Genomic DNA, 56,380 nt, shown 5'->3' with positions numbered 1-56,380 from the left:
ATGCTGCGAGACGGTTCAGTTGCACGCACGCCGCAGGAAGAGATTGGTTAATCTCCGCTTCCGAGTTGGATTGTCTGGCTCTTGTGTTCGACTGCGTGGGCAGGATAAACGCGGGAGAGTCCGCATTTACTCTAAACGTCTCGAAACTGCCCATTTCGATGAATGGACTTTGGAAGCAGGTGTGACCAGCAGTGCCTCTGGACTGCTGTGCGATGCGCGGAGGACGGGGACTACCGCTCGAAGGGGTGTGGTCCCAGATGGCAAACTCGAACAGGCGCCACGCCGGCGGATTTCAGGAAGTCGCGCTGCACGGGTGTTTCCACGCCCTCGGCATTGACGATCACGCCCATAGAACGCCCCAGCGTCACGACCGCATTGACGATGGCGGCGGAGTCGGGCCCTTCTCCGATGTTCGCCACGAAACTTCGATCAATCTTGATCTTGTCCACGGCGAACTTCTGCAGATAGCTGAGGCTGGAATATCCGGTTCCGAAATCGTCGAGCGCGATGCGGAAGCCGGCTTCGCGCAATTCCTTGATCGCTTGTTGCACGCGGCCGTCGTCTTCGATGAATACGCCTTCCGTGACTTCAAGCTCGATCTGCGTGGGACTGACGCCGGCGCTCCTCACGAGATCGATGACACGCGCCGCGAAGCCTGCGCCACGGAACTGCACGGGAGAAAGATTCACGGCAATCGACAGCTCGGGCCATTGTCGCGCCGCCGGCACGCCTCGTTCAGGGCCCACTCTCCCCAGCGGCACGATCAGCCCCGTCGATGAACCTGACGCCGACAAGCAGGTTGGGCGATTCGGCGGACGGTGCATCCGCGCCGGGATGAAAGCGCCAAACGCGATGAACAACAGAATGATCAGTCCGCTGGCGGAGCGGGGTAGTGGTCCAGTTTTTTTTCTCATGCCCGCACTGCTTCTTTTGCAAGGCTGCCAGTGATTGATTCGAGGTGTCGGGAGACTGCTATTCGCTGGGGCCAGGACATGATTCGGCTCGGCCATGGCGCTGGGACAGCAACTCCTATGCCCCGGCGGGCGCAGGGTCGCCTACGTTCTTATTGCCAGACGGCCTCATAACCAACCGACTGGCGTGGGCGTATCAGGAGGCTTCCGTTTTTCCAGGCCATCGCGTATAACGGCCGTACGGTATGTGCGCCGCAACATAGTTCATATCGCAGGCATCAAGATCGCAAGCTCACCCCTTTGCTTCCCGCAAGGAGTACCGCCGTGGCCCGATCCAAAGCGTCAGCAAATGCACGCGCGCCCCTGCTGATCGACCTTGCCTTGCAGGGCGGAGGCGCGCACGGCGCATTCACATGGGGGGTGCTGGACCGCCTGCTGGAAGAGCCCTGGCTGGGCATCGACGGCATCTCGGGCACGTCCGCCGGCGCCATGAATGCCGCCGTGCTGGTGCTGGGGCATGCGCGCGGGGGCGCAGACGGCGCCCGCGCCGCGCTCGAAGACTTCTGGCGCCGCGTGTCGGACGCCGCCCAGTTCAGCCCGTTTCGCCGCAGCCCGCTCGATGTGCTGATGGGCTCGTGGTCCCTGGACAACTCACCCATGTTCGTCGCCTTCGACCTGGCGTCGCGGGTGTTTTCCCCTTATGACCTCAGCGCGTCCGGATTCAATCCGCTGGCCGACATCCTGCGGGACGTCATCGATTTCGACGAGCTGGCGCGGGCTCCCATCCATCTCTTCATCACGGCGACCAACGCGCGTACGGGCCGCGGCCGCGTGTTCAAGAACGCGGAGGTGAACGCTGATGTGCTGCTGGCATCGGCCTGCCTGCCCACGATGTTCCGCGCGGTGATGATCGACGACGACCCATACTGGGACGGCGGTTACAGCGGCAACCCCACCATTACGCCGCTCGTGCGCGAATGCGAATCGCACGACACCATCCTGGTGCAGATCAATCCGGTCGAGCGTCCCGGGCTGCCCAGCAGCGCGCGCGAGATCATGAACCGCCTGAACGAGGTGACGTTCAACGCGTCGCTGCTCAAAGAGCTGCGCATGATCGCTTTGCTGCGCCAGGTGGCCGACCCGGGCAGCGGCGAAGGGGCGATGTGGGCGGGGATGCGTATCCACCGGGTGTCGTCCGACATCATGGTGGATCTGGGGTATTCGTCCAAGCTCAACGCGGAATGGCCGTTTCTCTGCATGCTGCGCGACGAGGGCAGGAAGGCGGCGGACCAATTTCTGGCGGCCCATAGCCATGACCTGGGCAAACGGTCGACGCTGGACATCGACGAAATGCTGGGCGAGGTCTGATCATGGGACTCTTCGGCATCCTGCTCGCCCTGGTACTGCTGATCTGGCTGGCGTATCGCGGCTGGAGCATCCTGCTGCTGGCGCCGGCGGCAGCCATCGTTACCGCCGCGGCGTCGGGCGAGCCCCTGTTGGCGCACTGGACGCAGACGTTCATGGGGGGCGCGGCTGGCTTCGTCGCGCAGTTCTTCCCTTTGTTCCTGCTGGGGGCGCTGTTCGGCAAGCTCATGGACGACAGCGGGTCCGTCACGGCCATCGCGGGTTTCATGACCGCCAAGCTGGGCGCACGGCGCGCCATCCTGGCGGTAGTGCTGGCGGGCGCCATCGTGACCTACGGCGGCGTCAGCCTGTTCGTCGCCTTTTTCGTGTTGGCGCCCATGGCGCACGCGCTGTTTCGAACGGCGGGCATTCCGGTGCGCCTGATGCCTGCGGCCATCCTGTTGGGCACGTCCACGTTCACGATGACCGCATTGCCCGGCACACCCGCCGTGCAGAACGCGATCCCCATGCCGTTCTTTTCCACCACGCCGTTTGCCGCGCCGGGCCTGGGCATCATTGCAAGCGTGATCATGTTGGGGTTCGGCCTGTGGTGGCTCGCGCGCGCGGAAGCGTCGGCGCGACGCGGGGGCGAGGGCTACGTCGCACCCGCGGGCATGGATGTGGACGTGTCCGAAGACGTGGTGGTGCGAGAACGCGCCACCGTAGCCCGCGAATTCGATCCCGCCGAAATCCATCACGGACAGCGCAGCCCGGATGCGCCGTCCGTCCTGGTGGCCGCCACGCCTCTGGTCGTCGTCATCCTGGTGAATCTGTTGATGACCCTGGTGGTGCTGCCGCGGATGGACACGGCGTGGCTGGTCGAGCCGCGCTGGGGCGGCACCAGCCTGGCCGCCGTCGGCGGGGTCTGGTCGGTGATCACGGCGCTGCTCGCCGCCATCGCGGTACTGGTGGCGCTGAACTTCCGGCGCCTGCCGTCGCTGCGCGACACCATGGACGCCGGCGTGAACGCTTCCGCCTTGCCGTTGTTGAGCGTTGCGAGCCTGGTGGGTTTTGGCGCGGTCGTCGCTTCGCTGCCATCGTTTGCCGCGGTACGCGACTGGGTGCTGTCCATCGAGGGCGGACCCCTGGTGTCCCTGGCCGTGGCCACCAATGTGCTCGCGGCCCTGACCGGATCGGCCTCGGGCGGACTGACCATTGCGCTGCAGTCGCTCGCCAGCACGTATATGGAGCTGGCGCAGTCGCTGGGGATCGATCCGGCGCTGATGCACCGCGTGTCGGTGATCGGCGCGGGCACGCTGGACAGCCTGCCGCACAACGGCGCGGTGGTGACGCTGCTGGCGGTGTGCGGATCCAGCCACCGTGAGGGCTACATGAACATCGTGGTGGTGGGTATTGTCGGTCCCATCGTGGCGCTGGCCGCTGTCATCGCGTTGGGTGGCGCGCTGGGTTCGTTCTGAAACGGCGCACTGGGGGCCGTCGCACCGGAGGCCCGCCCGCCGGCAGCGTCAGGACAGCGTCCGCGCCGGAAATGCCGCCGACAGCTCGTGCAGGCTCAGTCCGCAGCAGCGCGCCCTTTCGGCCAAGGTTTCGCTCTGCTCCAGCGCACGCCTGCTTTCGTCCAGCAGCACGTCCAGTTGCTCTTCGGGCGTCGCAGCCATGGCCCAAGCCCTTTCGGCGAACCGGGCCGAGAACTGGTCGACACAGTCCTTGCAGATGGCTGCGCCATTCTGTTCAAGCAGCGCCGCGCCCTGGGCAAGCGTCGATCGGCAAAACTGGCAGGCTAGGGCGTGGTTCATGTGTCGGGGCATCGGGTGCGGGAGGGGCGGGAAAGGCTGCGCGGTTGACGGCGCCTGCCTTGAACAACGGCCCGGCGCGCCAACTCTTAAATTTGCGTCGCGCCCCGGCCGGTCCCGCCCCGAAGCCCAGCAGGCGCTAGTCCACGTAGAAGCCGCCCGGCCCGGCCTGTCCGAGCAGTTCGCGGGCGCACTGGACGGCCTCGCCCGGCGTGGCGACCGCCAGGAACGGCATGCCGAATGCATGGGCCATCTTTTCGCCGCGCTTGCGCAGCTTTTCCAGTGATCCAGCATCCCGTTCCACGGCGATGAACGCCCGGCAGCGCGCTTTCAGGCGCGGCATGTTGGCTGTCTGCCACTCGATCATGGCTTTGCGGTCTTCGTGCGCGGCCTCGATCTGCATGTCGGGGACCACCATCACGAAAGTGCGCGGATTGTCCACCAGCAACTCCATTTCCCGGATCCAGCTGGCCGAATAGCCCTGCGGCGCACTGCCGTGACGGGCGGTCACGATGGGAAACTGGGATAGGTCATGGAAGAAAAAGTGATCGTGGTTCATTCGAATTCTCCGTGTAGGGCGGGCGCCTCCTTGGCGCAGCCGCAACTGCCGTAGAGCACCAGGCTGTATGAGTCCAGCTCGAAGCCGCAGCGCCTGGCGATCTTTCTGACCAGTTGCGCCATGGCGGGATCGCTGGACTCCTGGATCTGGCCGCAGCGCGTGCAGACCAGGTGGTCGTGATGCCCTTTGTCGTTGAGCTCGAATACGGTGGTGTGCGTATCGAGCTGAGTTCGTTTGAGCAGACCGGCGTGCTCAAGTTGCGTGATCACGCGGTAAACCGTGGCAAGGCCAATATTGCTGCGGTCAGAGATGAGCGTGCGGTAGATATCCGCGGCGCTCATGTGCTGATCGGTGTGGCGGTAGAAGATGTCCAGAATCTTCAGCCGGGGGAAGGTGGCTTTGATGCCGGCGTCGCGCAGCCGTGTGTGATCCATGAAAATTCTCCATTCGGGGGGCTGATGCCCGATTGATGAGAATGATGTACATTTTCAAATGGACCCGCTAACGGGAACCCGTCAACCTGTAGCTCAAACCTGCCAACCATGCTTCAAACGGCCTCCGCGCCCGCGTTGCCCGATGTCCTGCTGACGCCGTTCAGCGTGCGCAGGCGCCGCGAATCCAAAGGCATCGCGGTGCCCGCGCACGTCCACGAAGAGGGCATGCTGGTGCTGGTCCACGAGGGGCTGATCATGGTGCAGTCGGGCGCCAGGGTCTTGACGGTGCTGCCAAGCTGCCTGAGTTGGATACCGCCCGGCGTGCAGCATGGGGCGCGCTGGTTCGGCGAAGCGCGCGGATCGTTCGTGCACGTCCACCCGGAAGTCTGCGGTCGCCTGCCGCCGTACTGCCGGTCCTGGCCGTCGTCCAAATTGATCGAAGCGCTCATCGATCGGTTTACCAGCGGCGCCTGGCATGACATGCCGTCGGCCTACCAGGTCCAGCTGTTCGAGGTGCTGCTGGAGGAACTTCGGCAGCATGATGGGGAAGCGTCCCTGCCGCTGCCGCTGCCGATGCCCGCGGATCCGCGCCTGCAGGACTTGGCGAATACGCTGCTGGACACGCCCGACGACACCGCCGGCATCGACGAATGGGCCCAGCGGTTGAACATGTCTTCGCGCACCTTGATGCGCCGCTTCCGCCAGGAAACCGGCGTGACACTGGGGCAATGGCGCCACCAGGCGCGCCTGCTGCGGGCGCTGGAAATGCTGTTTCGAGGCGGGTCGGTCACGCAGGCCGCGCTCTCGGTGGGCTACGAAAGCACCAGCGCGTTCATCGGCAGTTTTCGCACCGCCTTCGGCACGACGCCCACCCGCTATCTCGCGGACCGGGCATAGCGCGCCTGCCCGCGCGGCAGGGCGCGGGCAGGTGGATCAGGCCGCGGCGGGCTGGTCGGGATGCATCGGGCCTTGCGGGTCGTTCTCGGCGTCGGGCCTTGGCGGCACGGGAGCCAGGCCCAGATTCATGCGCAGGCGCTGGCAGTCCGGATTGGGCGAACCGTCCGGCATCCATATGTCGAATTCCCGGCAAGGCGTGGGGCGGTCCTCGTAGATGGCGCAGTGGATGCCGGGCTTGCCCAGTTCACCGCGCAGCGAGATGCAGCGGCCGCCGCCCATCTCCGTGCCTTTCATGCAGGCCCGCAGCGGACTCATCTGCGTCACCAGGTCCAGCGGCACGCGCCCGCCGTTTTCGCCGGCCAGCTCTCCGCAGTAAAAGGACACGCGAAAGTGCGCGCAACAGGCGCCGCAGTCCAGACAGGGATTGGCGGCCGGGTCGTCGCCGGCCAGGACGGCGGGGGAGACGAACGAGATTAGGGAAGTCTGTGTCAGGGACATTGGAGGGAAGTCCGGGATGGGCCTGTCCGGCTCCCGGTCCAATGGCGCGACGCAAGCCGCTAGGCGTCGGCCGGCCGTGCTGATCCGGGGCGCGCGCGGCGGGCCGGCGCGGAATCAGGGCCGGAAATAGTAGCTGGATATGAGCTGCGGCCGCTACGACTTTTTTCAGGGACGTTGCTGGAGTAGCATCGGTAACCCTTCAGCCTTCAGGAGCCTTCCGTGCACGCCAAAACCGATTTTCCCGATGGTCTTGCCCGTTGCGGCTGGGTGGATACGTCCGCTGAATACATGGCTTACCACGACGCCGAATGGGGGCGCCCCGAAGCCGACGACCGCGCACTGTTCGAACAGCTCTGCCTTGAAGGTTTTCAGTCGGGCCTCAGCTGGCGCACCATCCTGAACAAGCGGGACGCCTTTCGCCGAGGCTTCGCCAACTTTGAACCCGCAAGGCTGGCGGCATTCGGCGAAAAGGAAGTGCAGGCACTGCTGGCCGATGCGGGCATCGTGCGTCACCGCGGCAAGATCGAAGCCATGATCAACAATGCCGCCCGCGCGCTGGAAATGATCGAAACCGAGGGCTCGCTGGCCGCGTATTTCTGGCGGTACGAAGCCCCCGCAGACGCCGCGTCCACCCTTGGCGCCTCGTCGTCCGACCAATCCGCGGCGCTGTCCAAGGCCCTCAAGAAGCTCGGCTGGAAATTCGTCGGGCCCACCACCGTCTATGCCTTCATGCAATCCGTGGGCATGGTCAACGACCACAGCCCCGATTGCCACTGCCATGCCGTCATCGAAAAAAAGCGCAAGGCTTTCGTGCGGCCGGCGCCACAGGCAAACCGCGCGCCGACTGCCTGACGGCTATCCGGGCGGCGGCTGCCCCGCCACCCATTCGGCCACTGCACAATTCAATTCGCGCGCTGGCCTTCCGTAGCGTTTTCAGTTCGCGCGCTGGCCTTCAGCGGCCGATTGCGTCGGCGCTTGCCCGGGCAGGCTGTAGCGGCCCTCGCGATAGGCCCAGCTTGGCCACAGGGCATGGGCCAGCGCCTCGGTGGCCAGGCCGGCGTCCAGCGGCGCCGGCGCGTACTCTTCCGGCGCGGTGTAGTGGTACTGCACAGGAGGCTTGTTGGGCGCCATCACCAGCAGCTTGTCTTCCTTCAGATAGCCGTAGGTGTTGTCGTATTGCATGATGGCCCGGCCGGGGGTGCTGCGCGTCAAGTCGTGGCCGATCATCGGATGCTCGGTGTCCACGCCGATCAGCGACAGCAGGGTCGGGGGCAGGTCGATCTGGCTGATCAGGCGATCGTCGCGCCGCGCCTCGATGCCGGCCCCCAGGATCACGGCCGGAATGTGGAAGTGCCGTACCGGCACCAGACTGGCGCCGAAGACGCGCGAGTCGTGGTCCGCCGCCACCAGGAATACGGTGTTCTCCCAATACGGCGATGCCTTGGCGCGCTCGAAGAACCGTCCCAGCGCCCAGTCAGCGTAGCGCACCGTGTTTTCCACCGTGGCGGGGTTGCCGTCGGTCTCGATGCGGCCGGTCGGGTATTCCCACGGCGAATGGTTCGATACGCTGAAGGCCAGCGTAAAGGTGGGCTGGTCGGCGTCCTGGCGCAGCAGTCGATCCAGCTCATTGAACATGTCTTCGTCAGAGGCGCCCCAGGTGCCGACGAAAGCGGGATCGATGAAATCGGCGCGGTCCACGATCTGCCTGAAGCCGTTGCCCAGGAAGAAGCCCTTCATGTTGTCGAAGTGCGCCTCGCCGCCGTAGATGAAGCGCGAATGGTAGCCATGGCGGCCCAGCAAGTCGGCCAGCGAGAAAAAGCCGCGTTGCGACCGCGGCAGCTTCAGCACCGCCTGCGCGGGCGTGGGCAGAAAACCGGTAGTCACGGCCTCCAAGCCGCGCACCGATCGCGTGCCCGTGGCGTACGCGCGGGTGAAGGTCCAGGCCTCGCGCGCCAAGGCGTCCAGCTCCGGCGTGAGGTTGGCGCCGCCCAGGTCGGCGCTGTACTGCGCACCCAGGCTTTCTTCAAGAATGATCACCAGATTCAGGGGACGCGAGGTTTTGCGCGTGGCCGGCTGGCGGTGCAGGCTGGGGAAGTCGGGATTGGGCGGAGGGTAGGGCAGTCCGGCCTGCGCCAGCACCAGTTGGTGCATCTTGTCGTCGTTCATGCCGCCGTAGACCGCGGACGCCGACTTTTCGTTCTTCATGCTGTAGACCGCATAGAAGACGTTGTAGAGCGAATTGAGCGCCAGGGTATTGAGCATGCCGTCGGCGCTGTAGGCGACCGATGACGGGTTGATGGGGCGGTGGCCAAGGGTGCCGCGGATCGCCAGGATGACCACCGCCAGGATCGCCACGCTGGCCAGCGGCATCTGCCACCAGGTCAGGGGCGCATCCGGACGCGCGTCGCCCAGCAGGGCATAGGCGCCCCAGCCGATCAGCGCCAGCGCGGCCAGACCGCCCACCAAAGCGCCCTTGTAGCCGCGCCACAGCATGCCCGAGACTTCGCGCGGGTGCTTCAGGTATTCGACAAACAGCCGGTTGGGACGGGAGTCGTATTCCACGATGAAGGGCGGCGTCGCCACTTCCAGGAAAGCCAGGAGGACGAGGGCGACGAAATACCAGACCGATGCGATCGTGGCGGCGACGGGCAGATGGCCGAACAGGGGTGAAAGCACGGCCGGCAGGGCGGCCAGCACGGCGATCTGGTGCGCATCGATGCGCAGCCCTCGCAGCAGCAGGGGCCACAGGCCGCCGGCGTTGCGCACGCGCTGCCATTGCCATAGCGCGAGCGCCAGGCGGCTGAGCGTCAGCAGCGCGAACGCCGCCAACACGAAGACTACGGTTGAATGCCGCATCGGGCCTCCAGGTTGTTCTGCCATCCGCCCGGGGCAGGTGCGGATTCAATCATTTTGGGCATTTGAGCCGCGCGCGTGTCAAAAATTCAGCGAATCGAGGCATTCAGGTTTGCTTTTGTCCGCCCGAGTCGTCTCTCTTTGTAACGTCGCAGAGCTGTCCAGGCACGCTATGTGCTGTGCACCGTGGTGGACGAGCGTGCCGGGCAAGGATACGCAGGCGCGCCACACTGAAAAATCCACATACATTATGGCGTCGCCACGCCCGAACAGCGCTGCGGGCCGCGATACCCTTGGGTGGATATCACAGCCGGCGTCGGTTGGCCGGCAGCAACGCCAAGGATAGTAACCATGACGCGAACAAGAAAAATAGCGATCGGGATTGTAGGGGGCATTGCCCTGCTGGTGGCGGTATTGGTGGTGGTGATCGCCACGTTCGACTGGAACCGCGCCAAGCCCATGATCAATGAGCGTGCCAGCGCCGCCATGGGCCGCCCCTTTGCTATCAATGGCGACCTGAGCGTGAAGTGGGGGCGTGAGCAGGGTGAAGGGGGCTGGAGATCCTGGGTGCCCTGGCCGCGCGTGATCGCGAACGATATTTCGATCGGCAACCCGTCGTGGGCCAAGGCGCCGAATTTCGCCACCCTGAAGCGGGGCGAGTTCAGCCTGGCGCTCCTGCCGCTGCTGGGTCAGCGCGTGGTCATCCGCCGTATTCAATTGACAGAGCCGGCTGCGGACCTCCAGCGGCTGGAGGACGGCCGGGCCAATTGGGTCTTCACGCTGCCGGAAACGGGCGAGCCGTCGCCTTGGGTGCTGGATATCAATGAAATCGGCTTCGATAAAGGCCGCGTGGGATTTGTCGACGACGTCCTGAAGGCGGACCTGACCGTGCTGGTCGACCCGTTGGGCAAACCGGTGCCGTTCGCGGATGTGGCGGGGAAATCGTTTGTGCCGCAAGACGGATCGGCGCCGGCGCCGCGCGACTACGTGTTTGGCTGGAAGGTCGATGGCAAGTTCAAGGGGTTGTCGACCAAAGGCGAGGGCAAGGTCGGCGGCATGCTGGCGCTGCAGGATCCCAAACAGCCCTTTCCCCTGCAGGCCGATGTCGCTATCGGCGGAACTCGGGCGTCGGTTGCGGGCACGCTGACCGATCCGGTGAACCTGGGAGCGCTGGATCTGCACTTGAAGCTGTCGGGCTCGTCCATGTCGCAGCTCTATCCGCTGACTGGCGTGACGCTGCCGGACACGCCACCGTACTCCACGGACGGCCATCTCGTGGCGAAACTGCAGAATCCGGGCGGCGCGGTGTTTGAGTACAAGGGTTTCAACGGCAAGGTCGGCAACAGCGACCTGCACGGCGACATCACGTTCGCGCTGGGCGCCCCGCGGCCCAAGCTGACCGGCAAGCTGTCGTCCAAGCTGTTGCGGATGGACGATCTTGGCCCCCTGATCGGCGTGCCGTCCGGCGGCGGCTCGCGAGCCGCGGTGGACAAGTCCAAGGATGCGCCCGCCAAGCCCAAGGGCGGAAAGGTCCTGCCCACGCAGGAATTCCGCACGGACCGGTGGCGCGACATGGATGCGGACGTGGCGCTGGAGGGGGCGCGCATCATTCACGACAGCAAGCTGCCGCTGTCGGACTTGTCCGTGCACGTCGTGTTGCAGGATGGAAAACTTACGCTCGATCCCTTGCGTTTCGGGATGGCGGGCGGAAGCATGAGCGCCACGGCGCGGCTGGACGGCGCGAATTCTCCGCTCACTGGCCGCGTCGAAATGCGGGCGCGCCGCCTTCAGCTCAAGCAGCTGTTCCCCGCGACGGAATCCATGCAGAAGACCCTGGGCGAATTGAACGGCGACCTTGCGATCAGCGGAACGGGCAACTCGGTTGCGGCCTTGCTGGGTTCAGCAACGGGCGACGTGAAAATGCTGGTCAATGACGGCGTGATCAGCCGCAGCCTGATGGAGCTTGCCGGCCTGAACGTTGCCAACTATGTTGTCTCGAAGCTGTTCGGCGACGATGAGGTGCAGATCAATTGCGGCGCCGCGGATCTCGAGGTGAAGAAGGGCGTATTGACGCCGCGTCTGTTCGTATTCGACACCGATAATGCCCTGATCACCATCACCGGCACGGCAAACTTCAAGGACGAGACCATGGACCTGGATATCTCGCCCGACAGCAAGGGCTTCCGCATTTTCTCGCTGCGCTCTCCGCTGTATGTTCGCGGGACCTTCGGATCGCCCGACGTGGGCGTGCACGTGGCGCCGCTCGCCGCGCGGGGGGCGGGCATGGTGGCGCTGGGCGTGCTGCTGACACCGGCGGCCGGGCTGCTGGCGCTTATCGCGCCCAGCACCACGGACGAGAACGCTTGCGGCCCGATGCTGGAGCAGATGCGCACGCCGCCGAAGGCGCCGGCTCCCGACAAGCGTAAATGACGTCAGGGCGGCGGCACCAGCCGGCAGCCTTCCGGCGCGTCGTCGTCCGCCGCGCACACCGCGTCCCGCCCATGATTCTTGGCGTGGTAAAGCGCCCGGTCCGCGCGCTGGAACACAGCACCCAGCGTCGCGCCATGCTCCGGATAGCTGGCCACGCCCACGGAAATGGTGATCGGGGTGGGCAGCGGCAGCGCACCGCGCGACGCAAGGCGATCGCGCAGCCGCTGCGCGATGGCGATGGCGGCGGTCATGCTTGCCGATGGCAGCAGCATGACGAATTCTTCGCCGCCGGTGCGCGCCAATGCGTCGCCACTGCGGGAGCCTTCGCGCATCACGCCTGCCAGCGCTTGCAGGGCCTGGTCACCGGCGGCGTGGCCGTAACGGTCGTTGATGTGCTTGAAGTGATCGATGTCTATCGCGACGATTGCCACGGGAGCGGCCTCTGCTTCCAACAGGGCAAGTGCTTCGTCCATGCCGCGCCGGTTCAACAGGCCAGTCAGCGTGTCCGTCGTGTTTTCCCGGCGCAGATCGGTCAGTTTGTGATGGATCGACGCCAGTCCCATCAGCAGGGCACGCTTGAGTTGGGCGGCCTCGAAATACCAGGAGCGGACCTCGCGGATGCGATCCGCAGAGTCCGGATCCTGCATGCGCTTGGCGATGCTGGCCATCTCGCCAAGCGGGCGGGCGATCCAGCGCGACAGCAGCCAGATCAGAACCACCGAGATCAGCAGCAACGGCAAGGTGTTGCGCGCCGTGGCGAACAGCAGATCGCCAAGGGGCTGCAACGTGCTGGCCACCGGCCGCTGGACAATGACGCTCCAGCCAGTGCTGGGCACGGGCGCGTAGCCCGCCAGCATGTCCCGGCCTTCGTCATCGATGAAGCGTCTTTCGCCGGTTTCTCCGCGCCGGGCTGAAGCGAAAATCTCGTTGTCGGGTGCGGTCTTGCCCAATTGGTCGCGGTTGGGGTGATAGATCAGCGTCCCCTTGCGGTCTATCACGAAGAGATAGGAGTTGTCGCGGTAGAAGTGCTGGTCGAGCAGGCGGTCCAGCACATTGTCCTCGTGCAGGTAGAGCGAGCCCGCGATAAAGCCCAGGTACCGGTAGTCCCGCGAGAAGATGGGTTGGGTGTACAGGATCTGCCACCGCCCGTTCCGGGCCTGGAAGGGCTCGCTGATTGTCGGCCGCCTGGCGTCCAGCGCCTGCATGACGGCGTCGCTGGTCAGTTGCTGCCCCAGCAATTGCGGGTACGACGGCGACACCGCCAGGGCCTTGCCTTGCGGCGACGCGATAAAGCTTGAGTTGAAATGGCCCATCTGCTGCTCTTGACGCCGAGTTTCCTCGGCCGTCTGCGCAGGATTGCTTTCCATGTCGGCCAGCTCGTCGGCGCTGTACGAAAGGTAGCGGCGGATGTCGTTCAACAGCGCGTCGGTGGTCAGCGCAAGTTTGGACGCATAGATGCGGTTCGCGTCCATTGCGTTGTGCAACAGCAGATCACGCTGCACCAGGTAGCTGGCGTGCAGGCCGCCCGCCAGGACCACGACGATCGACAGCAGGCTGATCCACAGGATGAGGTGCCGCAGGTCGACGCGGAACATGATGGCGTCCGTCAGTTGCGGCTGCGGCCCGGGGGGACACCGGACGGCGGCGCGGCATCTTCCGTCAGCGCATCCCAGGCGCGCATCGCCTGCCGGGCCACCGCCTGCAAGGTCTTGCGGCTGGCGCCGTCACGCGCCTGGATCGACATGCCATGCAGGACGGTCGTGTAGAAGGCCGCCAGTCCCTTGAGGTCCGTGCCGGGCGGGAGCTCGCCTTGCGCGGCGCCCGCGGTCAAGCGGGCGAGGATGCGGCTTTGCATCTCGCGGCGGTTGTCTCCCAGGAAATCGCTGACGCCGGCCTGGTTGTCGCAGCCTGCCGGCGCGCCCAGCACGATCATGCACCCTGGCGGCAGGCCTGGCGCCGTGAAGCGTTCGGCGGACGCCAGCAGCATCGATTCGATGGCTTCGCGCGCGGTGGCCGCGGCCAGCAACGCCCGCCGGCCGGACCCGCCTTCGGTGTCGCGGTACAGCGCCACCGCTTCGCGGAACAGACCTTCCTTGGAGCCGAACGCGCCATAAAGACTGGGCGAGTTGATGCCCATCGCCTCCGTCAGATCGGACAGCGATGCTCCTTCGTACCCTTTCGACCAGAAGACTTCCATGGCCTTGTGCAGTGCCTGGGCCCGGTCGAAGTTGCGCGGACGCCCACGTTCAGCCATGCCCGCGATTTTACCCGCGCAGGCTATTTTGTGTTGATCGATAAAAAAATCGTTGACGCAAGTGGTGCGCCGCGGCGATGATATTTGTACCGATCACTACATAATGAGGTGCAGAATGCAGAACCTGACTGGAAAAATCGCCTTCGTGACAGGCGGCAGCCGCGGCATCGGCGCCGCAATCGTCCGCCGCCTGGCGGCCGACGGCGCTGACGTGGCTTTTACCTACGTGAGCGCATCGTCCGCCGCGGCGGCGCAAGCCTTGGTGCAGGAACTGACGGGACAGGGGCGCCGCGCGCGGGCCATTCAGGCAGACTCGGCGGATGCGGACGCCGTGCGCCGGGCAGTCGAAGAGTCCATCCGCGAGCTTGGCCCGGTGGACGTGCTGGTCAACAACGCCGGCATTTTCCTGACCGGCGCCATCGGCGATAACAGCCTGGAAGACTATGAGCGCACGATGGACATCAACGTGCGCGCGCCTTTCGTCGCCATTCGCGCGGCGCAGGCATCGATGCCGGACGGTGGGCGCATTATCAATATCGGAAGTTGCCTGGCCGGCCGCGCGGGCCGGGCGGGCGTGGCGCTATACGCCGCAAGCAAATCGGCGCTGGTCGGTCTGACGCAAGGGCTGGCGCGCGACCTGGGCGCTCGCGGCATCACCGCAAACGTGGTGCACCCCGGTCCCATCGACACCGACATGAATCCGGCCAGTGGCGACCGCGCCGCGAATATGGTCGCCGTGCTGTCGCTGTCGCACTACGGCGAAGCGCGCGACATCGCCGGCATGGTCGCTTTCCTGGCAGGCCCCGAAGGCCGCTACATCACGGGCGCGAGCTTGGCGGTGGACGGAGGGTATGCGGCGTAACGCAGCCTGCCTGAAGATTTTTGCAGGCCGACTTGCACAAACAAAAAAATGCCCATATAATCTTTCTTCTTCGCAGCACACACATAACGAAACGCAACGGCGCAAACCGGATAGCGGATCGGGACTGAGTGAATTGCAGGGCTGTTAGCTCAGTTGGTAGAGCAGCGGACTCTTAATCCGTAGGTCGAGTGTTCGAGCCACTCACAGCCCACCAAAATTAAAAAGGCCGTTGGCGATTATCGCCAACGGCCTTTTGCATTTCCTGCGCCATTCGAATGGTGTTTGGGTGCAGCGATCGGTGAGCGCTGCAGAAGGCGATTGGGTAGAAGGCGGCTTGGCAGAACGCGATTGGGCAAGTTCGCTGTGGCGGGTCGATCTGTGACGAATTCGCCGTGGGATTGGCCTCAGTCAGGCGCCCTGGATCTGGCGAAAATCACGCTTAACGACGTGGCCGACGTCAGGCGCAGCGTGACATCGATGGATGGACCCGTCGCTGATCCGACGACGCGAGCAAGTCCCGATGCCAGTCCCGATAGCAGGCCGATCGCCGGCACCGTCGCGGAAAGCAGATCCCCCCAGCCGGCTGGCGAATTGAGCGGAGCATGCTCCACCTCGCTGCTCAACCCTTTTGCGCTCAGCATTGCCTGAATCCCAGCGACGGCGGAATTCAGGTCGTCCACGTTTTCCAGAAAGAAATCTTCCTGCCTGCTGCACAGCTCCGCAAGCATATCGCTGCTTGTGCGGTTGAAAAAGTAAGTGCGCGCCAGGGTCATGGAGCCTCCGCAGATGAGCCATGATAGCTGCCGAACCTTGATCGCGGGCGATCGTGCCGAATGGCGGTTCGCGGACGCCAACGGCCACGGGGGGCAGTTGGAGTTATCCGGGGAGGGACATCAGGCGGTTCGTTGCGGTCAGGAGTAGCAAACGACACGCAATTTTGCGCATCTCCGGGCGTACAAAATGTTGCCCGGCGGCGGACGGCCCCTTGCTAGCATGATCCTCGCCGGAATGATCCGGTATCTGGATGGACAGTGGAGGTTGCCATGAATTCAAGAAAAACGCTCAACCGGATCGCCGTGCTTGCCGCGGCAGGGGCCTTGCTGGCGGGGTGCGCCACGCAGCAGCAGACGAATACCGCCGTGGGAACGGGAGCCGGGGCGGCGCTGGGCGCTGGTATCGGCGCCTTGATCGGACATGGCAAGGGCGCTGCGATCGGTGCGGGCATCGGCGCGGTGGCGGGTGGCCTGGTGGGCTACAACTGGAAGGTCGTGAAGGACGACGTGCAGAAGTCCGGGGCCTCGTCCCTGGGTATCGACGTGGTGGAAATGCCGGATGGCAGTCTGAAGGTCAATATTCCGAGCGGCGTGTCGTTCGACACGGACAAGACGCAGCTCAAGCCGGCGTTGCTGCCGGTGCTGGACAGCGTGGCGCGTTCGCTGAATCAGCATCCCGAGTTGCGGGCGAAGGTGGTCGGCCATACCGACAGCACCGGCGCGCTGGCCCATAATCAGACCTTGTCGGTGAACCGTGCGAAGAGCGTGACGGACTACCTGGCCGGGCAGGGCGTGGCGGCCAACCGGCTTTCGGTCGAAGGCCGCGGCCCGAATGATCCGATCGGCGACAATGCGACCGCCGAAGGACGCGCGCTGAACCGGCGCGTAGAAATCTACCTGTACGCGGTCCGGCAGTAGGCGAGGACGCGTTTATCGTGAACGGGCGGCTGGCGCGATGCGCCGCCGCCTTTTCTTTCTGGAGTCTGTCATGAGCGACTTTCCTCCCGCCCGCATCGGTACCGATATCGCCATCGCCGCGCTTACCGGCTGGCAGGCCGCGGCAACGCGAGAAGCCATCGAGAAGCGCTACCGCTTTCCCAGCTTCAATGCGGCGTTCGGCTTCATGTCCCGCGTGGCGATGTTTGCGGAAAAGCTGAATCATCATCCTGAATGGACCAACGTCTACAACCGCGTGGACGTGACCCTGACGACCCATGACGCGGGCGGCGTGACCGAGCTGGATGTGCGCATGGCGCAGTTCATGGACGAGGCCGCCGCGCAGGCGGGCGCGACGGCGCCGAAGGCGCAAGGCTGAACGGCGTTCAGTCCGGCGCGTCGTCCGCCTCGGCGTGCAGATGGCCGATCAGCCGGTCCAGCATTTCGCCGAATTGGCGTTGTTCGTCGGCGGTAAGGCAGCCGAAGATTTCGTGGTTGCGGCGCGCGATCAGGTCGATGATTTGCCGGTACTGCGTCATGCCGTCCGGCGTGGGCGCCAGCACCACACCGCGTCCGTCGGACGCGGATACCGTTTTCTCGACCAGGCCGCGATCGACCAGCGCCTGCGCCGAGCGGCTGGCCTGGCCTTTGTTCAGGTTGGCCGCGCGCGCCAGATCGTTGACCGACAAGGGCGCGTAGCGTCCGATGGCGGCCAGGCAGCGCGCCTCGCCCAGCGGGATGTCGCAGTCTTTGAGATAGGCGCGATTCGTGTCCCGGTCCGTGATCTTGTTGAGCACGTGCAGGCGGTAGGTCAGGAATCTTTCCAGGGCGGGCGTTTTCACGTCGGTCGGTTGGGAAGGGAGGCCGGGTAGTTTGCCATAGCGCCGTCATCCAGGCTGGACGCTTCGGCCTGCGCCATCAGCGCGAGCGCGTCCTCTGCATTGGGCAGGCGGCTGAGCAAAGACAGCCCGAGTATCGACAAGAAAAGCGGCGCACGGGACTCGCCGACGCGCGTCAGCGCCTGCGCCATGCCGGTGTAGACCTGGTCCAGTTCATCGTTGTTCATGCTTGGCCTTTCGTCGTGGCGTTCTGAGTGACCGAGGGGTAGTAGGGCGCCAGCGCGGCGCGCAGTTCGGCCGCGGCGGGCGACGCCCAGCGGCCGAGCACGTAGCCGTCCGGGCGCAGCAGATAGACGGTGCCGGCATCGCTGCCGTAGCGCTGGCTCAGGTGGCCGTGCGGGTCCGCCAGGCCCCCAGCGCCGGCGCGCAGCACGCGCAGCGGGTGCGGAGCGCCTTGCGTGTCATCGGCCAGTCCGTCCAGGGTCGCCGACAACGCGGCGTCGGGCGAGATCGCGAGGGCGACGAAGCCCGCGCCGAAACTGGCGCTGAGATATTGCGCCGCTTCGCCGTCCTGAAGCAGGGCATCGGGCGCTGGCTGTCCGGGCGCCGCTGCGGGGCCGGCCTGAGGCGCGCAGTCATCCGTGTTCAGCGGCGAGGTGTCATACGAGATGGGCGCGGATTGGCGTGGGTTGATCAGCGAACGGACGTTGTCGTCCACCAGCGCGAGGCGCAAGGCGGCGTCACGCATCAGGCGAAAACCGAAGTCCGGCGGGGCCATGAATTCGGTGCTCTTGGCGCCGTAGGCCAGGTTCTGCCGGGTGGCGTGGACGCGTTCGACGCTGTAGCTGTCCAGCAGCGAATCGGGCGACTGGCCTTTCAGCACCCAGGCCAGTTTCCATGCCAGGTTGCCGGCGTCATCCAGGCCGGAGTTCAGACCGCGCACGCCGAAGATGGGAACGAGGTGCCCCGCGTCGCCGGCGAACAGCACGCGTCCGTGGCGATAGCTGTCCAGCGTCAGGCACTTGGCGTTGTAGATGGAAATCCAGAGCGGCTTCCAGGGCGCGGTCTCGCCGATCATGTCCAGATGGCTTTGCACGCGCGGCAACACGTTTTCCGGCTTGACGGCCTCTTCGGGGTCTTCGTCGTCTCGGATCTGGTAGTCGACGCGCCACACGTTGCCGGGCTGGCGGTGCATCAGAAGCGTGGAGCCTGGATTCGACGGCGGATCGAACCAGGCCAGGCGTTCGACGGGCCGCTGCGATTCCTGCTCGATGTCGACGATGACGTAGCGGCCTTCATACTGCATGCCTTCCAGCTTGAGCCCCATGGCCTCGCGCACGGTGCTGCGTCCGCCGTCGCAGGCGACGAGCCAGTCGGCGCGCACGGTCTGGCGCGTTCCGCCCGTCTCCACTTCCACCGACACCCCATCCGCGTCCGGCTGCACGCCGATGACCCTGGCGGACCATTGCAGCGTGGCGAGGCCCGGGCGCCGCAGCATGGCCTGGTGTGCGAATTCCTCGATGTAGTACTGCTGGATATTGACCATGGGCGCGTAGCGCTGCTGGGGGTCATGAGGCATCTGGAAATGCAGCACCTCGCGGTCGCGGAAGTAGCTGCGGCCGCCGGTCCAGGCCAGGCCCGTGGCCATCAGCGGCTGGTCGGCGCCGACCCAGCTCAGGATCTCCTGAGAGCGCCGCGACATGCAGATGGCGCGGCTGCCACTGCAATAGCTGTCGTCGGCTTCGACGGTCAGCGAGGCAATGCCGTATTCGGCCAGCAGCGCCGCCAGGGTAAGCCCGACTGGGCCGCCGCCGGCGATCAGGACGGGGACGTGCGTGGGGAGCGTCATGCTGTCTCCATGATTTGGTTGTTTGCGCAACTATATGCTCGATATGTTGCGTGCGCAACTACTTAGAACGAGCAAAAAAAACCCGCCGGATCAGGCGGGTTTCGTGGCGTTCAGGGTGCGCTTCAGTTGCGCACGTAATAGATACGCATGGCCTGCTGTTTCTGGTTGGCGTCCATCACGCGCAGCACGACGACCTTCGGGGTGAAACCGTCGGGCAGCTTGAGCTGGCCCAGCGCGTAGTCGTAGCGGTCCACCGTGAGGGCGGGGCCTTCGGGGGTGACGGTGGCGGCGCGTCCGTTGGGGTAGGAACCGTCGATGGCGAAGGTCAGCGTGCCCTTGAAGGGGGCGCCCTGGCGGTCTTCGCGCATAACGAGGACCTGATAGTCCAGCTGGCCGGGCGCGCGCTTGAAGGTGGCCGAGCGGATGCCCAGGTTGCCGCCGCGGGGATCGGGCGGCATGGCGTCCTGGAACAGCACCAGTTCCTTATCCAGCGTGTCGATCCGGGCGCGCGCGTCGGCCAGGTCGCTGGTCAGCTTCTCGTGGCCCGACTTGTTGGCGTCGCGCTGCTGCGTGGCTTCTTCAAGCTGCGATTGCAGGCGCTGGCGTTCGAGGTTGGAGGCGCTGAGTTCGCTGTGCAGCTGTTCGGATTGTTCGACGGTCAGGCGCTGCGGACCGTAATTGGTTTGCAGGAAGAGCACGCCGCCCGCGCCAAGCGCGATGCCGACCAGCAGCAGGACAAGCCACCGCGGCATGCGGCGCGTGCGCTGGCCCGGCTGGTATACGGAGGGCTTGAACACAGCCCGTTGCGATCTTCCAAACATCCCCATTCCTAGAAAACTTCCTGTGTATTTGCTCGTTGGCAGGCGGCGCGCGCATGCCAAAGCGTCAGAGAATACCCCGTTAGCCGGGGGCGATGAATGCGCAGACAAGCCTCGTTGCGCACCTTGATATTGTGAAATATGTGGGTATCAACCGGCCATGCCGTCCAGTTCCGCGTCCAGGTCGGCCAACCGTTGCGGCGTTCCGACGTCTGTCCATCGGCCGGCGTGGCGGGCGCCCCAGGCCAGATCCCGGCTCATGGCTTGCCTGAGCAAGGGAGCCAAGGGTGCTGCCGCGCCGCGCGGGACGTCCGCGAACAACGAAGGATGGTAGACGCCCACGCCCGCAAAGGTCAAACGGGGCTCTCCCTGTGCCAGCACGCGGCCGTCCGCCTTTAGGACGAAGTCGCCGGTGGGATGGTGCGCGGGATTGTCCACCAGCAGCAGCCACGCGCCGGACTCGGGCAATCGCGGCGCCACGTCGCGGGCCGCGGCGGGATTCCAGTCGCACCAGATATCGCCGTTGATGACCAGGAAGGGGGCATCGCCCAAAAGCGGGAGAGCCTGCGCGATGCCGCCCGCGGTTTCCAGCGCGGAGGCCTCGGCCGAATAGCGGATCCGCACGCCGTGGGCAGCGCCATCGCCAAGTGCGCCTTCGATTTCGTGCCCCAGCCAGGCGTGGTTGATGACGATGTCCCGGAAACCTGCCTTGGCCAGGCGTTCCAGATGCCAGACGATGAGCGGCTTGCCGCCCACCGGCAGCATGGGCTTGGGCAGGCGGTCGGTCAGCGGCCGCATGCGTTCGCCGCGCCCGGCGGCAAGAATCATGGCTCGCATCAGAAGGTGTATCCGACGCTGACCTGGCGGTCGTCCAGACGGTCCAGCAGACGAAGCAGCGGCGTGAAAACGCCATAGCGCTGCGCGACCTGGCGCACGTAGCCGTTGACGCGCGGCATGTGGGCCAGGTAGTGCGCCTTGCCATCGCGATGGTTCAGGCGGGCGAAGACGCCGAGGATGCGCAGATTGCGCTGCAGGCCCATCCACTCATAGGCTCGGTGGAATTCCGCGAAATCGGCGTCGACCGGCAGGCCGGCGGCGCGCGCCATTTCCCAGTAGCGGATGGCCCAGTCAAGCTGTTGGGGCTCTTCCCAGGTGGTCCGGGCGTCCGTCACCAGCGAAGCGAGATCGTAAGTGATGGGGCCGGACAGCGCGTCCTGGAAATCGATGACGCCCGGATTGGGGCCGTATTGCGGCTGGTCGCAGACCATCAGGTTGGGCGAATGGAAGTCGCGATGCACCAGCACCTGCGGCTGTCCGGCATTGCTGGCCGACAGCAGCGCGAAAATCTTTTCCAGCGCGCTGGCCGTCTTGTCGTCCAGCGTCTCGCCATGGTGCTTCTGCACGTACCACTCGGGAAACAGCTTGAGTTCGTCGGCCAGCCGGGTGCCGTCATAAGAGGCCAGCCCGGAAGTCGACGCCTGCTGCAGTTTGACCAGGGCGGCCAGCGCTTCCCGGTACAACGTCTGCAGTTGCGCGTCGCTGATGCCGGCCTGGATGCGTTGGTAATAGGTGTGCTCGCCAAGGTCGGACAACAGCAGAAGGCCCTGGTCCAGGTCCTGCGCCAGCACGGCCGGCACGTTCAGTCCGGCGTCCGCCAGCAGCCGCTGCACGTGCAGAAACGGGCGGCAGTCTTCATGCTGGGGAGGGGCATCCATGACAACCAGGCTGCGCTCGCCCGCATCCAGCCGGAAATAGCGACGGAAGCTGGCGTCGGCCGAGGCGGGGCGCAGTGTTTCCACGGCCAGGTTCAGCGCGGAAGGCAGGCCTTCCAGCCAGGCGCGGACCTGCGCCAGGCGGGGGTCGTGATCGTTTTTCAAGGAAGATCCGTGTCAGAAGGGCAATATTGCGGAAACCGGGTTTGGCGAACATAAGGCTGGGCGTTGTTCGCGGCTTCTCTATAATACCGGCTCGTTTCCGTCAGCATCGGCCCCGCCTGGGCGCCTTTGTCCGGCTCTCCCATGGTCAATAAGGGCTGTTTTCATTCGTGCGCAAGGTTCCGTGGTTGATCCTCTCTGTTGTCAGCGTCGCCGCTGGAACCGTTCAGGCCCAAGGTAGCCCGGGCACCGCCGCCTCCGCGCCGTCTGTCACCTCGGCACCGTCCGTCACGTCCGCTCCGCAATTGCGCACTTCGCCCGGCCTGCGGATCCACCGGCTGCCGGACGAAAGCATTCCCGCTTACATGGAAGCGGACCGCATTTCCGGGGACCCCGAATCCGAACTGAATCTGACCGGCAGTGCGCAGGTGCGCCGCATCGACGGCGTCATCAAGGGCGACGAGATCAATTACCGCAAGGACACCGGCGAGGTCGATGTTCGCGGCAATGCCCGCATGATGCGCGACGGCACGCTGGTGACCGGGCCGAACGCCAAGTTCAACGTGGACCGTTACTCCGGCGAGGTCGAGCAGCCCAATTTCTGGATGGGCGCCACGGGCGGCTTCGCCGTCGCCGACCACGCGGACATTTTCAGCAAGTCGCAGATGCGGCTGCATACGGTGACGTATAGCGGCTGCCCCTGCCCGAATCCGTCCTGGTACATCAAGGCCAATTCGGTCGACATCGATTTCGACGAAAACGAGGGTGTGGCCCGCGGCGGCGTGCTGTATTTCAAGGATGTGCCTATCCTGGCCTCGCCCTACATGACCTTTCCGGTCAAGCGCGAGCGCAAGTCGGGCTTTCTGATTCCGACCTATGGCACGACCAGCCAGGGCGGTTTCGACATCTCGATCCCGTATTACTTCAACCTGGCTCCCAATTACGACCTGACGGTGCAGCCGCGCTATTTTTCCAAGCGCGGCACGCAACTGGGGGGTGAGTTCCGCTACTTGGGATCGAGTTATGTCGGCACCATCGACGGGACGTACCTGCCTGACGATCATGTCACCGGTGAAGACCGCTGGATGTACTGGTGGCGCCACCAGCAGACTTTCTCGCACGGCTTCTATACCGACTGGGACATTGCCAAAGTCTCGGACGACAACTACTACCGCGATATTTCGCAACTGGGGCTGAACCAGGCGTCGACCACCTACCTGCCACAGCGCGGACGCGTGGGCTGGGGCTCGCGCTATTGGAGCGCGTACGCCCAAGTCTATAAGTACCAGACGCTGCAGGACCCCGACGCGCCGCTGATTCCGCCGTACAACAAGGAACCCGAGCTTTATCTCCGGGGCGCCAGATACGATTGGGGCGGCTTCGACGTCGACTGGACGTCAACCGCGGTGCGGTTCAGCATGCCGTCGTTCGGTTCGACGCTGCGTTACCCCGACGGAGACCGCCTCCAGACCTACCCGACCGTTTCCTATCCCATCGTGCGGCCGGGCTGGTTCGTCATTCCCAAGGTGGGCGTCAACTACACGCAGTACCAGACCAAATGGTTCGGCGTTGACACTCTGAATCTGAACAACGGGTCGGCGGATGGCTTGCCTCGGTCGCAGTCGCGTACCGTCCCCATCATGTCGCTGGACACCGGCCTGATTTTCGAGCGCGACACCACGCTGTTCGGCAAGTCGTCCACCCAGACGCTCGAGCCGCGGCTGTATTACCTGAACGTGCCGTACCGGAATCAGTCCACGCTGCCCGTCTACGACACCTCGCTGGCTGATTTCAGCTTCTCGCAGGCGTTCGAGGAAAACATCTATACCGGCGGCTGGGATCGCATCGCGAACGCCAACCAGTTGACGGCGGCGCTGACGACGCGCTGGCTGGACGCCGCTACCGGCTTCGAGCGCCTGTCGCTTGGCGTGGCGCAGCGCTTCTACTTCGAGGACCAGAAGGTCACTCTGCCCGGCGAGACGCCGCGCGAGGACGTGCGTTCCGACTTCCTGGTGGGCGCCAGCGCAGCCTTGACCGACACCCTGAACACCGACATCGCCGCGCAATACAACCCGTACGACAACAACTGGTCGCGCGGGCTGATCAGCGCGCGCTGGTCGCCGCAGCGCCTGACCACGGTGGCGGTCGCCTACCGATACCAGCGCGACCCCCAGCCAGGCGTGCTTTATCAACCGCAGGGCCAGAACCAGGTCAGCCTTGCGGTGCAATGGCCGTTCAGCAAGCGCTGGTACGGTGTGGGCCGAGTGGACTATTCTTTGCGTTCGGGGCCGTCCAGCACGGTCGCCAACACGACGGAATCGCCCCGCGTGACGCAGGCCATCGCCGGCCTGGAGTACAAGGGCGACTGCTGCTGGGTAGGCCGCATGGTCTACCAGCGCTACGCCGTATCGGCGGCGGACACCAACTCCGCGCTGTTCTTCCAGCTTGAGCTCACCGGCCTGGGTTCCCTTGGAACCGACCCGATGAACCTGCTGAACAGAAGTATCCCCGGTTACACGCGCGTCACGCCGCCTGTGCCTGCCGGAACTACATTTGAAAGGTATGAATGATGCGTAGGTTGCACACTTTGCGCCGCCTCTCCGGCAATGCGCTGCTGCTGGCCCTGTGCGCTGGCTTGCCCGCCGCCCACGCGGCCGAGCAGACCGCCCGCGGCGCAAACAGCGGCGCCAAGGCCGCTCCCACCGCGCAGAACAATGCAGCGCCCGCGCCGAAAGGCGAACAATTCGTGGACGGCATCGCCGCGATCGTCGACAAGGACGTCATCACGCTGCGCGAGCTGCGCGACGCATCCCAGCGCATCGCCAGCGAACTGAAGGCCCGCGGCATCCAGGTGCCGGACGATCAGACGCTGCAGCATCAGGTGCTGCAGCGCCTCATCATGGAACGCGTGCAGCGCCACGAAGCCGACCGCCTGGGCATCCGGGTGGACGACGCGCAGATCGATACGGCCGTGCAGGCGATCGCCAGCCGCAACAAGATCACGGTGCAGCAACTGCGCCAGGAACTCGAAAAGTCCGGCACGTCATGGGAAAACTACCGCAAATCGCTGCGCGACGAGATCCGCTCGGACCGCCTGCGCCAGCGCGCGGTTGATTCCACGATCGTCATTTCCGACGCCGAAGTGGACGCCTTCCTGAAGGACCAGCGCCGCAATCCGGCCTTTGGCGCGTCGCCCCAGGCGGGCGCACAGCCGCACCCGCAACCCCAGGCGCAGGCACAGCCCGCACCGGAGCAGGCCGCCGCGCCTGCTGGTCCCATGCTGTATGCGTTGGCGCAAATCCTGGTGCGCGTGCCGGAAGGTTCCTCGCCGGATCAGCTTGCCCTGCTGCGCAAGAAGGCCGAAGGCCTGCTCGCCCAGGCCAAGCGCGGTGATGATTTCGCCAGCCTGGCGGCGGCTTCCTCCGACGGCCCCGAGGCGCTGCAAGGCGGCCTCATGGGCGTGCGTCCGCTGGATGGCTGGCCCGACCTGTTCGTCAAGGCGATCAGCAATCTTCAGAAGGGCCAGGTCAGCCAACTGGTCCAGAGCGGCAATGGTTTTCACATCATCAAGATGATGGATCGCGGCACCGCCCAGCCTGCCCCCAGCCGCACTGCCCGCGCGCCGGCGCCGCAACCGGCCCCGCAGCCCGCCCCGCAACCGGCCGCGCGCCCGCAGGCGCCGCAAGGTCCCACGCAGGTCGTGCAGACGCACGCGCGCCACATCCTCATCAAGACCTCGACCGTCATGAGCGATGACCTGGCGCGCCAGCGGCTTGAACAGGTGCGGCAGCGCCTGGTGAACGGCAGCGCCAAGTTCGACGAAATGGCGCGGCAGTACTCGCAGGACTCGACGGCGCCGCAAGGCGGCGACCTGGGATGGCTGAATCCCGGCGAGACCGTGCCGCCTTTCGAGGCCGCCATGAACCTGTTGCAACCTGGCGAGATCAGCCAACCCGTGCAGACGCCTTTTGGCTGGCACCTGATCCAGGTCGAAGAGCGCCGCGACCACGACGCGACCGACGACCTGGCGCGCATGCGCGCCCGCCAGACGTTGTTCGAGCGGCGCGCACAGCCTGCCTTCGAAGACTGGCTTGAACAGCTGCGCGCCCAGGCGTACGTGGACAATCGTCTCGAAAAGCAGCAAAAGATCCAACAGAACAACCGCTAAACGCACGACGGGCTTTTCATGTCTCAACACCAGGCGCGCAAGCGCTTTGGCCAGAACTTCCTGACGGACGAGAGCGTCGTCGAGTCGATCGTCCGGGCGGTTTCGCCCGCCCGGGACGATACCGTGGTCGAGATCGGCCCTGGTCTCTCGGCGCTTACGCGGCCGCTGCTCGAACGCCTGGATCACCTGACCGCGGTGGAAATCGATCGCGACCTGGCCGCCCGACTGCGCAAGCAGTTCGACGCGTCCCGGCTCACCGTGGTCGAGGCCGACGCGCTGACGGTGGATTTCTCGCAGTTCGGCGGCGCGTTGCGCGTGGTGGGGAATCTGCCCTACAACATCTCCAGCCCGCTGCTGTTCCACCTGATGGCTTGGGCGGATCACATCCGCGATCAGCATTTCATGTTGCAGCGCGAAGTGATCGACCGCATGGTGGCCAAGCCTGGCAGCGGCGATTTCAGCCGCCTGTCCGTGATGCTCCAGTCGCGCTATCGGATGCACAAGCTGTTCGACGTGCCGCCGGAGGCTTTCGATCCGCCGCCCAAGGTGGTGTCGGCGATTGTGCGCATGATGCCGCTGCCGGCGGACCGCTTGCGGCCCGTCAGCGAGCGCGCTTTCGAAACCGTGGTGGCGCGCGCCTTCTCGCAGCGCCGCAAGATGCTGCGTCGCGTCCTGGCGGACTGGGCCCCCCAGGTGCCTTGGGAAGCGCTGGACATCGCGCCGACGGCTCGCGCCGAGGACATCTCGGTAGACCGCTACATCCGCCTGTCGGATGCGCTGGTCGAAGCCGGCGTACTGCCGCGGGACTGACGTCGCGACGGAAAGCAAAGAGGCCCCGCGGGGCCTCTTTTTTTTCAGGCGACGCGCCACCCGGCGCGCGGGTCACAACATGCGTTTTTGCGCCGCCATCCAGAGCAGCATGATGTCGCGCGCCCGTTCGGCAAGCAGCCGATCGGCGTCCGCCAAGGCCTGCTGCAGCGTGATGGGCCCGGGCGCCAGGCTGAACGCGGCGCTGATGCCGCACGCGTGCAGGGCTTCGTAGCCTTCGCCCAGCGACCCGGCCAGCGCGACGACGGGCACGCCTGCGCGCTGCGCAATCCGGGCGACACCGGCAGGCGTCTTGCCGCGCAGCGTCTGGGCATCCATGCGGCCCTCGCCCGTGAATACGAGTGTGGCGCCTTCCACGGCATCGGCCAGGCCGCCGAGTTCCGCGACGATTTCCACGCCTGGCCTGAAGTGCGCATTGAGAAACGCCTTGGCGGCAAACCCCAACCCGCCGGCGGCGCCCGCGCCGGGCTCATTCCGATGATCCGCATTCAGATGGCGCGCGCAGACGTCAGCGAAATTCGCCAGCGTGGCGTCCAGCGTCTGCACCTGTTCCGGCGTGGCGCCCTTTTGCGGCCCGAATACGTGCGATGCGCCTTGTGGTCCGCACAAGGGGTTGTCGACGTCCGACGCAATGTCGATGCGAATGGTGGACAGGCGCGGGTCCAGCCCGCGCGTGTCGATGGATGCCAACTGGCCCAGCGCGCCGCCGCCCGGAGGCAGACTCTGGCCGCTGGCATCCAGCAGGCGAACGCCCAGCGCCGTCAGCATGCCGGCGCCAGCATCATTGGTGGCTGAACCGCCGAGCCCCAGGATGATGCGCGTGGCGCCCGCGTCCAGCGCGGCCCGCATGAGTTCGCCCACGCCATGGCTGCTGGCGCGCATGGGGTCGCGCTTGGACGGGGAAATCAGTTCAAGGCCCGCCGCGGCGGCCATTTCGATCACGGCGGTGCCGTCGTCCAGCAGCCCCCACACGGCGTCGACCTTGTGGCCCAGGGCGTCGTTCACGGTGACCTGTCGTTCCTTGCCGCCCGTGGCCGCCAGCACCGCTTCGACGGTGCCTTCACCGCCGTCGGCCATCGGCACGCACACGGTATGCGCGCCGGGGAAGGCGGCCTTGACGCCGCGCGCGATGGCGGCCGCCGCATCGGGGGCGGAAACGCTTTCTTTGAAAGAGTCGGGAGCGATGACGATTTTCACGGGTTCAAGGAGCTCGTTGAAGGTCAGGGTGACGCCCATGATACCCGTGCGAACGCGGCCGGCGTACCATAGCGCTTTCGTTGATTTTGCGAGAGTGGACCGCCATGCCTGTATTGCGCCGCACAAAAATTGTCGCCACCCTGGGACCCTCGACGTCATCGCCCGAACGCATCGACGCGCTTATTCGCGCCGGGCTGGACGTGGCGCGGCTGAACTTCTCGCACGGCAGCGCGGACGATCACCGTGAACGCGCGCGCCTCGTGCGCGAGATCGCCGCGAAGCAAGGCCGGTTCGTCGCGATCATGGGCGACCTGCAAGGCCCGAAGATCCGCATCGCGCGTTTCACCGATAAGCTGGTGCAGTTGCAGGTGGGGCAGCCGTTCACGCTGTCGCGCGTGCATCCCAAGGATGCCGGCACCGCCAGCATCGTCGGGATCGACTATCCGGAACTCGTGAACGACTGCCGCGTGGGCGACGAGCTGCTGCTCGATGACGGGCGCGTCGTGCTTGTGGTGGACCGCGTCGAGGGCGACGAGGTCTACACCACCGTCACGGTGGGCGGGCCGCTGTCAAACAACAAAGGCATCAACCGCCGCGGCGGCGGCCTGTCCGCGCCCAGCCTGACCGACAAAGACCGCGTCGACATCAAGCTGGCGGCCGAAATGGAACTGGACTACGTTGCGGTTTCGTTCCCCCGCTATGGCAGCGACATCGACGAGGCGCGCACCTTGCTTGCCGCGGCCGGCAGCCAGGCGTGGATCATCGCCAAGATCGAACGCGCCGAAGCCGTGGCCGACGACGAAGCCCTGGACGCGCTGATCCGCGCCAGCGATGGCGTGATGGTGGCGCGCGGCGACCTGGGCGTGGAAGTGGGCGACGCCGAACTGGTGGGCATCCAGAAGCGCATCATCCAGCACGCGCGCACGCTGAACAAGGTCGTGATCACCGCGACGCAGATGATGGAATCGATGATATCCAGCCCGATGCCGACGCGCGCCGAAGTGTCCGACGTCGCCAACGCGGTGCTGGACTACACCGACGCCGTCATGCTGTCCGCCGAAAGCGCGTCGGGCCAGTATCCGGTCGAAACCGTGCAGGCCATGGCGCGCGTGTGCCTGGGCGCCGAAAAGCACCCCACCTCGACCAAGTCCCATCACCGCATGGGCGAAACCTTCACGCGCTGCGACGAGACGATCGCGCTGGCGGCCATGTATGCGGCCAACCATTTCCCGGGCGTGAAGGCCATCATTGCGCTGACGGAAAGCGGCCACACGCCGCTGATCATGTCGCGTATCCGTTCGGGCGTGCCGATCTACTGCTACAGCCCGCACAGCGTGACGCAGAACCGGGTGACGATGTTCCGCGGCGTGTACACGATCCCGTTCGCGCCGTCCGACTACGATCCCGCGGACCTGAGCAATGCCGCCATCGACGAATTGCGCAAGCGCAATCTGGTGCAGACGGGCGACTGGGTGATCCTGACGAAGGGCGATTTCTACCGTGACAGCGGCGGCACCAACGGGATGAAGATCCTGCTGGTGGATTGACGCATAAGGTGGCTGCCGGCGCGGCTGCCGGCAGCCGCGCCGCGGATGTCATCCGGCCCCGGCCGTCTTACCCGAAGAACCAGTAGCACACGCCGATCGCGGCCAGCACGCCGGCCAGGTCGGCGACCAGCGCGCAGCCCACCGCATGCCGCGCGCGCAAGATGCCCACCGAACCGAAGTACACCGCCAGCACGTAGAAGGTGGTCTCGGTGCTGCCTTGCACCACAGCGGCCAGCAGCGCGGGAAAGCTGTCCACGCCGAAGTGCGTCATGGTTTCCAGCATCATCGCGCGCGCCGCGCTGCCCGAGAACGGCTTGACCAGCGCGGTAGGCAGCGCATCCACGAAGCGCGTGTCCCAGCTTGCCTGCTGCGCCAGCCAGCGGATGCCATCCAGCAGGAAGTCCAGCGCACCCGACGCGCGCAGCACGCCCACGGCGCACAGCATCGCCACCAGGTAGGGCAAGAGGCTCTTGGCGATGTCGAAACCTTCCTTGGCGCCTTCGATGAAGGCCTCGTAGACGGGCACCTTTTTCCAGGCGCCCACGACCAGGAATGCCAGCAGGATCCCGAACAGTGTCAGGTTGCCCAAGAGCGAGGACAGCGACGCGATGGCGGCGCCCGACATGCTGGCCAGGAGCGCCATGAATCCACCCAGGACGAGCGCCGCGCCGCCCAGCCACAGCATGATGACGGGATCGGCCAGACGCATGCGCTGGCACGCCGCGACCGCGAGGAAGCCGGCCAGCGTGGACGCGCTGGTGGCCAGCAGGATGGGCAGGAACACCAGCGTGGGATCGGGCGCGCCTTGCTGCGCGCGAAACATGAACAGCGTGACGGGCAAGAGCGTCAGCGACGACGCGTTGAGCACCAGGAACAGGATCTGCGCATTGCTCGCGGTTTCGGGCGTGGGATTCAGGGATTGCAGCTCGCGCATCGCGCGCAGGCCGATGGGTGTGGCGGCATTGTCCAGCCCCAGGCCGTTGGCGGCGAAGTTCAGCGTGATCAGGCCGATGGCCGGATGATTGCGCGGCACCTCGGGCATCAGCCGCGCAAACAGCGGCCCCAGCAAGTGCGCCAGCTTTTCCACCAGGCCCGCGCCTTCGGCGATGCGCAGGAAACCCAGCCACAGCGTCAGCGTGCCGAACAGCAGCACCATCACGTCCACCGACACGCGCGCCATGTCGAAGAGGCTGGCGACCATCTCGCGGAACACCTCGGCATCTCCGATGGCCAGCCAGCGGTAGAGCGCGGCAACGGCGGCGGTAAGGAAGAAGCCAAGCCAGAGTTTGTTCAGCATGCGGACGTGCCCGGACAGCGGTTGGTTGCGCATCAGCGCGGCGACGCCCATTGTCGCAGAGTCGGCAACCCGCAGCTTGGCCCGGACCCGCCAATTCTGGTACTTTGGCCCGATACGTCTTGTAGCCATAACAAGGGGGACCCATGGATTTCAACGCCTGGCGCCGGCGCCGCATTTCGGAACCTGCGTACCGCTGGGCGCGCAACGCGATGCCCGCCATGTCGGCCACCGAGCGCGAAGCCATCGAGGCCGGCGACAACTGGTGGGACGCCGACCTGTTCACCGGCAACCCGGACTGGCACAAGCTGCTGAACGTGCCGCCGGCCACGCTGACGCCGGACGAGCAGAAATTCATGGATGGTCCCGTGGCCGAACTGTGCGCCATGCTGGACGAATGGGACATCTCCTGGAACCGGCGCGACCTGCCGCCGCAGGTTTGGGAATTCCTCAAGGCGCGGCGCTTCTTCGGCATGATCATCCCGCGGCGCTACGGCGGCCTGGGCTTTTCGCCTTATGCGCACTCCGAGGTCGTGCGGCGCATCTCCGCGTATTCCATCACCACGGGCGTCACCGTCATGGTCCCGAATTCGCTGGGGCCAGGCGAACTGCTCATGCAGTTCGGCACGCCCGCGCAGCGCGACTACTGGCTGCCCCGGCTGGCCGACGGCCGCGAAGTCCCGTGCTTCGGCCTGACCAGTCCCGAGGCCGGATCCGACGCGGCGTCCATGGTGGATACCGGCGTCGTGTGCCGGCAGGTCGTCGACGGCCGCGAGCTCATCGGCATCCGGCTCAACTGGCACAAGCGCTACATCACGCTTGGGCCCGTGGCCACCGTGCTGGGGCTGGCATTCAAGATGTCGGATCCGGATGGCATCCTGGGCGGCGCCAAGGACATCGGCATATCGGTGGCGCTGGTGCCCACCGAGGCGCCCGGCGTCGAGATCGGCCGTCGCCATCTTCCCGCCATGCAGGTCTTCCAGAATGGCCCCAACTCGGGGCGCGACGTTTTCGTGCCTCTCGATGCGCTGATCGGCGGCGTCGAACGCGCGGGGCAGGGTTGGCAGATGCTGATGAGCGCGCTGGCGGCGGGGCGGGGCATTTCCCTGCCGTCGCTATCGGCGGCGGCCGCCGTCATGTGCGCGCACACCACCGGCATGTACGCCCGCGTGCGCGAACAATTCGGCATCCCGATCGGCAAGTTCGAGGGCGTCCAGGAGCGGCTTGCCAGCCTGGCGGGCAACGCCTATCTGGTGGAAGCCGCGCGCCGCCTGACCTGCTCCGCGCTCAACCAGGGTGTCAAGCCGGCGGTGGTGTCGGGCATCATGAAATACCACGCCACCGAACGCATGCGCATATCGGTGAACGACGCGATGGACGTGCATGCGGGTCGCGCGGTGATGGACGGCCCCAGCAATTACCTGGGGTCGCTGTACCGCGCCGTGCCCATCGCCATCACGGTCGAAGGCGCCAACATCCTGACGCGCAACCTGATCATCTTCGGGCAGGGCGCCATCCGCGCCCATCCCTATCTGATGCCGGAAATCCTGGCGCTCGGCAATCTGGACGAAGAGCGCGGCATCGAGGTCTTCCACGACGTCTTCTGGCGCCATCTGCGCCACGCGGGTGCAAATGCCCTGCGCGCCATCGGACGCGCCTGGACGGGCGGCGTGCTGGCGCCCGCGCCGGCTGCCGGGCCGGTGGCGGGGTATTACCGACGGCTGGGCCGCTATGCCTCGGGTTTTGCCCTGCTGGCCGACGCGGCGCTGGCCCAACTTGGCGGCGGCCTGAAGCGCCGCGAAATGATTTCCGCGAGGCTGGGCGACATCCTGTCCGAGCTTTACCTGCTGTCCGCCGTGCTCAAGCGCTGGGAAGACGAAGGCCGCAAGCACGACGACCTGCCGCTGGTGCGCTGGTGCATGGAGCAGGGCTACGCAAGCATCGAGAAAAGCATGGACCAGGCGTTGCGCAATCTGCCCGTGAAGGCGCTGTCCTGGGGCTTGCGCGTGGCGATCCTGCCGTTGCGGCTGGCCAAAGGGCCCAGTGATGCCCTGACGCGGGAATGCGCCGAACTCTTGCTCAAGCCGTCGCCCACGCATGCGCGCCTGGCGGCGGACCTGCAGCGCGAGCCCGGCGAAGATCCTCTGGGGCTTCTGACCCGCGCATTCGCGCTGGCCGACTCGGTGAAGCCGATCCGCGACCGCCTGCGCCAGTCCAACGTGCGCGATTGGCGGCAGGCCCACCAGCTTGGCGCGATCACGGACGCCCAGGCGGCACAACTTGAAGCGGCCGAGGCCACGGTGTTGCGCGTCTTGCAGGTGGATGATTTCGCGCCGCAGGCGCTGTCGCCGCAAGCCGAGCCGAATGCTCCGGCAGCGGATGCGGCTCCGGCTCCGACTTCGACTCCGACTCCGACTTCGACTTCGACTCCGACTCCCGCTCCGACTTCGACTCCAGCTCCGCCTCCGCCTGCGGCGGATTCCAGCCAGGACGCTTAGTCGTCCTGGTTGGGATCCATGCCCGGGAACAGGATTTCGGTGAAGCCGAACTTCGAGAAATCCTGGATGCGGGACGGATAGAGGCGCCCGATCAGGTGGTCGCATTCGTGCTGGACCACGCGCGCGTGGAAGCCTTCGGCTTCGCGCTCGATCAGTTGGCCGTAGGGGTCGCGGCCGGTGTAGCGGATGTGGCGATAGCGCGGCACCAGGCCGCGCAGGCCGGGCACCGACAGGCAGCCTTCCCAGCCGTCCTCCGTCTCGTCCGAGAGCGGAGTGATCACCGGGTTGCACAGGATGGTCTGCGGCACCGGCGGGGCATCGGGATAGCGATCGTTGCGATCAAATCCGAAGATCACCAGCTGCAGGTCCACGCCGATCTGCGGGGCGGCCAGGCCCACGCCTTGCGCGGCCGCCATGGTTTCGAACATGTCGTCGATCAGGGCGTGGAGTTCTGGCGTATCGAAGCGGTCGACGGGCGGCGCGACGCGCAAGAGCCGCGGGTCGCCCATTTTCAGGATGGGATGGATCATGGCGTAGGTCTGTGTGCGGGGCCGGCCAGACGCGGGTTCATGGCGTCCGGCCTAAGGATGGTCAGTCCTGGCGGCCCTTCTTCTGGATGAATTCGATCTTGTAGCCGTCCGGATCTTCCACGAACGCGATCACCGTCTTGCCGTGCTTCATCGGGCCGGCCTCGCGGGTGACCTTGCCGCCGCGTTCCTTGACCTTGTCACAGGTCTCGTAGGCGTTGTCGACTTCAAGGGCGATGTGGCCATAGCCGTTGCCCAGGTCGTACTTGTCGGTGTCCCAGTTGTGGGTCAGTTCGATGACGGCGCCGTCGGCTTCGTCCTGGTAGCCCACGAAGGCCAGCGTGAACTTGCCGTCCGGATAATCGTTGCGGCGCAGCAGGCGCATGCCGAGCACGTTGGTGTAGAAGTCGATGGACTTGTCGAGGTTGCCGACTCGCAACATGGTGTGGAGCAAACGCATGGGAATATTCCTTAAGCGGTGAGGGGTTGGGGAAAGCGCCCGGCACTGGCGGCGCGATCCCGATTGATTCCGATGTCGCGCAGCGCGCCGCCCATGGCGTCGACCGCCTGCCGCATCTGGTCGGCGCCAAAGGCGCCGATGCAGCCGACCCGGAACGTGGGTTCTTCGGTGTTGTAGAAGTTGCTGATGACGTAGCCGCGCTGCTTGAGCGCGTCCACGAACAGTTGCAGGTGCCAGGTCGGCGCATCCGGCGCCCGGACGTTGACGACGATGGGCCCCTGCAGGTCCGGGGGCAGGTAGGGCGTCAGGCCCAGGTCCACCACGCCATCGTAAAGCGTGCGCATGTTGGCCGTATAGCGCGCCAGCCGGGCAGCGCGTCCTTCCTCGCGGTACAGGTCAAGCGCCACGGCCAGCGCGGCCAGCGTGGGGGCGGCCGGCGTGAAGCGCGGGCCGGCATTCGGGACCAGGGTGTGCTGGTAAATGTCGGCCAGGTCCAGCGACCAGCTGCCCGCATTGCCGCGGGCCGCGTCGAGGCTGTCGCGCCGCGCCACCACGAAGGCCGCGCCGGGCAGGCCTTCCAGGCATTTGTTGGCCGTCAGCACGACCGCGTCCACGGCCGGCAGGGCTCGCAGTTCCAGCGGCAGCGCGCCGAAGGCGGACACCGCATCGATGATGACGCGGCGCCCCAGCGCATGGGCGATGCGCGCCAACTGGGGCACATCGTGGCAGATGCCGCTGCCGGTCTCGCTGTAGACGACCGCCAGGTGCGTCAGTGTGGGGTCGCGTTCCAGCGCGTCGGCCACCGCCTGGGGATCCAGGCGTTCGGCTTCGCCCACGAAGAGGGGCACGGCAACCCGGCCCGCGTCGCCGGCCAGCTTTTGCAGTCGGGCGGCGTAGGCGCCAGTGGACGGCGCCAGGACGCGTCCGCCCGGCGGCACGAAGGTGCGGATCGCGGCTTCCACGGCGAAATGGCCGCAGCCGGGCAGCGCCAGCGCCACGTGCTCGTCCGGCGCGGCTTGCGCGATGGCCAGCACGCCGTTGCAGACCTGCCGGTAAAGCTGGCGGAAATCGTTGTCCCACGGCGCGTAATCCTGCGCTATGGCGGCCTTCACCCGCGCATCGGTCGTGACCGGGCCCGGTATCAGCAGCAGCATGTGGAGTCTCCTTGGGATCGCAACAGGCGGGCTCCCGGCGCTTAAAACTGAGGCAGGGAAGCCGGATCGTGACGCCGCAGGATGTTCTTGGCGTCCTCGAAGTCGGGCAGGATCTGGCCCACTTCGCGCCAGAAATCCTGACTGTGGTTCATCTCGCGCAAATGGGCAAGCTCGTGCGCGATGACGTAATCGATGATGGCGGGCGCGAAATGGATCAGGCGCCAATTCAGCATGATGTTGCCGTCGCTGGTGCACGAGCCCCAGCGCGTAGCCGCCGACGACAGGCGCCAGCGTCGGATCTTCAGACCGCTGATCTGCAAAAAGTGCGCCAGCCGCGCGCCGAACCACGCGCCTGCGCGCTGTTGCAGCCAGGCTTGCGCGGCATCGCGTATGCGGGACTGGTCGGCGTTGGACGGCAGCGCCAGCCACAGGGTGTCGCCGTCCTGCGGCGCCTCGGCGTCGCCGGACAGGCTGGCCTGGCGGCTGTCTCCGCCCACGCCGATGACGATGCGCCGGCCCAGGTAGGGAAGTTCGCCGCCCGCCTGCCAGCGCGTATGCGCCATGGCCAGCTGCTGCTTTCGGGCATGCCATTCGCGCAGCTTGGCCAGGATCCAGCGGGATTTTTCGCGCACGGCGTCGTCGATCTGCGCCAGCGTGACCCAATTGGGCGCGGTGACGCGGAGGCCGTCGTCGGTGATTACGAAGCCGATGCTGCGGCGGCGCGAGCGCAGCAGCACGAAGCCGATGGGCTGCTGTTCGGTCGGCACTTCACGCCAGCGCGCGCCGGGAGGCAGCGGGTCGGGGCAAGGCGTGGGAACGCGGGCCGCGGCATTGGGCGACAGCGTCAGCAGCGGTTCGCCAGCGGGGGCGGGGGCTGCTGCGGCGTCGGGAAAGAGATTGGCTGGCGCGACCGGCTTGGGAGCGTCCGGTCCGGGGGACGGCGCGCGAGGCGCCGGGGGACGGAACGCTGCCGGCGGCGTGGGCGCAGCGATCAGCGCCGGCGCGCCCGCGGGCGCGTCGTTTTCCTGCGTGTTGAACAGGAGTTCAAGCTGATCAGTGCTGGGCATACCTTTCGGGGTTGAGTCGCCGCATTTCCCCTTCGATCCAGTCCTGGACCTTCTGGTTCAGTTCTTCGGGGGTGAGGCCCTTGGATTCTATCGCGGGACCGATCGACAGGGTGACCAGCCCGGGACGCTTTACAAATGCGTTGCGCCGCCAGCACTCGCCGGCGTTGTGCGCCACCGGGATGACGACGGCGCCGGTGCGCGACGCCAGCAGGGCGCCGCCCATCTTGAACCGCCCCGTCTTGCCCGGCGCCACGCGCGTGCCTTCGGGAAAGAGCAGCGGCCAGCGGCCCTCGTCCAGGCGGGTCTGGCCCTGCTTGACCACCTGCTCGAAGGCGTCGCGGCCCTTGGCGCGGTCAATGGCGATCATGCGCAGAAGCGCCAGTCCCCAACCGAAGAACGGCACCATGTGCAGTTCTTTCTTGTAGACGAAGCAGACCTCGCGCGGCATGTAGGCGGGGAAGAACAGGGTTTCCCAGGCCGACTGGTGCTTGGACAGCAGCACCGCCGGGCCGTCGGGCAGGTTTTCCCAGCCCTTGACCTGCCAGCGGATGCCGCAGATGGTCTTGGCGCCCCAGATGGCCAGGCGCGGCCAGCCGACGGTCAGCTTGTAGCGCCAGTGCAGCGGCAGCGGCGCCCACAGGATGCAGGCGAATGCGTAGGGAATGACCGTGACGGACAGGAACAGGAAATACAGCAGGGAACGAAGCCGGGCCATCGATCACGCGTCCTGCAGCAGGGCGTCGACCACGGCCGACAGGTCATCGCAGACGCGCGTGTTGTCGGGCAGTCCGCCCTTTGCCAGCGTCTTGCTGCCGTTGCCCGTCAGCACCAGCCAGGGCTTGCAACCGGCGGCGGACGACGCCTGCAGGTCGCGCAGGGAATCGCCCACGGCCGGCACGCCGGTCAGGTCGATGTCGTAGCGATGACCGATCTGCTCGAACATGCCGGGGCGCGGCTTGCGGCAGGTGCAGTCGTCGTCGGGGCCGTGCGGGCACATGAAGACGGCGTCGATGTTGCCGCCCACGGCGGCGAGCTCGCGGCGCATCTTGGTGTGGATGGAGGTCAGCGTGTCCATGTCGAACAGGCCGCGCGCCAGGCCCGACTGGTTGGTGGCAAGCACCACCTTCCAGCCGGCCTGCGTCAGGCGCGCGATGGCCTGCAGGCTGCCGGGCAGGGCGATCCATTCGTCCGGCGTCTTGACGAATGCGTCGCTGTCCTGGTTGATGACGCCGTCGCGGTCGAGGATGATCAGCTTCACTGTGCAAGCCTGGAAATGTCGGCGACCTGGTTCATCAGACCGTGCAGCTGGCCCAGAAGGGCCAGCCGGTTGGCGCGCACGGCGGGGTCTTCGGCCATGACCATGACGTCGGCGAAGAACGCGTCCACGGGTTCGCGGGCCTTCGCCAGCGTCGACAGGCTGCCGGCGAAGTCGCCCGCGGCCAACTGCGATTCGGCTTGCGGACGCAATGCGGCCACGGCAGTCGCCAGGGCCTTTTCCGCGGGCTCGATCAGCGCTGCTTCATTCACGGCGCCAATCTCGCCTTCGGCTTTCTTGAGCAGGTTGCCGATGCGCTTGTTGGCGGCGGCCAGGCTGGCGGCCTCGGGCAGCTGTGCGAACGCTGCGGCGGCGCGCACGCGTTCGGCCACCTGGTGCAGGGGCGGCGTCAGCGCGATCACGGCCTCGACCGCATTGCGGTCGAAGTCGTTGATGAGCTGGTTGCGATAGCGTTCATAGATGAACGTGCGGACGTCGGACAGCGTGTCGCCGGGGATTTTGCCCGCAGGGAAGGTGCCCGCGGCCAGTTCCAGCAGGCCGTCCAGGGACAGCGGACCGTCCTGGCTGATCTTCAGCCAGCCGCCGGCGGCCAGTTGCTCGAAGGCGCTGATCAGGCCCAGCGCGGCGCGGCGCAGGCCGAAGGGGTCGCGTTCGCCGGTGGGGGCCAGGCCGATGGCCCAGATGCCGACCAGCGTTTCGATGCGTTCGGCGATGAACAGCGTGGCGGCAGTGAGCGTGTCCTGCGTGACCGGCGCGTCGTAACGGTTGCGGTATTGGGTGCGCAGGGCTTCCACGACGCTGGCGGGTTCGCCGTCGCCGGACGCGTAGTACGCGCCCATGATGCCTTGCAGTTCAGGGAATTCGCCCACCATGTTGGAGCCCAGGTCGGCCTTGGCCAGCAGGGCGGCGCGGTCAGCGGCGGAAACGTCGCCGCCCAGCAGGCCGGCCACGCCGCGGGCGATCGCGCGCACGCGCTCCACGCGTTCAAGCTGGGTGCCCAGCTTGTTGTGGTAGACGATGGATCCCAGTTGTTCGACGCGCGCGGCCAGCGGCGTCTTGCGGTCGGTTTCGAAGAAGAACTGGGCGTCGGCCAGGCGCGGGCGCACGACGCGCTGGTTGCCTTCGACGATGTTCACCGGATTGTCCGTGCGCATGTTGCTCACGATCAGGAAGCGGTGCGTCAGGCGGCCGGTTGCCGGGTCGAACAGCGGGAAGTACTTCTGGTTCAGCCGCATGGTCAGGATCAGGCATTCCTGCGGCACCTGCAGGAACTGCTCTTCGAACTGGCCCTCGTAGACGGTGGGGTGTTCGACCAGGGCGGTCACTTCGTCCAGCAGGGCGGTGACTTCGGGGTCGTCGCCCAGGGTGGCCGACAGGCGGGACGCATGTTCCTGCAACTGGCGCTGGATTTCAGCGCGGCGTTCTTCGAACGAGGCCACGACACGGCCGTTTTCGGCCAGCGTGGCGGCGTAGGCGTCGGCATTGGCGATCGACACGGCGCCCTGGCTCATGAAGCGGTGGCCCTGCGTGTCGCGGCCGGCCGCAAGGCCCAGCGCCGACACGGGCACGACGTCGGCGCCGAACAGGGCGATCAAACCGTGCGCGGGGCGCACGAACTTGACGGTGGTGGCGCCGTCGGCCAATTGGTAGCGCATGACCTTGGGAATGGGCAGGCCGTCGATGGCGGCGTCGATGCCTTCTTGCAGGCCCGCGGCCAGCTGCGCGCCGGCGGCGGTGCCGCGCGCGACCAGGTAGTCCTGCTTGCCGTCGGATTCACGGTCCAGCGTGGACACGTCGATGTTTTCCAGGCCCTTGGCCGCCAGCTTCTTCTGCAGCGCGGGTGTGGCCTTGCCGTCTTCGGTCAGGCCGATCTTTACCGGCATCAGCTTTTCGGCATAGGCCTGGTCGGGCGCCTGCGCCAGCACGGCGGACAGGTGGACGGCCAGGCGGCGCGGCGTCGAATACGCGGTCACGGCGCAGCCGTCGGCCACGAGACCGTGGCGGGCCAGCGTGGCGCGCACGCCTTCGGCAAAGGCCTGGCCCAGCTTTTGCAGGGCCTTGGGCGGGAGTTCTTCGGTCAGGAGTTCGACCAGCAACGGGCGGATGTTCGTCGTCATTTATGCTGCCTCCCCGGCGGCCTTTGCGCGGCCCAGCATGGGAAAGCCCAGTCGTTCGCGGGAATCGTAGTAAGCCTGGGCGACGGCGCGCGACAGGTTGCGGATGCGGCCGATGTACGCGGCGCGCTCGGTGACGCTGATCGCGCCGCGCGCGTCCAGCATGTTGAAGGTGTGGGCGGCCTTCAGGGCGGCCTCGTAGGCGGGCAGCGCCAGCGGCACGTCCATCAGGCGCTTGGCTTCGGCTTCGTAGTCGTTGAAATGTGCGAACAGCATGTCGGCCGACGAATGCTCGAAGTTGTACGTGGACTGTTCGACTTCGTTCTGGTGGAAAACGTCGCGGTACAGCACGCGGTTGCCGTTGGCGCCTTCCGTCCAGACCAGGTCATAGACGCTCTGCACGTCCTGCAGATACATGGCCAGGCGTTCCAGGCCGTAGGTGATTTCGCCGGTGGTGGGCGTGCAATCCAGGCCGCCGACCTGCTGGAAGTAGGTGAACTGCGTCACTTCCATGCCGTTCAGCCAGACTTCCCAGCCCAGGCCCCAGGCGCCGAGCGTGGGGTTTTCCCAGTCGTCCTCGACGAAACGGATGTCGTGCTGCGTGGGGTCAATGCCCAGCGCCTTCAGCGAACCGATGTACAGATCCAGGATTTCCGGGGGCGCCGGCTTCAGGACCACCTGATATTGGTAGTAATGCTGCAGCCGGTTGGGGTTTTCGCCATAGCGGCCGTCCTTGGGACGGCGGGACGGCTGCACGTAGGCGGCGCGCCAGGGCTCGGGGCCGATCGCGCGCAGGAACGTGGCCGTGTGCGAGGTGCCGGCGCCGACTTCCATGTCGTAGGGCTGCAGCAGGGCGCAACCCTGCTTGTCCCAGTATTCCTGGAGCGTAAGGATGATTTGCTGAAAGGTGAGCATAGGATTCTTGGAATTCGGCCGCCGGGCAAGGGTCGCCCTGGGCGTGGGAAACCTGGCATTTTAACTGGCGCCGGGCGGCGCGTCCCGAAGGGGTTAGTAAGTCGGGGGCGTGACCGCGCTGACGATTTCGCTGGGACCGTCGTGGACGTTGCGAAAGCGGTGCGGAACCCGGCTGTCGAAGTAGTAGGAATCGCCCGCCTGGAGCACCCGGGTCTTGTCGCCGACGGTGACTTCGACCGCCCCGGACAGCACCAGTCCAGCCTCCTGGGCGGGATGGCTGAACAGTTCGCCGGAATCGGCGCCGGGCTGGTAGCGCTCCTGCATCATCAGCATGGCGCGGTTGGCGAAGCGGCTGCCGATCATGCGGTACGAGATGGCGTTTGGATTGCCGATCTCGGGCAGGTCGTCCGGCGTGTAGAAGGGCGATTCCGCCACCAGCAGCCGGCTGTTCGAGAAAAATCCGACGATGGTGGTGCCCAGCGCGTCCAGCACCGCCGCCAGGGTGTCCAGCGACGGGCTGATCTTGTCGCGCTCGATCAGCGAGATCGATGCGTGGGAAACGCCCGAGCGCTGGGCGACCTCGCGTATCCCCAGGCCGCGGCGGCGGCGTAATTCCCTGATGTCTGCGCCAATTCTCGGCATCGTGTCTCCTCCTGCGGGCCGGCAGCCGTTTTGGCTTGCAGGATACACGGGGCGGCGTTCAGCCCGCCGCCGATTGCCGGACCCGCAGCTCGATTATTTGGGGACGGTATGCTGGGGTGTCCAGCGGGTAGAGCGGCCGGGCCTTGCCGAACGGCAGGCGTTCCGGATGGTAGCCCGTCAGGCCCGGCGTTTCGGCGCAGGCGCAGTCGCCCATGTCGGAGAAGGCCAGCTTGAAGTGATAACCGGACTTGACCACGATGACGTCGACGCCGTCCAGGTCGATGCCGGCATCCAGGTAGCAGCCGGGATCCTGGGACATGACGGCGTCCTGTGTGATCAGCAGGTCGTAGCGTTCGTTGCGCAGCACGGCATACGGCCCCAGCCGCAGCGTGGCGCCGCGCATGAATGCGCCGCGGTTGCGGAAGACGCCGCTGCCCAGCGCGGCGATGCGGCCCGATACGATCATGGGCTCGCAATCCACGCTGTACAGCCCCCCGGCCCGCAGCTGCACCGGGGCGTCGACGCCGGCCTGCTCGCACGCATGCAACGCGGCGGGATCCGTGACGATTGCGGCGATGCGTCCCGGCGTAAGGGCGAGCGCACGCTGCAGCACGTGCAGGCTGTCGCCCGGTCCCCCGGCCAGCACACGGTCGCCGAAGTCGCCAATGATGAGCTTGCGGCCGGAGCCAGCATGGCGTTCGAGCAGCGTGTCGGTGTCCGGCAAGTCGTGGACGTACGCATCGCGCCCGTCCCACAGGGCGCGGGCGAGCGTCGCCGCCAGCGTCCTGGCCTGCGGCAGCCCGTTGGCGTTTTGCGCGTAGACCAGCACGGTCTGACCCACGCCCTCGCCGTCGATGAACGGGTTGACGTTGAACAGGGACACGTCCAGCAGGCCCTTGCGCGCCTCGACGGCTGCCTGCGCCTGGGCGTGCAGCTGCGCAAGGGGGCCACGCGCGGTCTCGTCATTGCCACGCGTCAGCATCGGCACCAGCACGCTGACGCCCGCGGGCCGTTCGCCCGTGTCCAGAATGTGCAGGAGCTGCGTGGCCACCCGCGTGCCGGTCTCGGCGGCGTCCGCATGCGGATTGGTTTTGTAGGCCGATGCGAAATCCAGTTGCCGGAGCAGGCCGGGCACCGCGTGGGCATGGAGGTCGAAGCCGGCAACGATGGGCATGTCGGGCCCGACGATGGCGCGCAGCGCCGCCAGCAGGTCGGCTTCGGCGCTGTCCAGCCCCACGGTCTGCATGCAGCCGTGCAGGCACAGCGCGATCGCATCGAAGCCGCCGGCTCGCGCCCCGTCCAGGACACCTTCACGCAGCAGGGCGTAGGCGCTGTCCTCCACCCGCCCGCCGGGCCGGGCGCGCGCAGCCAGCGTGGGGATGGCCTCGCAGCCATGCGCCTTCAATGTGCGCAGGATGCCGCCCAGCACTGAATCGGCCGCGGCGTTGGCGGTCAACATGGCCCGGCCGCGTTCGATCTCGAAAGCCGACAGGGGCGTGTTCACGGGGGTGAATCCGTGCGTCTCCTGGAATAGCTGTGCCACCAGGATGCGATAGCGAGCGGGCATGTCTGGGTCTCCGGATGCAGGCAGGTAAGGGGGAATCTACTTCAGGCTGATGTGGGCGCGCTGCGCGGTCGCCCGTTGCTTGTCGATCTCGGCCTTCAGTTCCGCGGCAAATTCGGCGGGCGGATTGCCCACCGGCACGGCGGAGAATCCTGCCAGCTTTTCCTTCACTTCCGGCGTGGCCAGCACCTGCGCGACCGCCTTGTAGATCGTCTCCACGACGGCCGGCGGGGTGTCGCGGGGCGCGACCAGCCCGAACCACGATGCGTCGTTGACGTCGGGCAGGCCCACCTCGGCGAATGTCGGCACGTCGGGCAGCGCATCGATGCGTTGCGGGTAGGCCACCGCAAGCGCCTTCAGGTCGCCGTTGCGGATGAACGGCAGCGAGGACGGCAGATTGTCGAACACCGCCGCGATCTGGCCGCCCAACGCGTCCTGCAGCGCGGGGCTGGAGCCGCGGTAGGGCACGTGCATCATCTCGGTGCCGGTGCTGAGCTTGAACAGCTCGCCCATCATGTTGGCTTCCGACCCCGCGCCCGCGGAACCATAGGTGTAGACGTTGGGCTTTTCCTTCAGCAGCTTCACGAAGGAAGCCATGTCGGTGGCGGGCACCTTCGGTCCGATCGTCAGGACGTTGGGCACGGAGGCAAGCTTGGTGATGGGCGCCAGGTCGCGAGTGACGTCGTACGAGATGTTGTCGTAGACCACCGGCGTCACCGCGTGCGAACTGACCGTGGCGATGCCCAGCGTGTATCCGTCGGGATCGGCGCGGATGACGTACTCGCTGCCGATGCGGCCCGCTGCTCCGTTGCGGTTCTCCACGACGACGGTCTGTTTCAGCAGCTTGCCCAGCGGGTCGGCGATGGTGCGCGCCAGCACGTCTGTGGTGCCGCCAGGCGGGAAGGGCACCACAAGCTTGATGGGGCGCGACGGATAGGGCTGCTGCGCGTGCGAAGGCGCTGCAAGGCTCGCGCCGGCCAGCGCCAGCGCGCCGAGGATGATGCCGAGTTTCATTTTTTTCCCCTTGTGGACGATTTATTGGAATGGCCGCCGGACGGTCCCGATCCGACGGCGGATTGACGTCAGCCCATGCGCAGCGCGGCGGCGCGGCGGTGGCCTTCCATGCCTTCGGTGCGGCTCTGGCGTTCGGCCGGCGGGGCCACGGCGGCCACGCCGCGGGCATCAAGCCACTGATGGGTGCAGATCTTCAGGAACGAGCCCACCCACAGGCCGCCGGTATATCGGCCCGCCCGCATGGTGGGCAGCGTGTGGTTGGTTCCGCAGCATTTGTCGGAGTACACCACGCTGGCCTGCGTGCCGATGAACAGCGACCCGTAGTTGCGCAGCCGGCCGGCCGTGGCGTGCGGGTCGAGCGTATGGACCTGCAGATGTTCGGCGGCCACGTAGTCGGAATAGGCGAGCATTGCCGCTTCGTCGGGGCTCAGCACGATCTCGCCGTAGTCGGCCCAGGCGCGGGCCGCCACCGGGGCGGTGGGCAGGTCTTTCAACTGCCGCTCCACGGCCGCCAGGGTTTCCCGGGCCAGCCGCTCGCTGGTCGTGATCAGGCCGACCCGCGTGCGCACGTCGTGTTCGGCTTGCGCCAGCAGGTCCGTCGCAATCATTTCCGCGTCGCCGCTGTCGTCCGCGACCACGAAGATTTCGCTGGGGCCGGCAAGCTGGTCGATGCCGACTTCGCCGAACACCTGGCGCTTCGCTTCATTGACGTAGGCGTTGCCCGGGCCGACGATCTTGTCCACGGCGGGAATGGATTCGGTGCCGCAGGCCATGGCGGCGATGGCCTGCGCGCCGCCCACCAGGAAGATCCGGTCGGCGCCGGACAGGTGGCAGCCCGCGATCATGGCGGGATGGGCGCCGGGCGGCAGGCAGGCGATGACCTCGTCGCAGCCGGCGACCTTGGCCGGAACGATGGTCATGACGGGCGCCGACAGGATCGGATAGCGGCCGCCGGGCACGTAGGCGCCGATGCGCTGCACGGGAATCACGCGGTGCCCAAGGTGCAGGCCGGGCAGCGTCTCGATTTCCAGCGGCAGCACCGTCGCCAGTTGCGCCTCGGCGAAGGCGCGGACGCGCTCGATGGCGAATTCGGTGTCCCGGCGGGTCTGCTCGTCCAGGTCGGCGACCGCCTGGAGGCGCGCCTCGATGGAAACCTCCAGCACCGGCGTGTCCTTGCCGTCGAATTTCAACGAGTACTCGCGGACCGCGGCGTCGCCACGGGTGCGGACCTGCGCGATGATCTCGCGCACCGTATCCTCGATGGCGCTGGCGCTGTCCTCGGCACGGGCGGCGGGGGCTTTGATGTAGTTCAGTTGGCTTGTTGCGGGCATGAAAGGCTCTTCGTGGCTGAAGCGTTGCGGGTGGAGGCCACTATAAGAGCGGCCCTCGCGCTTGTTTCACGCCGACGCGGGGGTGGTCACTATATTGAACGGCAGGGTGCGCGGGCCATGGATGGCGCGCCGCTCGGCAAGCCCGCGCGCGCCGCCGCACAGCAGGCGAAAGGCGTGGCGCGGGTCGGGGACGGAACGTTGCGGGCTGGTGAATATACTGATCGGCGGGGGGCGGCAGCACCTGCCGCCCAATGGTCGTATCATTCCGTTCTGACCCAGTCTTATATAAAACCCGGAACCCGATTCCGAGAATTCCCGGAAGGAGCAGTCCCATGTCTGACCTGATCACGGTGGAAGTCACCGACGGTATCCAGATCATCACGATCAACCGTCCCGAGGCCAAGAACGCCATCAACCTGGAAACCGCCGTGGCCATGGCCGCCGCGCTGGACCAGCTGGATAGCCGCGACGACGTGCGCATCGGCATCCTGACGGGTGGCGGCGGCACGTTTTCGTCGGGCATGGACTTGAAGGCATTCGCCGCCTCCGGCCAGCGCCCGTACGTGGAAGGCCGCGGCTTTGCCGGCCTGAACGAACGTCCGCCCAAGAAGCCGCTGATCGCCGCCGTCGAGGGCTATGCCCTGGCGGGCGGTTGCGAAATGGCGCTGGCGTCGGACCTGATCGTGGCTGCCAACAACGCCAAGTTCGGCCTGCCCGAAGTCAAGCGCGGCCTGGTGGCCGGCGCGGGCGGCCTGCTGCGCCTGCCGCGCCGCCTGCCGTATCACATCGCCATGGAAGTCATCCTGACCGGCGAAATGCTCAGCGCCGAACGCGCCCACGCCTTTGGCCTGGTGAACCGCCTGACCGAGCCGGGCGGTGCCCTGGCCGGCGCGCTGGAACTGGCCCGCGCCATCGTTGAAAACGGCCCGCTGGCCGTGCAGACCGCCAAGAGCATCGTCGCGCAGTCCGGCGACTGGGAACAGGAAGGCATGTTCGACCGCCAGCGTCCCCTGATCGCGCACATCTTCACGTCGGCCGACGCCAAGGAAGGCGCCACCGCCTTCGCCGAAAAGCGCAAGCCGGTGTGGCAAGGTAAATAGAGAATGTCCCCATATTGCTGCGCCAGGCCGGCTGATGGCTCCCCGATGGAGCCGATTTGCCTTGAGGCGGCCGCGCAGCAAAAATAGTGGTTTACCCCGCGCGGCTGGCTGCCAGGGCCAGCCGCGTTTTCACGTTTTCCATCCAGACCTGCAAATCGCCATGTCCGTCATCATTAAAGAAGAAGACTTCATCCAGTCGATAGCCGATGGCATCCAGTTCATCAGCTATTACCACCCCGTCGACTACATCCGCCATCTGGCGCGCGCCTACGAGCGCGAGGAAAGCCCGGCCGCGCGCGATGCGATGGCGCAGATCCTGACCAACTCGCGCATGTGCGCCGAAGGCAAGCGTCCGCTGTGCCAGGACACCGGCATCGTCAATGTCTTCCTGAAGATCGGCATGAGTGTGCGCTTCGACACCAAGCGCACCCTGCAGGAACTGTGCGACGAAGGCGTCCGCCGCGGCTACCTGAACCCCGACAATCCCCTGCGCGCCTCCGTGCTGGACGACCCGCTGTTCGCGCGCAAGAACACGCGCGACAACACGCCCTGTATCCTGCACGTCGAACTTGTCCAGGGCGACAAGGTCGACGTGCAGATCGCCTCGAAGGGCGGTGGCTCCGAAAACAAGACCAAGTTCGCCATGCTGAACCCCAGCGATTCGCTGGTGGACTGGGTGCTGAAGACCGTTCCGACGATGGGCGCCGGCTGGTGCCCGCCCGGCATGCTGGGTATCGGCGTCGGCGGCACGGCCGAAAAGGCCATGCTGATGGCCAAGCAGTCGTTGATGGAAGACATCGACATGTACGAACTGCTGGCCCGCGGCCCGCAGAACAAGCTGGAAGAGCTGCGCGTCGAACTGTACGAAAAGGTCAACGCGCTGGGCATTGGCGCGCAAGGCCTGGGCGGCCTGACGACCGTGCTGGACGTCAAGATCAACACCTTCCCGACGCACGCGGCCTCCAAGCCCGTCGCCATGATCCCGAACTGTGCGGCCACGCGCCACGCGCACTTCGAACTGGACGGTTCGGGCCCCGCGCGCCTGGATCCGCCGTCGCTGTCCGAATGGCCCGAAGTTCACTGGGCGCCGGACTACAACAAGTCCAAGCAGGTCGACCTGAACACGCTGACCCGCGAAGAAGTCGCCAGCTGGAAGCCGGGCCAGACCCTGCTGCTGTCGGGCAAGATGCTTACCGGCCGCGACGCCGCGCACAAGCGCATCCAGGACATGCTGGCCAAGGGCGAGCCGCTGCCCGTCGATTTCACCAACCGCGTGATCTATTACGTGGGCCCGGTCGACCCGGTGCGCGACGAAGTGGTCGGCCCCGCCGGCCCCACCACCGCCACGCGCATGGACAAGTTCACCGACATGATGCTGGACAAGACCGGCCTGATCGCCATGATCGGCAAGTCCGAGCGCGGCCCGGTGGCCATCGACTCCATCAAGAAGCACGGCTCAGCCTACCTGATGGCCGTGGGCGGCGCGGCGTACCTGGTGTCCAAGGCCATCCGCGGCGCCAAGGTGCTGGGCTTTGCCGACCTGGGCATGGAAGCCATCTATGAGTTCGACGTCAAAGACATGCCGGTGACCGTGGCGGTCGACTCCCACGGCACGTCGGTCCACACGACCGGACCCAAGGAATGGCAAGCGAAGATCGGCAAGATTCCGGTCGCCGTTGCGTAAATGAAATGACTTGGTAAAGATCAATTGGCCGCTGAAATCAGCGGCCAATTTTTCTTGGTAAGAACGCACCTCTGCGTGGGGTGTATATACTGCGCCCGTCATTCCGGGATAGTTCAGCGGTAGAACATTCGGCTCCAGTCCGGATAGGCGCTGGTTCGAATCCAGCTCCCGGATCCCTTCCTCTCGCATCCCTTCATAAACAAGCCAGGCATCATGGACGACACGCCGCATGCGCGCGGGGTGGGCAGCGGCTATGCCGCGGCCATGCTCGCGAAAGCATTTCTGACCCACGACTCCCATCCCGACCCACGACTCCCATCCCGACCCAGCCGTTCGCGAACGCGCGGCGGCGCGTGTCGAACGCTGGCGGCAAGTGCTGGCGCACGCGCTGGGCGGTTCGGTCACTTATGGTTCCGCGACACCGCTGCCCGGTATTCCCGATTGGGTGACCCTGGATGTCGCCACGGGCGGCTTTGCCACGGGGGCGCTGCTCGCCGGTGGCCCGCTGACCCCGTACGAGCGCGAACTGGCCGCTAGCCTTCCTGGTGTCGCGGCTGGCAGCGAACGGCGGGATCTCAACGCCTACTTTCTCAGCGAAGCCGGCGTCGCGCATTTGCAGGACCGCCTGGCCCGCGGCGACTATCGCATCGACGTGCCGGAAGAAGCTGCACTGGCCGTCGTGGCCTGGCTGTTGGGCCAGAGGCTCGCCGACGCCGCGCGGGAACTGGTCGCGGTGCTGGCTCCGTTCTTCGATCGCCTGCGCTTCTATCCCGCTCCAGGATCGGGCGACGACGACGCAGGCGCCGATATCCACGTCAGCACCGCGGGCGACGTCGCCGCACGGTTATCCAGCCTGCCCGCGCAGCCGCGCATCGCCGCGCAGCGCGCGGCGGTTCAGACGCTGTTGCCCTGCTACGACCGCGCCGTCGCCCTGTTCCTCGAAACCTTCGAAGACGATTGGCCGTGCCGGCGCTATCCGCAGGATTGGGCGCACCGGGCCTTGGTGCTGACATCCGAAATCGCTGTCGCGCAAGCCAGCGGCCAAGTGTCTATCGGAACGTCGCGCAAGCATCGCCACAAGCGCGAACTCTTCGACCTGCTGGCGCGCTGCGCGCTGGCCCCGGCCGACCTCACTGGCAGGCAGGTGGGCCGGATACGCCGCATCGTTCGCGATTTCGTGGCTGCGCACGGCCAGCCGGAATCCGTGGCGCATCAAGCACTGCGCGAACGTCAATGCCGCGATGTCTCCGCCGTCGGATTTCATGAGATCGCGCGACTGGTGGCCGTCCGGTTGCAGGACCATCCGCAGGCGGCCGGCGTGGCCGACCTGGCGCCCGTGCTGGCTCCGTTGAATGCAGCCGAAGCGGGAAGCCTCGGGCTTTCGCCCGGTACGGACGTGCCGGCGCCTGTGGCAAGGCGCGCGCGTCGCTGCCAAAGCGGCACGCTTTCCGAACTTGTGGAGCAGGGGCTGATCCCCTCGGGGGATTTCCTGGCGACGCTCACGCCGCAGATCACGTCGACGCTGCAGAGCGGCGGCTTTGCGAATCCCGCATTGCGCTCGCTCCATGGCGCAAGTTATCGCGCGTTCCGCCAGCGTCGGTCCCTGTTGCTGCTGAATCTTGAGCGGCAGGCCTCGTTCGACGGGCTGCCCTGGATCGCAGCCATCGAAGCCCTGCGACGCCCGGCGCAACAGGACCCCGATTCGGCTCGCGCCGCATTCACCGAAATCGCAGAGTTGGCGCTGGTCTCATTCCCCTATGCGCCATTGCCCAACAAGCTGTTGCAGGAACTGCACGCGCTGGCGGAGCGTGCGCAGTGGGAGCTTCCGCTGGTCGACGAACTAGCCGCGGACATCTTCATGGGGCGATTCGGACGCAAGTTCCTGGACGCGGCCCGGTGCGCGGCGACCTTGCTGGATGGCAACCTGTACGCCAACTATTTCGCGATCGATGCACGCGACGTTCTTGCACTGCCGATACCCCAGGAAATCCCGAACCAAGTATGCACAGGTCGACGCCTTTGGTCAGCTTTGCGCGACGCGCGCCGGGGTGCTGCCGGGTCGAGGTAGCGTCGGGGCCAACGGCATGGTGATCGAACAACAACAGATCCTGACGACCCAGAACCTGGCGGTGCTGGTGACGGACGCCGGCCTCGATGCCAGGTTGCGCAGCCGATATGGCCAGATGGCGGCCGCCGGTTTCGAATGGATCTGCGCGCGCCAGCAGATGGCCATCCATGACTGGCATGCGCGCGTGCGCATGATCCGCAATACGGCGTCCGCCTGGCGGCAAGTGCTGTTCTTTCTGTCGCTGATGCCGGCGGCCGAGCAGCAGGCGGCAATCGCCGCCATGCAGGCGCACTTGCAGGCGCAGGGCTCGGCATTCCGGACGCGCTTCCAGCCCGTCATGCGCGGCCTGCACCTGGCGGCTGGCGGCCAGCGCCTGCCGCAGCATGACGCCGGCGCCCAAGACGCCCGCGTCTTCAGGGGCTGGTTCGACAAGCGTCATTGGCTGCTGGACGCCATGGCGTAAGCGGATGGCGCTTGCGGCCGCTTCCTACTTCCGGAACGCTGCGATCGCCTCCGCCGACTTGCCCAGCACGTCGCGCAGCACTTCCTCGGTGTGTTCCCCCAAGAGCGGCGGCGCGCGCCGGTACACGACCGGAGAATCCGAGAAGCGCAGCGGACTGGCCGTCACCGGCGCCACGCCGCCCGCCGGATGAGGCATGTCGCGCCGAAGCTGCCGGGCCTGAGCCTGCGGATGCGCGAACGCTTGCGCGATGTCGTTGATGGGGCCGCAGGGCACGCCCACTGCCTCCAGCTTGGCGATCCAATCGTCGCGCTGGCCTTCTTTCATGATCGCAGTCAGGATGCCGATCAGTTCCACGCGATTGGTGACGCGCAGCCGGTTGGTGGCAAAGCGTGGATCGTCGCCCAGATCCGGCACGCCGATCGCGCGGCAATACGCGCGGTACTGTGATTCGTTGCCCGTGGCTACGATCAGGTGGCCGTCGCTGGCGGCGAACACCTGGTAGGGCACCACGTTCTGGTGCGCATTGCCGGCGCGCGTGGGTGCGACGCCCGAGTTGAAGTAGTTCGAGTTCTGGTTCGCCAGCAGGGCCACGTGGCTGTCCAGCAAGGCAATGTCCAGGTGCTGGCCCTGGCCGCTGCGATGGCGTTCCTGCAGCGCCGCCAGCACGGCCACGGTGGCATACATGCCGGTGACGATGTCGGTGACGGCCACGCCGGCCTTCTGCGGTCCACCGCCAGGCAGGTCATCGCGCTCGCCGGTGATGCTCATCAGCCCGCCCATGCCCTGGATCATGAAGTCGTAGCCGGGGCGCTGCGCGAACGGGCCGTCCTGGCCGAACCCCGTGACCGAGCAGTAGATGAGGCGTGGGTTGATCTCTTTCAGGCTCTGGTAGTCCAGCCCGTACTTGGCCAGCCCGCCCACCTTGAAGTTTTCGACCAGGATGTCGCTGACCGCTGCCAGCTCGCGGATCAGGGCCGCGCCTTCGGGCGTGGCCATGTCCGCTTCGACTGACCGTTTGTTGCGGTTGGCGCTGAGGTAATAGGCAGATTCGTTGGTGTCCTGGCCGTCTCCGTCCTTCAGGAACGGCGGCCCCCAGGCACGCGTGTCGTCGCCCACGCGCGTGCGTTCGATCTTGATGACGTCGGCGCCCAGGTCGGCGAGGTTCTGCGTGCACCAGGGGCCGGCCAGGATGCGCGAAAGATCCAGGACGCGGATGCCGTCCAGCGGAGGCGGCCGCGTCATGATTGCACCGTCGCGGTGCCGTGGCTCATGACCACGACGCCGCGCTCTTTGGCGCGGGCGATGAAGCGGATCTGACCGTCCGGCATCCGCCACATGTCGCACTGCAAGGTCTCGCCCGGATACACGGGCGCGGAGAAGCGCGTGTTCAGGCTGGTGAGGCGGGCGGCGTCATAGTCGCAGACAGTCCTGACGATGGCGTGCGCCGCGACGCCGTAGGAGCACAGCCCGTGCAGGATGGGACGCGGGTAGCCTGCCTGGCGCGCGACGTCCGGATCGGCATGCAGCGGATTGCGATCTGCATTCAGCCGGTACAGCAGCGCCGCGCTGGGCGGGATGCGCAACTCGCAGCGCAGTTCGGGATCGCCGTCGGGCGCGGCGGGCAGCGGATCGGGACTGGCGTCGCCCTGGCCGAATCCGCCGTCGCCGCGGCAGAACGTGCTTTGGCGCAGGGTGGCCAGGCAGGCGCCGTCCTCGTCATGCAGCGTGCGTTCGCTGACGATGATGGCGCCCTTGTCCGCGCCCTTGTCGATAACGTGCGTGTTGCGGGTCTTGCCGGTGACGACGCCGGCCGAGGGCAGCGGCGCGTGCAGCGTCAGGCGTTGTTCGCCATGCACCACCTTCACCCAGTTAACGGTCGAGCGCGGGTCGCTGACCCAGAAGCCGGGGTAGCCGAGGATCACGCTCATCGTCGGAAACGCGCGCAGGTCCTTTTCGTACACGTAGCGCAGTTGCCCCGGGTCTTCAGGTTCCTGTCCCAGGCCGATGCCCAGCGCATACAGCATGGTGTCCTTCTGGTCGTAGCGCTGGCGCACGTCGTCGAAACGCCAGTCCTTCACGGTTGCATAGTCCAACGGCATGTGGCGGCCTCAGATGGGATCCCAGTCGATCACGTCGGGCGAACGCTCCAACGCGTAGAAATGCTTGCGCATGGCGGGCGCGGCGATCTCGGCGATGCGCTCGGGCGTCCAGCCTTCGCCGTGATGCACGGTGCGCAGCGGCCGTGGCTGGCTCATCAGCATGATCTCGTTGGCGCGCACGGCGAAGATCTGCGCGGTGATCTCGCTGGCCGCATCGCTGGCCAGGAATACCGCCATCGGCGCGACCTTGCCGGCCTCCATCTTCTTGAGCTTTTCGACACGCGCCTTTTCCTCGTCGGTCTCCGCGGGGATGGAACTGGTCATGCGGCTCCAGGCGAACGGCGCGATGCAGTTGGACCGCACGTTGTAGCGCGCCATGTCCAGCGCGATGGATTTGGACAAGGCGACGATGCCCAGCTTGGCCGCCGCGTAGTTCGCCTGGCCGAAATTGCCGATGAGGCCGGACGTGGACGTCATGTGCACGAAGGCGCCGGACTCCTGTTCGCGGAAGTAGGGCGCCGCGGCGCGGCTCATGAAGAAGGAACCGTTCAGGTGCACGTCAATCACCTGCCGCCATTCCTCTTCGCTCATCTTGTGGAAAACCCGGTCGCGCAGATTTCCAGCGTTGTTGATCACCGCATCGATGCGGCCGAACGCGTCGATGGCGGTCTGCACCACGCGACTGGCGCTGTCATAGGCGGCCACGCTGTCGGTGTTGGCCACGGCGGATCCACCGGCCTCCTGGATCTCCTTCACCACGGCCTGCGCGGGTCCGTCCGCGCCGCCTTCGCCCGTGAGCGACACGCCGATGTCGTTGACCACGACCTTGGCGCCCGCCTGGGCCATTGCCAACGCAACGCCACGGCCGATGCCGCCGCCCGCGCCCGTCACGATCACTACCTTTCCGGAAACCAAGCCGCTCATCGAATCCGACTCCTGTGCTGCGGCGCGAGCCGCGTGTGGAAAACAGTTCCGCATCAACCCGTCTGGTTCATGGGGATGCCTCATGGTAGATTCGACTCGGCATTCGAAGAATTCAAAATTAGAAATGCCCCCCTTCTGCGTGGTGGAACATGAGACATGATCTGACGGACCTGCGTTTGTTTTTGAACGTGGGAGAAACACTCAATCTGACCCGTGCTGCGGAACGCACATTCCTGTCGCTGCCGGCGGCAAGCGCGCGCGTCAAGCACATGGAAGAGGCGTTCAAGGCCCGCTTGCTGGTGCGCATGGCGACCGGCGTCGCGCTGACGCCAGCGGGCGAAGTGCTGCTCAAGCACGCCAACGCGGTGTTCCGCCAGCTTGAATGCCTGAATGCAGACTTGCAGCCTTATGCCAGCGGGCTCAAGGGACGCCTCAGATTGCTGGCCAACACCACCGCCACCAACTCTTTCCTGGCTGACGCGCTATCCACGTTTCTTGCTGAAAACCCGGACGTCGACGTGGAGCTGGAAGAAAAAATCTCGGGCGACATCGTCATCGCCATCCGCGCGGGCGCCGGGGACCTGGGGCTGGTGGCGGGAAACATCGACGTCGATGGACTGGACGTCACGCCGCTGTTCCGCGACGAACTCACCGTGGTCACGTCGCTGGACCATCCGCTTGCCAAGCAGAAATCCGCGCATTTCGTAGACCTCGTGGACGCCTATCAATTCGTGGGCATCCATCCCGACAGCGCGATCCAGACCTTCCTGGAAGACATCGCCAGCGGCCTGGGCAAGCGTATCTGCCAGCGCGTGCACGTCGGCAGCTTCGAAGCCGTGTGCCGCATGGTCGAAGCTGGCGCGGGCATCGCCGTCGTGCCACGCGCCTGCGCGGCCCGCTACAGCCGCCCCGATTCACTTCACGTGCTGAAGCTCGACGACCCGTGGGCGCTGCGCGACCGCCTGCTGTGCCGCCAACGCGGCCGCGACCTACCCAGCTTCGCGGAATGCTTCATCGAGCACGTGCAGCGCGCCGCGCGCGGGCAATAGCAGGGTAGGTCGACAGCAGGGTAGGTCGATAGCAGGGCGCACAGGCGCGGACCGCATTGGTTCCGACGCCGTAGACCGTATGCCGTATGTCCACGGCGCGTCGACGAATGTTGTCCGGTGAACGAACGTGCGGCCCCCGCGAAAGAGGGGCTTTTGAAAATACGTAGCAGCAGATCCCGGCATTCGGAAAATAATAAAAAACAGCGGCGGGCGGATTGCCAGATGCTTGACCGCAACCAGAACAAGACTCAGGAGACTGCCGTGATCGATCTAGACCGCCGCCGCGCCGTCGCGGGGCTGGGCGCCGCATGCGCCGCCGCCATGCTTCCTTCCTGGGCCCGCGCCGCGACGTGGCCGGGCCATGCCGTAACCTTCATCGTGCCCTTTCCGGCAGGCGGTCCCGTAGACACCACCGCCCGCTTCACGACGCAGCCGCTGGGCCAGCTCTGGTCCGTCCCTACGGTGGTGGACAACAAGTCCGGCGCGGGCGGCATCGTGGGCGCGCAATTCGCCGCCAAGGCCGAGCCCGACGGCTACAACTTCTTCTTCGCCTCCATCCATCACGCGGTGCTGCCCAGCCTGCGCACCAACCTCAGCTATGACATCACCACCGATTTCGTGCCGGTGGGCATGGCCGCCGTGTTCCCGATCGTGCTGGTGGTGAACGCGTCGCTACCGGTGAACACGGTCAGCGAGCTGATCGCCTACGCCAAGCAGAATTCCGGCAAGCTGTCCTTCAGCTCGTCGGGCACCGGCGGCGGCACGCACCTGGCGGGCGAGCTCTTCAACGCCATGGCCGGCGTGCGAATCCAGCACGTTCCCTACCGCGGCAGCGCGCCGGCGATGCAGGACCTGCTGGGCGGCCAGGTACAGGTCATGTTCGCCGACGGCCCGTCAGCAGTGCCGCATCTGAAGGGCGGCAAGGTGCGAGCACTGGGCGTAGGCAACCCGACGCGATCCAGCATGCTGCCCGACATCCCGACCATCGCGGAATCGGGACTGCCGGGCTACGAGGCATATTCATGGAGCGGCGTGATGGCCCCGAAAGGCACGCCACCCGACATCGTGAAGCGAATCAACGCAGACATGGTGAAAGTCCTGTCGGATGCGGGGACGGCCAAGGCGATGATTGCTGCGGGTGCAGAGCCTAAGCCTGGGACGCCGGAGCAGTTTGGGGAGTTTGTGCGGGAGGAGATTGCCAAGTGGAGGGAGGTGATTGTTAAGGCGAACGTTAAGTTGGAGTGAAGGGGGGGGCGGTTTTTGGCTGCGGGATATTTGTATGACGGAGTTCTTCGTTGGTGCTGCGTCTTCGTATGTCCTGGTTCTTCGTCGGTGCAGGATCTTCGTATGTTCCAGATCTTCGTAGGCCGCCCGGCGCCGCGGGCGCCGTGGCTGCGGAGCCTGTCCGTATTTTTGTGGGCGAGGCGTTTTAAAAGTTGTTATCCCCGCGCC

51 protein-coding genes and 2 tRNA genes are annotated in these 56,380 nt (G+C 66.2%); 21 read left to right on the top strand and 32 right to left on the bottom strand.

The window, feature by feature from the left end; translation table 11 throughout:
• Window positions 1-230: 230 nt before the first annotated feature.
• Window positions 231-914, bottom strand: a complete 684-nt coding sequence (locus tag RT614_RS25065) for an EAL domain-containing protein (protein ID WP_313624884.1) — start codon at window positions 912-914, stop codon at window positions 231-233.
• Window positions 915-1,235: 321 nt separating this feature from the next.
• Between RT614_RS25065 and RT614_RS25060 the strand changes: the two genes are divergently transcribed.
• Both RT614_RS25060 and RT614_RS25055 read left to right on the top strand, forming a co-directional pair.
• Window positions 1,236-2,279: a patatin-like phospholipase family protein gene (locus tag RT614_RS25060; RefSeq protein ID WP_313624882.1), complete on the top strand. Its 1,044-nt coding sequence runs from the start codon at window positions 1,236-1,238 to the stop codon at window positions 2,277-2,279.
• Window positions 2,280-2,281: 2 nt separating this feature from the next.
• Window positions 2,282-3,733, top strand: coding sequence for a GntP family permease (locus RT614_RS25055; RefSeq protein ID WP_313624880.1), 1,452 nt, complete (start codon window positions 2,282-2,284; stop codon window positions 3,731-3,733).
• Between the two features lie 48 nt (window positions 3,734-3,781).
• On the opposite strand, the gene RT614_RS25050 is transcribed toward RT614_RS25055, so the two are convergent.
• From RT614_RS25050 to RT614_RS25040, 3 genes are all read right to left on the bottom strand, one after another.
• Window positions 3,782-4,072, bottom strand: coding sequence for an MSHA biogenesis protein MshH (locus tag RT614_RS25050; RefSeq protein ID WP_313624878.1), 291 nt, complete (start codon window positions 4,070-4,072; stop codon window positions 3,782-3,784).
• Between the two features lie 136 nt (window positions 4,073-4,208).
• Window positions 4,209-4,628, bottom strand: coding sequence for a hypothetical protein (locus tag RT614_RS25045; protein ID WP_313624876.1), 420 nt, complete (start codon window positions 4,626-4,628; stop codon window positions 4,209-4,211).
• The gene (locus RT614_RS25040; protein ID WP_313624874.1) at window positions 4,625-5,062 is read right to left on the bottom strand and encodes a transcriptional repressor; all 438 of its coding nucleotides are present in this window, start codon (window positions 5,060-5,062) and stop codon (window positions 4,625-4,627) included. The genes RT614_RS25045 and RT614_RS25040 overlap by 4 nt, the downstream gene beginning before the upstream one ends.
• A 108-nt stretch (window positions 5,063-5,170) precedes the next feature.
• On the opposite strand from RT614_RS25040, the gene RT614_RS25035 reads away from it, so the two are divergent.
• On the top strand, window positions 5,171-5,959 hold the full coding sequence (locus RT614_RS25035; RefSeq protein ID WP_313624873.1) for an AraC family transcriptional regulator: 789 nt from the start codon (window positions 5,171-5,173) through the stop codon (window positions 5,957-5,959).
• Window positions 5,960-5,995: 36 nt separating this feature from the next.
• Here RT614_RS25035 and RT614_RS25030 read toward each other — a convergent pair whose 3' ends face one another.
• Window positions 5,996-6,457: a YkgJ family cysteine cluster protein gene (locus RT614_RS25030; RefSeq protein ID WP_313624871.1), complete on the bottom strand. Its 462-nt coding sequence runs from the start codon at window positions 6,455-6,457 to the stop codon at window positions 5,996-5,998.
• Window positions 6,458-6,676: 219 nt separating this feature from the next.
• Here RT614_RS25030 and RT614_RS25025 point away from each other — a divergent pair, with 219 nt between their 5' ends.
• Window positions 6,677-7,309, top strand: coding sequence for a DNA-3-methyladenine glycosylase I (locus tag RT614_RS25025; protein ID WP_313624870.1), 633 nt, complete (start codon window positions 6,677-6,679; stop codon window positions 7,307-7,309).
• Window positions 7,310-7,390: 81 nt separating this feature from the next.
• Here RT614_RS25025 and RT614_RS25020 read toward each other — a convergent pair whose 3' ends face one another.
• Window positions 7,391-9,313: an LTA synthase family protein gene (locus tag RT614_RS25020; protein ID WP_313624869.1), complete on the bottom strand. Its 1,923-nt coding sequence runs from the start codon at window positions 9,311-9,313 to the stop codon at window positions 7,391-7,393.
• Window positions 9,314-9,661: 348 nt separating this feature from the next.
• Here RT614_RS25020 and RT614_RS25015 point away from each other — a divergent pair, with 348 nt between their 5' ends.
• Window positions 9,662-11,740, top strand: coding sequence for an AsmA family protein (locus RT614_RS25015; RefSeq protein WP_313624868.1), 2,079 nt, complete (start codon window positions 9,662-9,664; stop codon window positions 11,738-11,740).
• Between the two features lie 2 nt (window positions 11,741-11,742).
• On the opposite strand, the gene RT614_RS25010 is transcribed toward RT614_RS25015, so the two are convergent.
• Both RT614_RS25010 and RT614_RS25005 read right to left on the bottom strand, forming a co-directional pair.
• A complete protein-coding gene (locus tag RT614_RS25010) occupies window positions 11,743-13,335 on the bottom strand; it encodes a sensor domain-containing diguanylate cyclase (RefSeq protein WP_313624867.1) in 1,593 nt (530 codons plus the stop codon).
• An 11-nt stretch (window positions 13,336-13,346) separates the two neighbouring features.
• Complete coding sequence (locus RT614_RS25005; protein ID WP_313624866.1) at window positions 13,347-13,994, bottom strand: TetR/AcrR family transcriptional regulator; 648 nt, start codon at window positions 13,992-13,994, stop codon at window positions 13,347-13,349.
• A gap of 115 nt (window positions 13,995-14,109) precedes the next feature.
• Here RT614_RS25005 and RT614_RS25000 point away from each other — a divergent pair, with 115 nt between their 5' ends.
• Window positions 14,110-14,856, top strand: a complete 747-nt coding sequence (locus RT614_RS25000; protein WP_313624865.1) for a 3-oxoacyl-ACP reductase family protein — start codon at window positions 14,110-14,112, stop codon at window positions 14,854-14,856.
• Between the two features lie 138 nt (window positions 14,857-14,994).
• Window positions 14,995-15,070 (top strand) — tRNA-Lys (locus tag RT614_RS24995).
• A gap of 190 nt (window positions 15,071-15,260) precedes the next feature.
• Here the strand turns inward: RT614_RS24995 and RT614_RS24990 are convergent.
• Window positions 15,261-15,629 (bottom strand): hypothetical protein, encoded by a 369-nt coding sequence (locus RT614_RS24990; RefSeq protein ID WP_313624864.1) that lies wholly within the window; start codon window positions 15,627-15,629, stop codon window positions 15,261-15,263.
• Window positions 15,630-15,899: 270 nt separating this feature from the next.
• Between RT614_RS24990 and RT614_RS24985 the strand changes: the two genes are divergently transcribed.
• A complete protein-coding gene (locus RT614_RS24985; protein ID WP_313624863.1) occupies window positions 15,900-16,547 on the top strand; it encodes an OmpA family protein in 648 nt (215 codons plus the stop codon).
• Between the two features lie 70 nt (window positions 16,548-16,617).
• The gene (locus RT614_RS24980) at window positions 16,618-16,944 is read left to right on the top strand and encodes a 4a-hydroxytetrahydrobiopterin dehydratase (RefSeq protein ID WP_313624862.1); all 327 of its coding nucleotides are present in this window, start codon (window positions 16,618-16,620) and stop codon (window positions 16,942-16,944) included.
• 7 nt (window positions 16,945-16,951) lie between these two features.
• Here RT614_RS24980 and RT614_RS24975 read toward each other — a convergent pair whose 3' ends face one another.
• From RT614_RS24975 to RT614_RS24950, 6 genes are all read right to left on the bottom strand, one after another.
• A complete protein-coding gene (locus tag RT614_RS24975; protein ID WP_313624861.1) occupies window positions 16,952-17,407 on the bottom strand; it encodes a MarR family transcriptional regulator in 456 nt (151 codons plus the stop codon).
• Window positions 17,404-17,631 carry a hypothetical protein gene (locus tag RT614_RS24970; RefSeq protein WP_313624860.1) on the bottom strand — a complete coding sequence of 76 codons (228 nt, stop codon included), beginning with the start codon at window positions 17,629-17,631 and terminating at the stop codon, window positions 17,404-17,406. The genes RT614_RS24975 and RT614_RS24970 overlap by 4 nt, the downstream gene beginning before the upstream one ends.
• Window positions 17,628-19,253 carry an FAD-dependent oxidoreductase gene (locus RT614_RS24965; RefSeq protein WP_313624859.1) on the bottom strand — a complete coding sequence of 542 codons (1,626 nt, stop codon included), beginning with the start codon at window positions 19,251-19,253 and terminating at the stop codon, window positions 17,628-17,630. Before RT614_RS24965 ends, RT614_RS24970 begins: the two co-directional genes overlap by 4 nt.
• A gap of 122 nt (window positions 19,254-19,375) precedes the next feature.
• Window positions 19,376-20,074, bottom strand: coding sequence for a DUF6776 family protein (locus RT614_RS24960; protein ID WP_313624858.1), 699 nt, complete (start codon window positions 20,072-20,074; stop codon window positions 19,376-19,378).
• Between the two features lie 147 nt (window positions 20,075-20,221).
• The gene (murU, locus tag RT614_RS24955) at window positions 20,222-20,908 is read right to left on the bottom strand and encodes an N-acetylmuramate alpha-1-phosphate uridylyltransferase MurU (RefSeq protein WP_313624857.1); all 687 of its coding nucleotides are present in this window, start codon (window positions 20,906-20,908) and stop codon (window positions 20,222-20,224) included.
• On the bottom strand, window positions 20,908-21,948 hold the full coding sequence (locus RT614_RS24950) for a phosphotransferase (RefSeq protein WP_313624856.1): 1,041 nt from the start codon (window positions 21,946-21,948) through the stop codon (window positions 20,908-20,910). The genes murU and RT614_RS24950 overlap by 1 nt, the downstream gene beginning before the upstream one ends.
• Before the next feature lie 167 nt (window positions 21,949-22,115).
• On the opposite strand from RT614_RS24950, the gene RT614_RS24945 reads away from it, so the two are divergent.
• The 3 genes from RT614_RS24945 to rsmA are packed head-to-tail and all read left to right on the top strand — an operon-like array spanning window position 22,116 to window position 26,923.
• Complete coding sequence (locus RT614_RS24945; RefSeq protein WP_313624855.1) at window positions 22,116-24,515, top strand: LPS-assembly protein LptD; 2,400 nt, start codon at window positions 22,116-22,118, stop codon at window positions 24,513-24,515.
• A complete protein-coding gene (locus tag RT614_RS24940) occupies window positions 24,512-26,113 on the top strand; it encodes a peptidylprolyl isomerase (protein ID WP_313624854.1) in 1,602 nt (533 codons plus the stop codon). The genes RT614_RS24945 and RT614_RS24940 overlap by 4 nt, the downstream gene beginning before the upstream one ends.
• A gap of 18 nt (window positions 26,114-26,131) precedes the next feature.
• Window positions 26,132-26,923, top strand: coding sequence for a 16S rRNA (adenine(1518)-N(6)/adenine(1519)-N(6))-dimethyltransferase RsmA (gene rsmA, locus RT614_RS24935; protein WP_313624853.1), 792 nt, complete (start codon window positions 26,132-26,134; stop codon window positions 26,921-26,923).
• A 72-nt stretch (window positions 26,924-26,995) separates the two neighbouring features.
• On the opposite strand, the gene RT614_RS24930 is transcribed toward rsmA, so the two are convergent.
• Complete coding sequence (locus RT614_RS24930; protein WP_313624963.1) at window positions 26,996-28,138, bottom strand: glycerate kinase; 1,143 nt, start codon at window positions 28,136-28,138, stop codon at window positions 26,996-26,998.
• Between the two features lie 104 nt (window positions 28,139-28,242).
• Between RT614_RS24930 and pyk the strand changes: the two genes are divergently transcribed.
• Window positions 28,243-29,685 (top strand): pyruvate kinase, encoded by a 1,443-nt coding sequence (gene pyk / locus RT614_RS24925; protein ID WP_313624852.1) that lies wholly within the window; start codon window positions 28,243-28,245, stop codon window positions 29,683-29,685.
• 67 nt (window positions 29,686-29,752) lie between these two features.
• Here pyk and RT614_RS24920 read toward each other — a convergent pair whose 3' ends face one another.
• Window positions 29,753-30,982, bottom strand: coding sequence for a nucleoside recognition domain-containing protein (locus tag RT614_RS24920; RefSeq protein WP_313624961.1), 1,230 nt, complete (start codon window positions 30,980-30,982; stop codon window positions 29,753-29,755).
• 143 nt (window positions 30,983-31,125) lie between these two features.
• Between RT614_RS24920 and RT614_RS24915 the strand changes: the two genes are divergently transcribed.
• Window positions 31,126-33,477, top strand: coding sequence for an acyl-CoA dehydrogenase (locus RT614_RS24915; RefSeq protein ID WP_313624851.1), 2,352 nt, complete (start codon window positions 31,126-31,128; stop codon window positions 33,475-33,477).
• Here RT614_RS24915 and def read toward each other — a convergent pair.
• From def to hisD, 12 genes are all read right to left on the bottom strand, one after another.
• Window positions 33,474-34,007: a peptide deformylase gene (gene def, locus RT614_RS24910; protein ID WP_313624850.1), complete on the bottom strand. Its 534-nt coding sequence runs from the start codon at window positions 34,005-34,007 to the stop codon at window positions 33,474-33,476. The genes RT614_RS24915 and def overlap by 4 nt on opposite strands.
• A gap of 61 nt (window positions 34,008-34,068) precedes the next feature.
• Window positions 34,069-34,464 carry a lactoylglutathione lyase gene (gloA, locus tag RT614_RS24905; RefSeq protein ID WP_313624849.1) on the bottom strand — a complete coding sequence of 132 codons (396 nt, stop codon included), beginning with the start codon at window positions 34,462-34,464 and terminating at the stop codon, window positions 34,069-34,071.
• A gap of 11 nt (window positions 34,465-34,475) precedes the next feature.
• Window positions 34,476-35,618 carry a 2-aminoethylphosphonate--pyruvate transaminase gene (locus RT614_RS24900; protein ID WP_313624848.1) on the bottom strand — a complete coding sequence of 381 codons (1,143 nt, stop codon included), beginning with the start codon at window positions 35,616-35,618 and terminating at the stop codon, window positions 34,476-34,478.
• Window positions 35,619-35,659: 41 nt separating this feature from the next.
• Window positions 35,660-36,685, bottom strand: a complete 1,026-nt coding sequence (locus RT614_RS24895) for a SprT family zinc-dependent metalloprotease (RefSeq protein ID WP_313624847.1) — start codon at window positions 36,683-36,685, stop codon at window positions 35,660-35,662.
• Window positions 36,672-37,400 (bottom strand): lysophospholipid acyltransferase family protein, encoded by a 729-nt coding sequence (locus RT614_RS24890; RefSeq protein WP_313624846.1) that lies wholly within the window; start codon window positions 37,398-37,400, stop codon window positions 36,672-36,674. Before RT614_RS24890 ends, RT614_RS24895 begins: the two co-directional genes overlap by 14 nt.
• Before the next feature lie 3 nt (window positions 37,401-37,403).
• Complete coding sequence (gene gmhB, locus RT614_RS24885; protein ID WP_313624845.1) at window positions 37,404-37,943, bottom strand: D-glycero-beta-D-manno-heptose 1,7-bisphosphate 7-phosphatase; 540 nt, start codon at window positions 37,941-37,943, stop codon at window positions 37,404-37,406.
• Window positions 37,940-40,078 (bottom strand): glycine--tRNA ligase subunit beta, encoded by a 2,139-nt coding sequence (gene glyS, locus RT614_RS24880; RefSeq protein WP_313624844.1) that lies wholly within the window; start codon window positions 40,076-40,078, stop codon window positions 37,940-37,942. Before glyS ends, gmhB begins: the two co-directional genes overlap by 4 nt.
• A complete protein-coding gene (gene glyQ, locus RT614_RS24875) occupies window positions 40,079-40,990 on the bottom strand; it encodes a glycine--tRNA ligase subunit alpha (protein ID WP_313624843.1) in 912 nt (303 codons plus the stop codon). It lies immediately after the preceding gene.
• Between the two features lie 93 nt (window positions 40,991-41,083).
• Window positions 41,084-41,632 (bottom strand): cupin domain-containing protein, encoded by a 549-nt coding sequence (locus RT614_RS24870; RefSeq protein ID WP_313624842.1) that lies wholly within the window; start codon window positions 41,630-41,632, stop codon window positions 41,084-41,086.
• A gap of 58 nt (window positions 41,633-41,690) precedes the next feature.
• Entirely contained in the window at window positions 41,691-43,199 is a 1,509-nt protein-coding gene (locus tag RT614_RS24865; RefSeq protein ID WP_313624841.1) for a M81 family metallopeptidase, read from the bottom strand.
• A 36-nt stretch (window positions 43,200-43,235) separates the two neighbouring features.
• The gene (locus tag RT614_RS24860; RefSeq protein WP_313624840.1) at window positions 43,236-44,210 is read right to left on the bottom strand and encodes a tripartite tricarboxylate transporter substrate binding protein; all 975 of its coding nucleotides are present in this window, start codon (window positions 44,208-44,210) and stop codon (window positions 43,236-43,238) included.
• 68 nt (window positions 44,211-44,278) lie between these two features.
• On the bottom strand, window positions 44,279-45,541 hold the full coding sequence (gene hisD, locus RT614_RS24855; protein ID WP_313624839.1) for a histidinol dehydrogenase: 1,263 nt from the start codon (window positions 45,539-45,541) through the stop codon (window positions 44,279-44,281).
• A 332-nt stretch (window positions 45,542-45,873) separates the two neighbouring features.
• Between hisD and RT614_RS24850 the strand changes: the two genes are divergently transcribed.
• The 5 genes from RT614_RS24850 to RT614_RS24830 all read left to right on the top strand — a co-directional run bounded on the left by RT614_RS24850 (window position 45,874) and on the right by RT614_RS24830 (window position 50,856).
• Window positions 45,874-46,641 carry a crotonase/enoyl-CoA hydratase family protein gene (locus RT614_RS24850; RefSeq protein WP_313624838.1) on the top strand — a complete coding sequence of 256 codons (768 nt, stop codon included), beginning with the start codon at window positions 45,874-45,876 and terminating at the stop codon, window positions 46,639-46,641.
• Window positions 46,642-46,801: 160 nt separating this feature from the next.
• Window positions 46,802-48,325 carry a fumarate hydratase gene (locus RT614_RS24845; protein WP_313624837.1) on the top strand — a complete coding sequence of 508 codons (1,524 nt, stop codon included), beginning with the start codon at window positions 46,802-46,804 and terminating at the stop codon, window positions 48,323-48,325.
• A 102-nt stretch (window positions 48,326-48,427) separates the two neighbouring features.
• A tRNA-Trp gene (locus tag RT614_RS24840) sits at window positions 48,428-48,499 on the top strand.
• A gap of 199 nt (window positions 48,500-48,698) precedes the next feature.
• The gene (locus RT614_RS24835) at window positions 48,699-50,393 is read left to right on the top strand and encodes a hypothetical protein (RefSeq protein ID WP_313624836.1); all 1,695 of its coding nucleotides are present in this window, start codon (window positions 48,699-48,701) and stop codon (window positions 50,391-50,393) included.
• Between the two features lie 16 nt (window positions 50,394-50,409).
• Window positions 50,410-50,856, top strand: coding sequence for a hypothetical protein (locus tag RT614_RS24830; protein WP_313624835.1), 447 nt, complete (start codon window positions 50,410-50,412; stop codon window positions 50,854-50,856).
• Between the two features lie 24 nt (window positions 50,857-50,880).
• Here RT614_RS24830 and RT614_RS24825 read toward each other — a convergent pair whose 3' ends face one another.
• From RT614_RS24825 to RT614_RS24815, 3 genes are read right to left on the bottom strand one after another with little or no spacing between them, the layout of a single operon-like run.
• A complete protein-coding gene (locus RT614_RS24825) occupies window positions 50,881-52,098 on the bottom strand; it encodes a CaiB/BaiF CoA-transferase family protein (RefSeq protein ID WP_313624834.1) in 1,218 nt (405 codons plus the stop codon).
• Complete coding sequence (locus tag RT614_RS24820) at window positions 52,095-52,955, bottom strand: MaoC/PaaZ C-terminal domain-containing protein (protein ID WP_313624833.1); 861 nt, start codon at window positions 52,953-52,955, stop codon at window positions 52,095-52,097. Before RT614_RS24820 ends, RT614_RS24825 begins: the two co-directional genes overlap by 4 nt.
• Window positions 52,956-52,964: 9 nt before the next feature.
• Window positions 52,965-53,879 (bottom strand): SDR family NAD(P)-dependent oxidoreductase, encoded by a 915-nt coding sequence (locus tag RT614_RS24815; protein ID WP_313624832.1) that lies wholly within the window; start codon window positions 53,877-53,879, stop codon window positions 52,965-52,967.
• A gap of 149 nt (window positions 53,880-54,028) precedes the next feature.
• Between RT614_RS24815 and RT614_RS24810 the strand changes: the two genes are divergently transcribed.
• Both RT614_RS24810 and RT614_RS24805 read left to right on the top strand, forming a co-directional pair.
• Complete coding sequence (locus tag RT614_RS24810) at window positions 54,029-54,928, top strand: LysR substrate-binding domain-containing protein (RefSeq protein WP_313624831.1); 900 nt, start codon at window positions 54,029-54,031, stop codon at window positions 54,926-54,928.
• A 222-nt stretch (window positions 54,929-55,150) separates the two neighbouring features.
• Window positions 55,151-56,173: a tripartite tricarboxylate transporter substrate binding protein gene (locus tag RT614_RS24805; protein ID WP_313624830.1), complete on the top strand. Its 1,023-nt coding sequence runs from the start codon at window positions 55,151-55,153 to the stop codon at window positions 56,171-56,173.
• The last annotated feature ends 207 nt before the right edge of the window (window positions 56,174-56,380 follow it).

Origin of the sequence: Achromobacter sp. (assembly GCF_032102605.1) — a bacterium.
GTDB lineage: Bacteria > Pseudomonadota > Gammaproteobacteria > Burkholderiales > Burkholderiaceae_B > Achromobacter.
The sequence above is the reverse complement of the archived record's forward strand: the minus strand, read 5'-3'. Positions and strand labels throughout refer to the sequence as shown.

Coding starts and splice junctions, on each gene's coding strand:
- RT614_RS25005 (WP_313624866.1), bottom strand. CDS start 13,994: ATGGCTGAACGTGGGCGTCCGCGCAACTTCGACCGGGCCCAGGCACTG.
- RT614_RS24810 (WP_313624831.1), top strand. CDS start 54,029: ATGAGACATGATCTGACGGACCTGCGTTTGTTTTTGAACGTGGGAGAA.
- RT614_RS24860 (WP_313624840.1), bottom strand. CDS start 44,210: ATGAAACTCGGCATCATCCTCGGCGCGCTGGCGCTGGCCGGCGCGAGC.
- RT614_RS24960 (WP_313624858.1), bottom strand. CDS start 20,074: ATGTTTGGAAGATCGCAACGGGCTGTGTTCAAGCCCTCCGTATACCAG.
- RT614_RS24890 (WP_313624846.1), bottom strand. CDS start 37,400: ATGGCCCGGCTTCGTTCCCTGCTGTATTTCCTGTTCCTGTCCGTCACG.
- RT614_RS24805 (WP_313624830.1), top strand. CDS start 55,151: ATGCTTGACCGCAACCAGAACAAGACTCAGGAGACTGCCGTGATCGAT.
- RT614_RS24830 (WP_313624835.1), top strand. CDS start 50,410: ATGGTGATCGAACAACAACAGATCCTGACGACCCAGAACCTGGCGGTG.
- RT614_RS24985 (WP_313624863.1), top strand. CDS start 15,900: ATGAATTCAAGAAAAACGCTCAACCGGATCGCCGTGCTTGCCGCGGCA.
- RT614_RS24990 (WP_313624864.1), bottom strand. CDS start 15,629: ATGACCCTGGCGCGCACTTACTTTTTCAACCGCACAAGCAGCGATATG.
- glyS (WP_313624844.1), bottom strand. CDS start 40,078: ATGACGACGAACATCCGCCCGTTGCTGGTCGAACTCCTGACCGAAGAA.
- RT614_RS25010 (WP_313624867.1), bottom strand. CDS start 13,335: ATGTTCCGCGTCGACCTGCGGCACCTCATCCTGTGGATCAGCCTGCTG.
- RT614_RS24965 (WP_313624859.1), bottom strand. CDS start 19,253: ATGACGCTCCCCACGCACGTCCCCGTCCTGATCGCCGGCGGCGGCCCA.
- RT614_RS24900 (WP_313624848.1), bottom strand. CDS start 35,618: ATGCTGCTGCTGATACCGGGCCCGGTCACGACCGATGCGCGGGTGAAG.
- def (WP_313624850.1), bottom strand. CDS start 34,007: ATGATCCATCCCATCCTGAAAATGGGCGACCCGCGGCTCTTGCGCGTC.
- RT614_RS25040 (WP_313624874.1), bottom strand. CDS start 5,062: ATGGATCACACACGGCTGCGCGACGCCGGCATCAAAGCCACCTTCCCC.
- RT614_RS24845 (WP_313624837.1), top strand. CDS start 46,802: ATGTCCGTCATCATTAAAGAAGAAGACTTCATCCAGTCGATAGCCGAT.
- RT614_RS25035 (WP_313624873.1), top strand. CDS start 5,171: ATGCTTCAAACGGCCTCCGCGCCCGCGTTGCCCGATGTCCTGCTGACG.
- RT614_RS24850 (WP_313624838.1), top strand. CDS start 45,874: ATGTCTGACCTGATCACGGTGGAAGTCACCGACGGTATCCAGATCATC.
- RT614_RS24970 (WP_313624860.1), bottom strand. CDS start 17,631: ATGAACAACGATGAACTGGACCAGGTCTACACCGGCATGGCGCAGGCG.
- RT614_RS24825 (WP_313624834.1), bottom strand. CDS start 52,098: ATGACGCGGCCGCCTCCGCTGGACGGCATCCGCGTCCTGGATCTTTCG.
- RT614_RS25055 (WP_313624880.1), top strand. CDS start 2,282: ATGGGACTCTTCGGCATCCTGCTCGCCCTGGTACTGCTGATCTGGCTG.
- pyk (WP_313624852.1), top strand. CDS start 28,243: ATGCCTGTATTGCGCCGCACAAAAATTGTCGCCACCCTGGGACCCTCG.
- RT614_RS25065 (WP_313624884.1), bottom strand. CDS start 914: ATGAGAAAAAAAACTGGACCACTACCCCGCTCCGCCAGCGGACTGATC.
- RT614_RS25050 (WP_313624878.1), bottom strand. CDS start 4,072: ATGAACCACGCCCTAGCCTGCCAGTTTTGCCGATCGACGCTTGCCCAG.
- glyQ (WP_313624843.1), bottom strand. CDS start 40,990: ATGCTCACCTTTCAGCAAATCATCCTTACGCTCCAGGAATACTGGGAC.
- RT614_RS24865 (WP_313624841.1), bottom strand. CDS start 43,199: ATGCCCGCTCGCTATCGCATCCTGGTGGCACAGCTATTCCAGGAGACG.
- murU (WP_313624857.1), bottom strand. CDS start 20,908: ATGCGAGCCATGATTCTTGCCGCCGGGCGCGGCGAACGCATGCGGCCG.
- RT614_RS24820 (WP_313624833.1), bottom strand. CDS start 52,955: ATGCCGTTGGACTATGCAACCGTGAAGGACTGGCGTTTCGACGACGTG.
- RT614_RS25015 (WP_313624868.1), top strand. CDS start 9,662: ATGACGCGAACAAGAAAAATAGCGATCGGGATTGTAGGGGGCATTGCC.
- rsmA (WP_313624853.1), top strand. CDS start 26,132: ATGTCTCAACACCAGGCGCGCAAGCGCTTTGGCCAGAACTTCCTGACG.
- RT614_RS24940 (WP_313624854.1), top strand. CDS start 24,512: ATGATGCGTAGGTTGCACACTTTGCGCCGCCTCTCCGGCAATGCGCTG.
- RT614_RS25030 (WP_313624871.1), bottom strand. CDS start 6,457: ATGTCCCTGACACAGACTTCCCTAATCTCGTTCGTCTCCCCCGCCGTC.
- RT614_RS24815 (WP_313624832.1), bottom strand. CDS start 53,879: ATGAGCGGCTTGGTTTCCGGAAAGGTAGTGATCGTGACGGGCGCGGGC.
- hisD (WP_313624839.1), bottom strand. CDS start 45,541: ATGCCCGCAACAAGCCAACTGAACTACATCAAAGCCCCCGCCGCCCGT.
- RT614_RS24870 (WP_313624842.1), bottom strand. CDS start 41,632: ATGCCGAGAATTGGCGCAGACATCAGGGAATTACGCCGCCGCCGCGGC.
- RT614_RS24920 (WP_313624961.1), bottom strand. CDS start 30,982: ATGCTGAACAAACTCTGGCTTGGCTTCTTCCTTACCGCCGCCGTTGCC.
- RT614_RS25000 (WP_313624865.1), top strand. CDS start 14,110: ATGCAGAACCTGACTGGAAAAATCGCCTTCGTGACAGGCGGCAGCCGC.
- RT614_RS25020 (WP_313624869.1), bottom strand. CDS start 9,313: ATGCGGCATTCAACCGTAGTCTTCGTGTTGGCGGCGTTCGCGCTGCTG.
- RT614_RS24980 (WP_313624862.1), top strand. CDS start 16,618: ATGAGCGACTTTCCTCCCGCCCGCATCGGTACCGATATCGCCATCGCC.
- gloA (WP_313624849.1), bottom strand. CDS start 34,464: ATGCGTTTGCTCCACACCATGTTGCGAGTCGGCAACCTCGACAAGTCC.
- RT614_RS24915 (WP_313624851.1), top strand. CDS start 31,126: ATGGATTTCAACGCCTGGCGCCGGCGCCGCATTTCGGAACCTGCGTAC.
- RT614_RS24895 (WP_313624847.1), bottom strand. CDS start 36,685: ATGCCCAGCACTGATCAGCTTGAACTCCTGTTCAACACGCAGGAAAAC.
- RT614_RS25045 (WP_313624876.1), bottom strand. CDS start 4,628: ATGAACCACGATCACTTTTTCTTCCATGACCTATCCCAGTTTCCCATC.